59 protein-coding genes (1 of these 59 running past the window's edge) are annotated in these 54,711 nt (G+C 72.8%); 29 read left to right on the top strand and 30 right to left on the bottom strand.

The window, feature by feature from the left end; all coding sequences use genetic code 11:
- The 5 genes from ACYVDA_RS15530 to ACYVDA_RS15510 form a co-directional block, all read left to right on the top strand.
- Positions 1 to 1,204 carry the 3' portion of an aminotransferase class III-fold pyridoxal phosphate-dependent enzyme gene (locus ACYVDA_RS15530; protein WP_460819329.1) on the top strand. Its footprint begins 185 nt before the window's first position, so 1,204 of the gene's 1,389 nt are visible here — the last part of the coding sequence; its start codon lies beyond the left edge, outside the window; its stop codon occupies positions 1,202 to 1,204.
- Between the two features lie 7 nt (positions 1,205 to 1,211).
- Positions 1,212 to 1,577 (top strand): cupin domain-containing protein, encoded by a 366-nt coding sequence (locus tag ACYVDA_RS15525; protein WP_460819328.1) that lies wholly within the window; start codon positions 1,212 to 1,214, stop codon positions 1,575 to 1,577.
- Positions 1,574 to 2,398, top strand: coding sequence for an SDR family NAD(P)-dependent oxidoreductase (locus tag ACYVDA_RS15520; protein ID WP_460819327.1), 825 nt, complete (start codon positions 1,574 to 1,576; stop codon positions 2,396 to 2,398). Before ACYVDA_RS15525 ends, ACYVDA_RS15520 begins: the two co-directional genes overlap by 4 nt.
- 159 nt (positions 2,399 to 2,557) lie before the next feature.
- Positions 2,558 to 4,474, top strand: a complete 1,917-nt coding sequence (locus tag ACYVDA_RS15515; RefSeq protein ID WP_460819326.1) for a potassium transporter Kup — start codon at positions 2,558 to 2,560, stop codon at positions 4,472 to 4,474.
- Positions 4,475 to 4,607: 133 nt separating this feature from the next.
- A complete protein-coding gene (locus tag ACYVDA_RS15510; RefSeq protein WP_460819325.1) occupies positions 4,608 to 5,039 on the top strand; it encodes a hypothetical protein in 432 nt (143 codons plus the stop codon).
- Positions 5,040 to 5,043: 4 nt separating this feature from the next.
- Here ACYVDA_RS15510 and ACYVDA_RS15505 read toward each other — a convergent pair whose 3' ends face one another.
- The 5 genes from ACYVDA_RS15505 to ACYVDA_RS15485 all read right to left on the bottom strand — a co-directional run bounded on the left by ACYVDA_RS15505 (position 5,044) and on the right by ACYVDA_RS15485 (position 10,960).
- Entirely contained in the window at positions 5,044 to 5,631 is a 588-nt protein-coding gene (locus ACYVDA_RS15505; RefSeq protein ID WP_460819324.1) for a hypothetical protein, read from the bottom strand.
- A gap of 119 nt (positions 5,632 to 5,750) precedes the next feature.
- Complete coding sequence (locus ACYVDA_RS15500) at positions 5,751 to 6,758, bottom strand: MOSC domain-containing protein (protein WP_460819323.1); 1,008 nt, start codon at positions 6,756 to 6,758, stop codon at positions 5,751 to 5,753.
- A complete protein-coding gene (locus ACYVDA_RS15495; RefSeq protein WP_460819322.1) occupies positions 6,755 to 8,221 on the bottom strand; it encodes a protein adenylyltransferase SelO in 1,467 nt (488 codons plus the stop codon). The genes ACYVDA_RS15500 and ACYVDA_RS15495 overlap by 4 nt, the downstream gene beginning before the upstream one ends.
- Before the next feature lie 51 nt (positions 8,222 to 8,272).
- A complete protein-coding gene (locus ACYVDA_RS15490) occupies positions 8,273 to 10,654 on the bottom strand; it encodes an FdhF/YdeP family oxidoreductase (protein ID WP_460819321.1) in 2,382 nt (793 codons plus the stop codon).
- Positions 10,655 to 10,783: 129 nt separating this feature from the next.
- Positions 10,784 to 10,960 (bottom strand): hypothetical protein, encoded by a 177-nt coding sequence (locus ACYVDA_RS15485; RefSeq protein ID WP_460819320.1) that lies wholly within the window; start codon positions 10,958 to 10,960, stop codon positions 10,784 to 10,786.
- 167 nt (positions 10,961 to 11,127) lie between these two features.
- Between ACYVDA_RS15485 and ACYVDA_RS15480 the strand changes: the two genes are divergently transcribed.
- Together ACYVDA_RS15480 and ACYVDA_RS15475 are read left to right on the top strand one after the other, a co-directional pair.
- Entirely contained in the window at positions 11,128 to 12,246 is a 1,119-nt protein-coding gene (locus ACYVDA_RS15480) for a DNA glycosylase AlkZ-like family protein (RefSeq protein WP_460819319.1), read from the top strand.
- Positions 12,247 to 12,304: 58 nt separating this feature from the next.
- Positions 12,305 to 12,802, top strand: coding sequence for a DUF6584 family protein (locus ACYVDA_RS15475; protein ID WP_460819318.1), 498 nt, complete (start codon positions 12,305 to 12,307; stop codon positions 12,800 to 12,802).
- A gap of 150 nt (positions 12,803 to 12,952) precedes the next feature.
- Here the strand turns inward: ACYVDA_RS15475 and ACYVDA_RS15470 are convergent, their stop codons facing one another.
- A complete protein-coding gene (locus tag ACYVDA_RS15470) occupies positions 12,953 to 13,522 on the bottom strand; it encodes a hypothetical protein (protein ID WP_460819317.1) in 570 nt (189 codons plus the stop codon).
- Between the two features lie 131 nt (positions 13,523 to 13,653).
- Between ACYVDA_RS15470 and ACYVDA_RS15465 the strand changes: the two genes are divergently transcribed.
- Positions 13,654 to 14,346, top strand: coding sequence for a class I SAM-dependent methyltransferase (locus ACYVDA_RS15465; protein WP_460819316.1), 693 nt, complete (start codon positions 13,654 to 13,656; stop codon positions 14,344 to 14,346).
- Here the strand turns inward: ACYVDA_RS15465 and ACYVDA_RS15460 are convergent.
- The 3 genes from ACYVDA_RS15460 to ACYVDA_RS15450 form a co-directional block, all read right to left on the bottom strand.
- Positions 14,309 to 14,701: a TMEM175 family protein gene (locus ACYVDA_RS15460; protein ID WP_460819419.1), complete on the bottom strand. Its 393-nt coding sequence runs from the start codon at positions 14,699 to 14,701 to the stop codon at positions 14,309 to 14,311. The two genes, ACYVDA_RS15465 and ACYVDA_RS15460, sit on opposite strands and share 38 nt — an antisense overlap.
- A gap of 146 nt (positions 14,702 to 14,847) precedes the next feature.
- Positions 14,848 to 16,581 (bottom strand): DEAD/DEAH box helicase, encoded by a 1,734-nt coding sequence (locus ACYVDA_RS15455; protein ID WP_460819315.1) that lies wholly within the window; start codon positions 16,579 to 16,581, stop codon positions 14,848 to 14,850.
- An 89-nt stretch (positions 16,582 to 16,670) separates the two neighbouring features.
- Positions 16,671 to 16,874 (bottom strand): hypothetical protein, encoded by a 204-nt coding sequence (locus ACYVDA_RS15450; protein ID WP_460819314.1) that lies wholly within the window; start codon positions 16,872 to 16,874, stop codon positions 16,671 to 16,673.
- Positions 16,875 to 17,023: 149 nt separating this feature from the next.
- Here ACYVDA_RS15450 and ACYVDA_RS15445 point away from each other — a divergent pair, with 149 nt between their 5' ends.
- From ACYVDA_RS15445 to ACYVDA_RS15435, 3 genes are read left to right on the top strand one after another with little or no spacing between them, the layout of a single operon-like run.
- Positions 17,024 to 17,713, top strand: a complete 690-nt coding sequence (locus ACYVDA_RS15445; protein ID WP_460819313.1) for a molybdopterin-dependent oxidoreductase — start codon at positions 17,024 to 17,026, stop codon at positions 17,711 to 17,713.
- The gene (locus tag ACYVDA_RS15440; RefSeq protein WP_460819312.1) at positions 17,700 to 18,410 is read left to right on the top strand and encodes a cytochrome b/b6 domain-containing protein; all 711 of its coding nucleotides are present in this window, start codon (positions 17,700 to 17,702) and stop codon (positions 18,408 to 18,410) included. The genes ACYVDA_RS15445 and ACYVDA_RS15440 overlap by 14 nt, the downstream gene beginning before the upstream one ends.
- An 11-nt stretch (positions 18,411 to 18,421) precedes the next feature.
- The gene (locus tag ACYVDA_RS15435) at positions 18,422 to 18,799 is read left to right on the top strand and encodes a DUF3224 domain-containing protein (protein ID WP_460819311.1); all 378 of its coding nucleotides are present in this window, start codon (positions 18,422 to 18,424) and stop codon (positions 18,797 to 18,799) included.
- Between the two features lie 51 nt (positions 18,800 to 18,850).
- On the opposite strand, the gene ACYVDA_RS15430 is transcribed toward ACYVDA_RS15435, so the two are convergent.
- The 4 genes from ACYVDA_RS15430 to ACYVDA_RS15415 form a co-directional block, all read right to left on the bottom strand.
- Complete coding sequence (locus ACYVDA_RS15430) at positions 18,851 to 19,615, bottom strand: endonuclease/exonuclease/phosphatase family protein (protein WP_460819309.1); 765 nt, start codon at positions 19,613 to 19,615, stop codon at positions 18,851 to 18,853.
- Positions 19,612 to 20,181, bottom strand: coding sequence for an SRPBCC family protein (locus ACYVDA_RS15425; RefSeq protein WP_460819308.1), 570 nt, complete (start codon positions 20,179 to 20,181; stop codon positions 19,612 to 19,614). Before ACYVDA_RS15425 ends, ACYVDA_RS15430 begins: the two co-directional genes overlap by 4 nt.
- Positions 20,178 to 20,756, bottom strand: coding sequence for a dihydrofolate reductase family protein (locus ACYVDA_RS15420; RefSeq protein ID WP_460819307.1), 579 nt, complete (start codon positions 20,754 to 20,756; stop codon positions 20,178 to 20,180). The genes ACYVDA_RS15425 and ACYVDA_RS15420 overlap by 4 nt, the downstream gene beginning before the upstream one ends.
- Before the next feature lie 61 nt (positions 20,757 to 20,817).
- Entirely contained in the window at positions 20,818 to 21,138 is a 321-nt protein-coding gene (locus tag ACYVDA_RS15415; protein WP_460819306.1) for a putative quinol monooxygenase, read from the bottom strand.
- A 137-nt stretch (positions 21,139 to 21,275) separates the two neighbouring features.
- Between ACYVDA_RS15415 and ACYVDA_RS15410 the strand changes: the two genes are divergently transcribed.
- Positions 21,276 to 21,749: a hypothetical protein gene (locus tag ACYVDA_RS15410; protein ID WP_460819304.1), complete on the top strand. Its 474-nt coding sequence runs from the start codon at positions 21,276 to 21,278 to the stop codon at positions 21,747 to 21,749.
- Between the two features lie 441 nt (positions 21,750 to 22,190).
- Here the strand turns inward: ACYVDA_RS15410 and ACYVDA_RS15405 are convergent, their stop codons facing one another.
- The gene (locus ACYVDA_RS15405; protein ID WP_460819303.1) at positions 22,191 to 22,673 is read right to left on the bottom strand and encodes an aggregation-promoting factor C-terminal-like domain-containing protein; all 483 of its coding nucleotides are present in this window, start codon (positions 22,671 to 22,673) and stop codon (positions 22,191 to 22,193) included.
- Between the two features lie 423 nt (positions 22,674 to 23,096).
- Here ACYVDA_RS15405 and ACYVDA_RS15400 point away from each other — a divergent pair, with 423 nt between their 5' ends.
- Together ACYVDA_RS15400 and ACYVDA_RS15395 are read left to right on the top strand one after the other, a co-directional pair.
- Positions 23,097 to 23,534, top strand: a complete 438-nt coding sequence (locus ACYVDA_RS15400; RefSeq protein ID WP_460819302.1) for a VOC family protein — start codon at positions 23,097 to 23,099, stop codon at positions 23,532 to 23,534.
- Positions 23,535 to 23,755: 221 nt separating this feature from the next.
- Complete coding sequence (locus ACYVDA_RS15395) at positions 23,756 to 24,205, top strand: flavodoxin domain-containing protein (RefSeq protein ID WP_460819301.1); 450 nt, start codon at positions 23,756 to 23,758, stop codon at positions 24,203 to 24,205.
- Between the two features lie 156 nt (positions 24,206 to 24,361).
- On the opposite strand, the gene ACYVDA_RS15390 is transcribed toward ACYVDA_RS15395, so the two are convergent.
- From ACYVDA_RS15390 to ACYVDA_RS15380, 3 genes are all read right to left on the bottom strand, one after another.
- Complete coding sequence (locus ACYVDA_RS15390) at positions 24,362 to 25,738, bottom strand: hypothetical protein (RefSeq protein ID WP_460819300.1); 1,377 nt, start codon at positions 25,736 to 25,738, stop codon at positions 24,362 to 24,364.
- A 23-nt stretch (positions 25,739 to 25,761) separates the two neighbouring features.
- Complete coding sequence (locus tag ACYVDA_RS15385) at positions 25,762 to 26,448, bottom strand: DUF5995 family protein (protein WP_460819299.1); 687 nt, start codon at positions 26,446 to 26,448, stop codon at positions 25,762 to 25,764.
- Positions 26,449 to 26,596: 148 nt separating this feature from the next.
- Complete coding sequence (locus ACYVDA_RS15380) at positions 26,597 to 27,520, bottom strand: LysR family transcriptional regulator (protein ID WP_460819298.1); 924 nt, start codon at positions 27,518 to 27,520, stop codon at positions 26,597 to 26,599.
- Between the two features lie 118 nt (positions 27,521 to 27,638).
- Between ACYVDA_RS15380 and ACYVDA_RS15375 the strand changes: the two genes are divergently transcribed.
- Both ACYVDA_RS15375 and mscL read left to right on the top strand, forming a co-directional pair.
- On the top strand, positions 27,639 to 27,962 hold the full coding sequence (locus ACYVDA_RS15375; RefSeq protein WP_460819297.1) for a CBU_0592 family membrane protein: 324 nt from the start codon (positions 27,639 to 27,641) through the stop codon (positions 27,960 to 27,962).
- Between the two features lie 131 nt (positions 27,963 to 28,093).
- Entirely contained in the window at positions 28,094 to 28,504 is a 411-nt protein-coding gene (gene mscL / locus ACYVDA_RS15370; protein ID WP_460819296.1) for a large conductance mechanosensitive channel protein MscL, read from the top strand.
- Here mscL and ACYVDA_RS15365 read toward each other — a convergent pair.
- Complete coding sequence (locus ACYVDA_RS15365; protein WP_460819295.1) at positions 28,501 to 28,917, bottom strand: DUF1003 domain-containing protein; 417 nt, start codon at positions 28,915 to 28,917, stop codon at positions 28,501 to 28,503. The two genes, mscL and ACYVDA_RS15365, sit on opposite strands and share 4 nt — an antisense overlap.
- A gap of 73 nt (positions 28,918 to 28,990) precedes the next feature.
- On the opposite strand from ACYVDA_RS15365, the gene recQ reads away from it, so the two are divergent.
- Positions 28,991 to 30,835, top strand: coding sequence for a DNA helicase RecQ (recQ, locus tag ACYVDA_RS15360; protein ID WP_460819294.1), 1,845 nt, complete (start codon positions 28,991 to 28,993; stop codon positions 30,833 to 30,835).
- A gap of 44 nt (positions 30,836 to 30,879) precedes the next feature.
- On the opposite strand, the gene ACYVDA_RS15355 is transcribed toward recQ, so the two are convergent.
- Entirely contained in the window at positions 30,880 to 31,470 is a 591-nt protein-coding gene (locus ACYVDA_RS15355; protein WP_460819293.1) for a GNAT family N-acetyltransferase, read from the bottom strand.
- A 127-nt stretch (positions 31,471 to 31,597) separates the two neighbouring features.
- On the opposite strand from ACYVDA_RS15355, the gene ACYVDA_RS15350 reads away from it, so the two are divergent.
- Positions 31,598 to 32,644: an LLM class flavin-dependent oxidoreductase gene (locus ACYVDA_RS15350; protein WP_460819292.1), complete on the top strand. Its 1,047-nt coding sequence runs from the start codon at positions 31,598 to 31,600 to the stop codon at positions 32,642 to 32,644.
- 3 nt (positions 32,645 to 32,647) lie between these two features.
- On the opposite strand, the gene ACYVDA_RS15345 is transcribed toward ACYVDA_RS15350, so the two are convergent.
- The 4 genes from ACYVDA_RS15345 to ACYVDA_RS15330 form a co-directional block, all read right to left on the bottom strand.
- Entirely contained in the window at positions 32,648 to 33,871 is a 1,224-nt protein-coding gene (locus ACYVDA_RS15345) for an FAD-binding domain-containing protein (RefSeq protein WP_460819291.1), read from the bottom strand.
- Between the two features lie 44 nt (positions 33,872 to 33,915).
- Positions 33,916 to 34,485 (bottom strand): universal stress protein, encoded by a 570-nt coding sequence (locus ACYVDA_RS15340; RefSeq protein ID WP_460819290.1) that lies wholly within the window; start codon positions 34,483 to 34,485, stop codon positions 33,916 to 33,918.
- 34 nt (positions 34,486 to 34,519) lie between these two features.
- Positions 34,520 to 35,992 (bottom strand): MFS transporter, encoded by a 1,473-nt coding sequence (locus tag ACYVDA_RS15335; RefSeq protein ID WP_460819289.1) that lies wholly within the window; start codon positions 35,990 to 35,992, stop codon positions 34,520 to 34,522.
- Between the two features lie 89 nt (positions 35,993 to 36,081).
- Positions 36,082 to 36,840, bottom strand: coding sequence for a sulfite exporter TauE/SafE family protein (locus ACYVDA_RS15330; RefSeq protein WP_460819288.1), 759 nt, complete (start codon positions 36,838 to 36,840; stop codon positions 36,082 to 36,084).
- A gap of 84 nt (positions 36,841 to 36,924) precedes the next feature.
- Here ACYVDA_RS15330 and ACYVDA_RS15325 point away from each other — a divergent pair, with 84 nt between their 5' ends.
- The 7 genes from ACYVDA_RS15325 (at position 36,925) to mmsB (ending at position 46,176) form a co-directional block, all read left to right on the top strand.
- A complete protein-coding gene (locus ACYVDA_RS15325) occupies positions 36,925 to 37,950 on the top strand; it encodes a LacI family DNA-binding transcriptional regulator (RefSeq protein ID WP_460819287.1) in 1,026 nt (341 codons plus the stop codon).
- Between the two features lie 198 nt (positions 37,951 to 38,148).
- Positions 38,149 to 39,837, top strand: a complete 1,689-nt coding sequence (gene araB / locus ACYVDA_RS15320) for a ribulokinase (RefSeq protein ID WP_460819286.1) — start codon at positions 38,149 to 38,151, stop codon at positions 39,835 to 39,837.
- Complete coding sequence (locus tag ACYVDA_RS15315) at positions 39,834 to 40,562, top strand: L-ribulose-5-phosphate 4-epimerase (protein ID WP_460819285.1); 729 nt, start codon at positions 39,834 to 39,836, stop codon at positions 40,560 to 40,562. The genes araB and ACYVDA_RS15315 overlap by 4 nt, the downstream gene beginning before the upstream one ends.
- The gene (araA, locus tag ACYVDA_RS15310; RefSeq protein WP_460819284.1) at positions 40,559 to 42,088 is read left to right on the top strand and encodes an L-arabinose isomerase; all 1,530 of its coding nucleotides are present in this window, start codon (positions 40,559 to 40,561) and stop codon (positions 42,086 to 42,088) included. Before ACYVDA_RS15315 ends, araA begins: the two co-directional genes overlap by 4 nt.
- Entirely contained in the window at positions 42,088 to 43,257 is a 1,170-nt protein-coding gene (chvE, locus tag ACYVDA_RS15305; protein WP_460819283.1) for a multiple monosaccharide ABC transporter substrate-binding protein, read from the top strand. Before araA ends, chvE begins: the two co-directional genes overlap by 1 nt.
- 97 nt (positions 43,258 to 43,354) lie before the next feature.
- On the top strand, positions 43,355 to 44,902 hold the full coding sequence (gene mmsA, locus ACYVDA_RS15300) for a multiple monosaccharide ABC transporter ATP-binding protein (protein ID WP_460819282.1): 1,548 nt from the start codon (positions 43,355 to 43,357) through the stop codon (positions 44,900 to 44,902).
- Entirely contained in the window at positions 44,899 to 46,176 is a 1,278-nt protein-coding gene (gene mmsB / locus ACYVDA_RS15295; protein WP_460819281.1) for a multiple monosaccharide ABC transporter permease, read from the top strand. Before mmsA ends, mmsB begins: the two co-directional genes overlap by 4 nt.
- Before the next feature lie 92 nt (positions 46,177 to 46,268).
- Here the strand turns inward: mmsB and ACYVDA_RS15290 are convergent, their stop codons facing one another.
- Both ACYVDA_RS15290 and ACYVDA_RS15285 read right to left on the bottom strand, forming a co-directional pair.
- Positions 46,269 to 47,150, bottom strand: coding sequence for a sigma-70 family RNA polymerase sigma factor (locus tag ACYVDA_RS15290; protein ID WP_460819280.1), 882 nt, complete (start codon positions 47,148 to 47,150; stop codon positions 46,269 to 46,271).
- A 92-nt stretch (positions 47,151 to 47,242) separates the two neighbouring features.
- The gene (locus ACYVDA_RS15285) at positions 47,243 to 48,046 is read right to left on the bottom strand and encodes an ANTAR domain-containing protein (protein ID WP_460819279.1); all 804 of its coding nucleotides are present in this window, start codon (positions 48,044 to 48,046) and stop codon (positions 47,243 to 47,245) included.
- Positions 48,047 to 48,239: 193 nt separating this feature from the next.
- Between ACYVDA_RS15285 and ACYVDA_RS15280 the strand changes: the two genes are divergently transcribed.
- The 4 genes from ACYVDA_RS15280 to ACYVDA_RS15265 all read left to right on the top strand — a co-directional run bounded on the left by ACYVDA_RS15280 (position 48,240) and on the right by ACYVDA_RS15265 (position 50,450).
- A complete protein-coding gene (locus tag ACYVDA_RS15280; protein ID WP_460819278.1) occupies positions 48,240 to 48,677 on the top strand; it encodes an SRPBCC family protein in 438 nt (145 codons plus the stop codon).
- Between the two features lie 130 nt (positions 48,678 to 48,807).
- On the top strand, positions 48,808 to 49,032 hold the full coding sequence (locus tag ACYVDA_RS15275; protein WP_460819277.1) for a hypothetical protein: 225 nt from the start codon (positions 48,808 to 48,810) through the stop codon (positions 49,030 to 49,032).
- 86 nt (positions 49,033 to 49,118) lie between these two features.
- Entirely contained in the window at positions 49,119 to 50,003 is an 885-nt protein-coding gene (locus ACYVDA_RS15270) for a ZIP family metal transporter (protein ID WP_460819276.1), read from the top strand.
- A gap of 60 nt (positions 50,004 to 50,063) precedes the next feature.
- Entirely contained in the window at positions 50,064 to 50,450 is a 387-nt protein-coding gene (locus ACYVDA_RS15265; protein WP_460819275.1) for a DUF1801 domain-containing protein, read from the top strand.
- 29 nt (positions 50,451 to 50,479) lie between these two features.
- Here ACYVDA_RS15265 and ACYVDA_RS15260 read toward each other — a convergent pair whose 3' ends face one another.
- The 5 genes from ACYVDA_RS15260 to ACYVDA_RS15240 all read right to left on the bottom strand — a co-directional run bounded on the left by ACYVDA_RS15260 (position 50,480) and on the right by ACYVDA_RS15240 (position 54,598).
- Positions 50,480 to 51,550: a phosphatase PAP2 family protein gene (locus ACYVDA_RS15260; protein ID WP_460819274.1), complete on the bottom strand. Its 1,071-nt coding sequence runs from the start codon at positions 51,548 to 51,550 to the stop codon at positions 50,480 to 50,482.
- A 117-nt stretch (positions 51,551 to 51,667) separates the two neighbouring features.
- The gene (locus ACYVDA_RS15255) at positions 51,668 to 52,504 is read right to left on the bottom strand and encodes an ABC transporter permease (protein ID WP_460819273.1); all 837 of its coding nucleotides are present in this window, start codon (positions 52,502 to 52,504) and stop codon (positions 51,668 to 51,670) included.
- A complete protein-coding gene (locus tag ACYVDA_RS15250) occupies positions 52,501 to 53,436 on the bottom strand; it encodes an ABC transporter ATP-binding protein (RefSeq protein WP_460819272.1) in 936 nt (311 codons plus the stop codon). The genes ACYVDA_RS15255 and ACYVDA_RS15250 overlap by 4 nt, the downstream gene beginning before the upstream one ends.
- A complete protein-coding gene (locus ACYVDA_RS15245) occupies positions 53,433 to 53,960 on the bottom strand; it encodes an SRPBCC family protein (protein ID WP_460819270.1) in 528 nt (175 codons plus the stop codon). Before ACYVDA_RS15245 ends, ACYVDA_RS15250 begins: the two co-directional genes overlap by 4 nt.
- 35 nt (positions 53,961 to 53,995) lie before the next feature.
- The gene (locus ACYVDA_RS15240) at positions 53,996 to 54,598 is read right to left on the bottom strand and encodes a class I SAM-dependent methyltransferase (protein WP_460819269.1); all 603 of its coding nucleotides are present in this window, start codon (positions 54,596 to 54,598) and stop codon (positions 53,996 to 53,998) included.
- Positions 54,599 to 54,711: the final 113 nt, after the last annotated feature.

Below are 54,711 nucleotides of genomic sequence, written 5' to 3'. Positions count from 1 at the left end.
GGACTTCTCCTCCCAGCTGGTCTTCACCAACGTCGGCCACCAGCACCCGCGCGTGGTGGAGGCCATCCGGGCCCAGGCCGCGACGCTGTGCACGGTCGCGCCCCAGCACGTCAACGAGGCCCGCTCCGAGGCCGCCCGCCTGATCGCCGAGATCACCCCGGGCGACCTGGACCGGGTGTTCTTCACCAACGGCGGCGCCGACGCGGTCGAGCACGCCATCCGGATGGCCCGCCTGCACACCGGCCGCAAGAAGGTGCTCGCCTCCTACCGCAGCTACCACGGCGGGACGCACCTGGCGATCAACACCACCGGTGACCCGCGTCGGATCGCCAACGACGACGGCGACGCCGGGGTGGTGCACTTCTTCACCCCCTACCTCTACCGCAGCCACTTCCACGCCGAGACCCCCGAGCAGGAGTGCGAGAGGGCGCTCCAGCACCTGGCCGACGTCATCGTGCTCGAGGGCGCCACCAACATCGCGGCGGTCGTCCTGGAGTCGATCCCCGGGACGGCCGGGATCATGGTGCCGCCGGCGGGCTATCTGGCCGGCGTACGCCGTCTGTGCGACCAGCACGGGATCATGCTCGTCACCGACGAGGTGATGTCGGGGTTCGGCCGCTCCGGGGCGTGGTTCGGGATCGAGCACGCGACCCACGACGGCACGGCGGTCGTCCCCGACCTGCTCACCTTCGCCAAGGGCGTCAACTCCGGCTACGTGCCCCTGGGCGGGGTCGCGATCAGCCCGGCGGTGGCCGAGACCTTCGCCGAGCGCGCCTACCCCGGCGGCCTGACCTACTCCGGCCATCCGCTGGCCTGTGCGGCGGCCGTGGCCACGATCGGGGCCATGCGCGAGGAGCGGATGGTGGAGAACGCCGAGCGGCTGGGCCGCGAGGTCTTCGGGCCCGGCCTGGAGGAGATCGCCGAGCGCCACCGCAGCGTGGGCGAGGTGCGTGGCGTCGGTGCCTTCTGGGCCGTCGAGCTGGTGGCCGACCCCGAGACGCGCGAGCCGCTGGCTCCCAACGGCGGGTCCAGCCCGGCGATGGCCGCGACCGTCGGTGCCCTCAAGGCGGGCGGCGTGCTGCCCTTCGCCAACTCCAACCGGATCCACCTGGTGCCGCCGCTCAACGTCAGCGACGCCGACGCCCGCCGTGGTCTGGAGGTCCTCGACGAGGCCCTCGAGGTCACCGACCGACACACCCGGTGAGCGCCGCGTGACCACGCTCGCCGAGCAGCGGCTGCTCGCCGCGGACGCCGGGGACACCGCGGTCGCCCACGAGCCCGTGGCCCCGGCGGACGTCCTCGCCGGCTCGCCCACGGCGGGCGCCACCGTCCTGCGCGCGGAGGCGCGCGTCGAGGTGGGGGTCTGGGAGATCACCGCGGGGACCGTGACCGACACCGAGGCCGACGAGGTCTTCGTGGTGCTCTCCGGCCGCGGCACCGTCGAGCTGGAGGACGGCTCGAGCATCGCGCTCCGGGTCGGCACCGTGGTGCGGCTGGTCGCGGGCGACCGCACCCGCTGGGTCGTGGAGGAGACGCTGCGCAAGGTCTACCTGACCCCGACCCTCGGCAGCTCATGAGCGCGCAGCAGGTCCTCCCTCCGGTGCTCGACCTCAGCGGTCGGGTGGCCCTGGTGACCGGGGCGGGCGCGCCGGACGGGATCGGGATGGCGACCGCGCGGCTGCTGGGCGCGCTCGGAGCCCGGGTCGCGGTGGCCGCGACCACGGACCGGGCGCTGGAGCGGGCCAGTGAGCTCGAGGCGGCCGGCGTCCGGTCGGTCGGGGTGGTCGCCGACCTCACCGTCGAGGACCAGGTCGCCGACGCCGTCGCCCGCGTCACCGGTGCCCTGGGTGCGCCGGACGTGCTGGTCAACAACGCGGGGATGACGAGCCTGAGCTCCCCGGGGACCAGCGACGGGGACGGCGGAGGCGAGGAGTCGGGATCGGTGGTCGACCTGAGCCACGCCCGGTGGCAGGCCTCGATCGCGCGCAACCTCGACACCGCCTTCCTGGTCACCCGGGCGGTGCTCCCCGGGATGCAGCAGCAGGGTTGGGGCCGCGTCGTGATGGTGGCCTCGCTCACCGGTCCGGTCATGGCCATGCGCGGCGAGGCGGCGTACGCCGCGGCGAAGGCCGGCATGGTGGGCCTGGCCCGGGCCGTGGCCGTGGACCACGCGCGGGACGGGATCACCGCCAACGCCGTCGCCCCGGGGTGGATCCGCACCGGCAGCCAGACCGCGGCGGAGGCCGACGAGGCGCGCCGGATCCCGGTCGGCCGCGGCGCCCACCCCGACGAGGTCGCCGCCTGCGTCGCGTTCCTGTGCAGCCCCGGCGCCGCCTTCGTGACCGGTCAGTGCCTCGCGGTCGACGGGGGCAACAGCGTGGCCGAGGAGCAGGGCTGAGGCGCGGTCCCGGCGCCGCGCCGTGGGCTCCTGGCCGCCGGACGCGACGGCGTGGCAGCGCTCGGCCCCGGGTCCACGAGGTGCCGTCCACGACGCGGTGCGACACTGGCCGACGGCTGGTCCACCCGGCCTGATCCGCCGACGAAGGGCCCTCCTGGCATGAGCACGACCTCCCCACCCGTCCCGGTGCACCGCCCGGCCGGGGCAGCCCTGGTCCTCGGGGCGCTGGGCATCGTGTTCGGCGACATCGGGACGAGCCCGCTCTACGCGCTGCGCACGGTCTTCGCGATCGACCACGGAGCCGTGCAGCCGGTGCCCGGTGACGTCTACGGCGTCATCTCGATGATGTTCTGGTCGATCACGATCATCGTCTCGGTGAAGTACGTCGGCGTGATCATGCGCGCCGACAACGACGGCGAGGGCGGGGTGATGGCGCTGGCCGCCCTGGCCCAGAGGCTGTACGCCGACCGGTCACGGGGTGGGGGCCCGCTGCTCCTGCTGGGCGTCGTCGGCGTGGCCCTGTTCTACGGCGACTCCGTCATCACGCCGGCGATCAGCGTGCTCTCCGCCGTGGAGGGGCTCGAGGTCGCCGCGCCGAGCCTGGCCCACGTGGTCGTCCCCGTGGCGGTCACCATCCTGACCGTGCTGTTCGCGGCCCAGCGGTTCGGCACCGGCAAGGTGGGGCGGCTGTTCGGGCCCGTGACGGTGCTGTGGCTGCTGGCCCTGGCCGTCGCCGGTCTGCGCGAGGTCCTGACCGACCTGTCGGTGCTGCGCGGCCTGTCCCCGACGTACGCCGTGAGCTTCGTCGTGGCCCACCCCGGCATCGCCTTCGTCGCCATGGGGGCGGTGGTGCTGGTCATCACCGGCGCCGAGGCGTTGTACGCCGACATGGGTCACTTCGGGCGGCAGCCGATCCTGCGCGCCTGGTTCCTGCTCGTCTTCCCGGCGCTGACGCTGAACTACCTGGGCCAGGCCGCGCTGATCCTGCACCACCCGTCGGCGGCCGGGAACCCGTTCTTCCTGCTGTTCCCGGACTGGGCGCGGCTGCCGATGGTCGTGCTCGCCACGCTGGCCACCGTCATCGCCAGCCAGGCCGTCATCTCGGGGGCGTTCAGCCTCTCGCGCCAGGCGACCCAGCTGGGGCTGCTGCCGCCCCTGACGGTCAAGCAGACCTCCGAGCACGAGGGCGGCCAGGTCTACATGCCCGGGGTCAACGCCCTGCTCTTCGTCGGGGTGGTGGCGCTGACGCTGACCTTCCAGACCTCCGCCCACCTCGCGACGGCGTACGGCGTCTCGGTCACCGGGGCGCTCGTGGTCGACACGATCCTGCTGCTGGCGGTCGCGCGGGTGCTGTGGTCGTGGCCGGTGTGGAAGATGGTGCTGGTCGCGGTGGCCTTCGGTGGCGTCGAGGCGGCCTTCCTGAGCGCGAACCTGTCCAAGGTGGCGCACGGCGGCTGGCTGCCCCTGCTGATCGCGATCACGGTGTTCACCGTGATGACGACGTGGCAGCGCGGTCGCGAGCGCGTGCGGGCCGTGCGCACGGCCAAGGAGGGCTCGCTGCACGAGTTCATCGCCGACGTCCACGAGCGGGGGGTCCCGCGCGTGCCCGGCGTCGCGGTCTTCCCGCACCCGGGCAAGGACACCACCCCGCTGGCGCTGCGGGCCAACACCGAGCACAACGGGGTGCTGCACGAGAACGTCATCGTGGTCTCGGCCCGGGCCCTGAACGTGCCCCACGTCCCGGTCGACGAGCGGCTCGCGGTCGACGACCTCGGCCAGGACGACGACGGCATCCAGCACGTCACGCTGAGCTTCGGCTTCAGCGACGCCCCGGACCTCCCGGCCGCGCTGGAGCACGCCGCCGCCCAGGGCCTGCTGGAGGAGTGCACCGGCGACGTCACGCAGGCGTCGTACTTCATCTCCCGCGGCGCGGTGCGGCGCGGCCACGACGCAGGGATGTCGCGGTGGCGCAAGCAGCTCTTCGTCGTGCTGGCGCACAACGCCGCCGACCCGGCCGACTACTTCGCGCTCCCACCCGACCGGACCATCACCGTGGGCAGCGAGGTGCTGGTGTAGCCACCGACCCGGGCTCGCGGTTGGGCCTACGCCGCCGCGGTCGGTGCGTCAAGGTCCTCAGGACCCTGGTGCCCGGGATCGGGACGGGCGGAGCATGGCGGCCGGTCTCGGAATCCGCGATGAGGGGGACGCCATGGCCAGGACAGTCGTGTACGCCGGGACCAACGCCGATCAGGCCCGGGACCCCGACGGTCCCGCGTCCAAGATCGCGAAGTACGTCCCCGCCGAGCTGATCGCGATCTCGACCCTGTTCTTCTCCAGCTTCACCATCACGGGTCGGACCATCTGGGTCGTCGTCGCGATCGGGGCCGTGCTCAACGTCGTCTACCTGCTCTCGGTGTCGATGAGCGCCAAGGACACCCCCTCGCCGAAGCTCTACTTCTACGTCCTGTCGGCGGTCGCGTTCGTGCTCTGGTCGATGGCCACGATCGACGTGGTGGCGAAGGAGGCCGGCCTCAGCGGCAGCACCAGCGACGGGCAGCGGGCCTTCGTCCTGGCCTTCGCCGCCTTCGCGATGCCGGCGTTGGACACGCTCTTCTCGAGCGTGAAGCTCGGCAAGAAGTGACGCGTCAGGCCGCGCGGCGCGCCGAGCCGCGCGACCGTCGGGTGAGGCGGCTCCACAGGCCGGTGCGCGTCGCCGGCACCACCTGCGGGGCCAGGGCCCGGGCCAGCGTCGCGGCGAGCACGCCGGTCTCCGAGCGGGACAGCACCCGCGGCCGCAGCCGGACGGCCTCGACCAGACCGGCGGTGGTCGCCACCAGCACGCCGTCGACCACCGCGCCGTCACCGGCCGCCTCGTCCAGCAGGGCGGCGGTGACCACGGCGCGGTAGCGGGCGGGCAGCACGGCCGTCACCGCGGCGGCGGCCGACGCGGCCGGCACGGAATCTGCGGATCCCGTCAGCTGTCGGAGGACCACGTGCACGCCGGTCGGGCCGAGGACCACGGCGTCCACCGGGACCGCGGTGCCGTCCGCGGTGGGGACCAGCACGTCGTGCCACTGCGACCAGGCCGGGGGCGCCAGCGGGAACGGTGAGGTCGCGGTCGTCGTGCTCCGCGGGACCGCCCGACGCGGGCGGGTCGGCAAGGACGTCACCGGCGCGAGGGCCGGGTGGTGCGGCGCGTCTGGCAGGGTCGTGCGGGCGGTCGCCATGAGCATGTGGTGGGTCCTCCGAGGTCGAGACCGAGCCTAGGTCCTCTGGTCCGTGGGGGAGGGCGAACCGCCCAAATCGTCACACGCGTCACACGGGTCACACCCGACCCAGGAGTCGGGCAGGCTCAGCCGACGACGCGGCTGCCGGCCCGGAGCACGGCATCCCGGACGTGGCCGAGGGCGGACCGGGCCGCGCCCCGCTGCTGGTGCTCGAGACGGAGCTCGTCGCACACGCGGACGACCCCGGGCCGCGCCACGTCGGCGTACACCCCCAGGAAGCGGTCGTCGGTCCCGACCAGGGCCCGGCTCAGGCGGCGTCGGCGCTCCAGGTCGGGCTGCTCGCGGGTCGGGACGACGCAGCGCACGGTCGGCATGGTCACCGGGAGCACGGCCTGCGCGCCGAGGTGGAGGTGGGCGCCCACCCACTGCCTCTCCGGGTGCGCCGCGTGGTCGCCGTCGGCGAGCTCGACCAGGACCGTCGGACGGAAGCGGTGCACCGCAAGACCGCCGGGACCGTCCTCGACGGTGTCGTCCTGCGGGTCCGTGGCCAGCGCCTCGCCGAGCGCCCGCACGGCGTGGGTGGTCAGCAGGTGCACCGGGGCGATGTCGGCGAAGGTGCCGGGCGGGGTGCTCCAGCGCGCCACGGCGGCCAGCGTGCGGACCGGCATGGCGGCGGCGTCGGGGAGCGGCTCGTCGTCGGCGAGGCCGAGCTCGCGACGCACCGCGGCCGCGCTGGTCAGCCCGCCCCGGTGCGCCGCCCGGTCGTCGAGCCGGGGCAGCGGCACCAGGGCGACGTCGCGGTCGCACAGCTCTGAGAGCCGCTGGTCGAGCCGGGGGTCGCCGCTGCGGAGCCGCTCGGCGTCGGGCAGCGTGACCAGGACGGGGACCGGGTGACCGGGACCGGCGTTGGGGCCGGGCTCCTCGGCGTACGTCGCGGTGCAGCGCAGCAGCGCGGGCAGCCGTCGCGCCGAGGTGGTGCGGCGGTCGGCGAGGTCGTGGACGGCCCAGAGCCGGTCGGCGTGCACCCCGCGCGCGTCCAGGCCGACCGAGTCCACCCGGGCCCCGCCCATCGACTTCACGGGGTAGCGCCACAGCTCCGCGACGCGTCCGACGGGGGCGGCTGGGCGGCTCACGTGCCGCAGAAGGTCTGGTACGTCGCCGCGAGGTCGGCCGGTCCGGGCTCGGCGTAGCGCTCCAGGCCGGCGCGCTCGTCGTACGGCGCGCTGACGGCCTCGAGCAGCCGGGTCAGCGGGGCCAGGTCACCCTCGGTGGCGGCCTCGAGCGCCTCCTCCACCAGGTGGTTGCGCGGGACGTAGACGGGGTTGACCCGCGCCATCGCCTCGGCGTCGGGCTCGAGCCCGCGCCACTTCTCCAGCCAGGCGTCCAGCCGCGGCAGGTCGAGCACGACGCCGCGCACCGGCTCCAGGTCGCCGCGCGCCGCGGTCACCAGGTGCCGGAAGAAGGTGGTGTGGTCGGGGTGGCTCTCGCGCAGCACCCCCACCAGCTCGGCGACGAGGTGGTCCGCGACGGAGTCCTCGACGCCCTCGGGCAGGCCCAGCTTGGCGCGCATGCCGGTCGACCAGGCGGCGTCGTACGCGCCCCGGAACCCGCCGAGAGCCTCGACCGCGAGCTCGATGGCGCGGTCCTGGTCGTCGTGGACGAGGGGGAGCAGGGCCTCGGCCAGGCGGGCGAGGTTCCACTCGGTGATGCTCGGCTGGTGGCCGTAGGCGTAGCGCCCGCCGGTGTCGATCGAGCTGAAGACGGTGGCCGGGTCGAAGGCGTCCATGAACGCGCACGGCCCGTAGTCGATGGTCTCCCCGGAGATCGTCACGTTGTCGGTGTTCATCACGCCGTGCACGAAGCCGACCAGCATCCAGCGGGCGACCAGCGCGGCCTGGGCCGCCACGACGGCCTCGAAGAGCGCCAGCGCGGGGTTGTCGGCGTCCGCGGCCCCGGGGTGGTGGCGGGCGATGGCGTGGTCGGCCAGTCGGCGCAGCAGGTCGGTGTCGCCGGTGGCGCGGGCGTACTGGAAGCTCCCGACGCGCAGGTGGCTGCTCGCGGTCCGGGCCAGCACGGCGCCGGGCAGCACCGCCTCGCGCTGGACGGGTCGGCCGGTGGCGACCACGGCCAGGGCGCGGGTGGTCGGGATGCCGAGGGCGTGCATCGCCTCGCTGATCACGAGCTCGCGCAGCATCGGGCCGACGGCAGCGAGGCCGTCACCGCCCCGGGCGAAGGGGGTGCGTCCGGAGCCCTTGAGGTGCAGGTCGCGGACCGTCCCGTCGCGCAGGGTGAGCTCGCCGAGCAGGAGCGCGCGTCCGTCCCCGAGCCGGGGGGAGTAGCCGCCGAACTGGTGGCCGGCGTACGCCTGGGCGACCGGGCGCGCGCCCTCCGGCACCGCGGTGCCGGTCAGCAGGCCGAGGCCCGCCTCGCTGCGCAGGTGCTCGGCGTCCAGGCCCAGCTCCGCGGCCAGCGCCTCGTTGAGCACGAGCAGCTGCGGCGCCGGGGCCTCCGCGGCCTGCCACGGGAGCGCCAGCTCGGGCAGCTCCCGCGCGAAGCGGTCGGTCAGGGTCACGGCGTACGCCGGTGCGGAGCTCACCGTCCCAGCCTACGGACCGGCGGGCTGGGACGGTGAGCGGCGAGCACCGGGTCAGCTCAGGTGGTGCGGCTCCACCAGGCGCTGCTGACCGCCGTCGGGCTCCGACGAGGCGCCCGTGACGGCGCCTTCGGGGCGACCCGTGGTGGGAGCGTCGATCGCGGAGGGCGCGAGCCGCACCACGACGGACTTGTACGCCGGCTGGTTGCTGCCCTCGGCCTTGGAGTCCAACGAGATCAGCGGGTTGGTCTCGGGGTAGTACGCCGCCGCGCACCCGACCGGGGTGTCGTAGGAGACGACCCGGAACCGCTCGACCGTGCGGGTCGAGCCGTCCTCCCACTCGCTGGTGATGTCGACGTGCTGGCCGTCGCGCAGACCCTGGGCCTCGATGTCGCGGGGGCTCAGCAGCACCACCTGGCGACCGTTCTTGATGCCGCGGTAGCGGTCGTCGAGGCCGTAGATGACGGTGTTGAACTGGTCGTGGGAGCGCATGGTCTGCAGCAGCAGCCGGCCCTCGGGCACCTGGAGCACCTCGGTGGGGCTGACGGTGAACACCGCCTTGCCGACCTCGGTGTCGAAGGTGCGGCTGTCGCGCGGCGGGTGCGGCATGACGAACCCGCCCGGCTGGTCGACCTTCTCCTCGTAGCCCGCACACCCCGGCACCATCCGGCCGATGCGGCGACGCAGCTGGCGGTAGTCGTCGCGGAAGTCGGCCCACGGGATGTCGTGGCGGTCGCCCAGCGTGGCCATCGCCATCGAGGCGATGATGTCGACCTCGGAGCGCAGGTGCGGGGAGGCCGGCTCGAGCGGGCCGTGCGAGGCGTGGACCGCGCACACGGAGTCCTCGACGGTGACCCGCTGCGGGCGGCCGCCGGTGAGGTCCTTCTCGCTGCGACCGAGCGGGGGCAGGATCAGCGCCTCGCGACCGTGCACGACGTGCGAGCGGTTGGGCTTGGTGGAGACCTGCACGGTGAGGTCGGCCCGGCGCAGCGCGTCCTCGGTGACGTTGGTGTCCGACATCGCGGCGACGAAGTTGCCGCCGAGACCGAAGAACACCTTGGCCCGGCCGTCGCGGAACGCCTTGACCGCGGCGACGGCGTCGAGGCCGTGCTCACGCGGCGGCTCGAAGCCGAACTCGTCGCGCAGGGCGTCGAGGAAGTGGGCCGGCGGGCGCTCCCAGATCCCCATCGTGCGGTCGCCCTGCACGTTGGAGTGGCCGCGCACCGGGAAGAGGCCGGCGCCGGGCTTGCCGATGTTGCCCTGGAGGAAGGCCAGGTTGGAGATCTCCTTGACGTTCGCCACGCCGTTGCGGTGCTGGGTGATGCCCATCGCCCAGCAGTAGACGGTCTTCTTGGAGCCCGCGACCATCCGGGCGGCCTCCTCGATCTCCGCGCGCGACAGCCCCGTCGAGGCGAGCACGAGGTCCCAGTCCAGGGCGCGCAGGTGGTCGGCGTACGCCTCGAAGCCGTGGGTGTGCTGCTCGATGAAGTCGTGGTCGAGGTTGCCCCACTCCAGCAGCAGCGAGGCGATCGCCTGGAACAGCGCGAGGTCGCCGTTGATGCGGACCGGGAGGAAGAGGTCGGCGATGGTGGTGCCGCGCCCGACGACGCCCTTGGGGTTCTGGGGGTTCTTGAACCGCACCAGGCCCGCCTCCTTGAGCGGGTTGATCGCGATGATCTTGGCGCCGTTCTTCTTCGCGATCTCCAGCGCGCTGAGCATCCGCGGGTGGTTGGTGCCGGGGTTCTGCCCGGCGATCACGATCAGCTCGGCCGTGTGGACGTCCTCGAGGGTGACCGAGGCCTTGCCGATGCCGATGACCTCCGCGAGGCCGACCGAGGTCGATTCGTGGCACATGTTCGAGCAGTCGGGGAGGTTGTTGGTGCCATAGGCGCGCACGAACAGCTGGAAGGCGAACGCCGCCTCGTTGGAGACCTTGCCCGAGGTGTAGAACACGGCCTCGTCTGGCGAGGCCAGCCCGTTGAGGTGGGTGGAGATCCGGTCGAAGGCGTCCTCCCACGAGATCGGCTCGTAGTGGGTGGCGCCCTCGCGCAGCACCATCGGCTCGGTGATCCGGCCCTGCTGGCCGAGCCAGTAGTCGGTGCGTCCGGCCAGGTCCTCGAGGGAGTGCGCGGACCAGAACTCACGTCCGGCCTGGCGCAGCATCGTCTCGTCGGTGACGGCCTTGACGCCGTTCTCGCAGAACTCGGCGGTGTGGCGGTGGTCGGGGGAGGGGTCGGGCCACGCGCAGCCCTGGCAGTCGAAGCCGTCGGCCTGGTTGAGCTTGAGCAGGGTCTGGGCCGTCCGGCGCACGCCCATGCCCTGGAGGGCTCGGTTCATGCTGACCGCGACCGCGGTCGGGCCGGCGGCGTGGTCCTCGGGGTGGGTGACCTCGAGGTCCCTCTCGTCGATGTCGTGCTGGGGTGCCTGACGGCTCATGGGACTGCCTTTCGTCGCGCGCCGGATACCCCGCGCCAACAGTCTTCATACCCCTCGTCACCGACGGGTCCGGTCCCCAGGGGGGTCTGGGGACCGCAGCCCGGCCGGCGCGTCGCGACTCGGCCCAGGTCAGGCCGGTGTGCCGACCTGCTGCACCGCCACCTGCAGGGCGCGGAGCTCCTCGGCGACCGCCTCGAGCCGCACGGCGTTGGTCTGCTGGAGCTCGGCGAGGACGGCCGCGAGCAGCTCGTTGGTGGTGGCGAGCGCGTCCTGCACTGCGCCGATCCCGGACAGGTTGTTGAGCACGGCTCCTCCAGAGGGTTCGGGAGCCGTGTCCGGGCACGCACCTGGGGCTCCTGGTGCTCAGTGAACAGTCGTGCACTGGCGGGGTCAAGGACCCGGGAGGCCGCGTCGCCGTCCAGCCCGTCGCCCAGCCCGTCGCCCAGGTGCCCGTCCGGTGGGAGGGTGGGGCGATGGGTGGGGAGACGTCGGTGTCCTGGGCGCAGGCCCTGGCGTGGCGGCTGGACCGCCAGCTGCTCGCCCCCGCCGGGTCGGAGCCGGTCGCCGGCGTCGTACGACGGCTGGGTGCGGTGCTGTCGATGGACGGGGGCCTGGCCGAGCTGGCGGTGCGGACCCGCCGGCAGGAGTCCGCCCCGGGTGAGCTCCTGGCCGCGCGGGCCGCCGGCGAGGTGGTCACGGCGTTCGCGTTCCGCGGCGCGGTGCACCACCTCTCGCCCGAGGACGGAGGCACCTACCTGGCCCTGCGGTCGGCGGGCCGGCAGTGGGAGCTGCCGAGCTGGGTCGAGCACTACCGGCTGAGCGCCGAGCAGTGGCCCGACTTCCGGGCCGCCGTGCGCGAGGCGCTGGCGGGAGGACCGCTGACCGTGGCCGAGCTGGGGCAGGTCCTCACGGCCGAGGCCGCCTACCGGCACCTCGCGACGGTGTTCGCCGACGGTGCGTGGACGCTCCTCAAGCCGCTGAGCTGGCAGGGCGACGTCAGCCTGGGCGTGCCGCGCGACGGCACGGTCACCCTCCAGCGGCTCGACCTGAACCCCCGGTGGCGCGGTGTGCCCGACCTCGACGAGGCGGGTCCGCGCGCGATCCTGGCCTACCTGCGGACCTACGGCCCGGCCACGCCGGACCACGTGCAGTACTGGCTCGGCGAGGGCCTCAGCGCCGGCCGGGCACGACTGAGGTCCTGGTTCGCCGGGCTCTCTGACCAGGTGGTGGCCCTCGACGTCGGGGGCACCACGGCGTACGTCGTGCGCGACGACGTCGACGACCTCGAGGCGGCCCGCCCGTCCGAGGCCGTGCGGCTCCTGCCCGGCCACGACCAGTGGGTGATCGGTCCAGGCACCAAGGACCCCCACGTGACCCCACCCGCCCTCCGGCCCCTGATGACCCGCAAGGCGAACCCGCTCGTCGTCGGGGGCGTCGTGCGCGGCACCTGGACGAGGACGGGCGACCTGCTCGCGGTGACCTGGCGCGACGCCGGCCCCCGACCGGACGCCGCCATCGCCCAGGAGGCCGCGCGCCTGGGTGGGCTCCTCGACCGCGACCTCGCCCTGGAGCTGACCTCCTCGTCGGCCTGAGGTCCTGCGCCCGACAAACCCGTGGTGCTGCTCGGCCGGTGCCTGGGAACATCGCGCGATGACCTACTCCCTCGACCGGGCACGCGCCGACCACGAGGCCGGCCGCCTGTGGAAGGCGAGGGACCGGCTGCACGGGCTGCTGCGCGACCGTCAGGACGAGGAGCTGCTCGACCTGCTCGCCACGGTGCACCTCGAGATGGGCGACCTGCCCGCGGCCGGTGCGCTCTGGTTCGTGACCGGCCGAGCCGACGAGAGCGCCGACCTCGCGATCCGTGCCTGGCGGGAGCGCCGCGGGAGCGAGGAGGCGCGGTGGGCCAGCATCCCCGGTCCGGTGCGACACGGGAAGCTGCCCGGGCACCTCGAGGAGCTCCGCAGGGCCGCGCAGCTCGAGGCCACGCAACCCAGGCCGGTGGGGGACGGGCCGGTCTCGCGCCCGCCCGTCCCGTGGTGGGCCACGGACGCCCTGGAGCCGCTCGTCCTCTGGTCGATCACCCTGGCCCTGCTCGGCCTACTCGGGATCGGCTTCTGGACGGTGGTCCGCTGGATCTTCGGCTAAGGCAGCCAGGACCCCTGCTTTGTGGTGGATCGCGTGCACCTGGTGCGTGCGATCCACCACAGATCCCCCGCCGGGTGCCGGGGGCGGCGGCCGTCGCCGTGTGCGCCGGGGTCGGGTCCGGGTTCGTGGTCGCGGCTTCCACCACGGGTGTCACGTCCGAGGCGGGTCCGACGTGGATGTCTGCCAGTGACGCACGACCTCGGCCGCGACCTGGTCGGGCGTGCGGCCGGCGACGTGGACGGTCGCGTCGGCCAGCAGGCGGAACGAGCGCGACGCGACGAAGGTGCGGTTGAGCTCGTGCACGACCTCGGCCTGGTCCCCGACGCGTGGGCGCAGGAAGTCGTTCGAGGCCTCGACCGAGTCGTACGGCAGGCGCAGCACGACGAAGTGGCCCTCGAGCGCGGCGGCCACCCGGTCCAGCAACGGCCCGTGCGGGAAGTCGGCGTGGCCGGCGCCGAGGTCGAGGACGGCGTCGGTGTGGTCGACGACCACCCTCTCGACGGCGTCCGCCTCGAACGGCTTCCAGTAGCGGGTCAGGCCGAAGACGTCTCCGGTCGCCAGGAGCTGGAGGGCGGTGACGTCGTCGTACCCGGCGCGGCGGTAGTACTCGAAGCGCACCTCGTCGACCGAGACGGTCGACCGCCCCAGCAGGTCAGCGACGATCGGCGCGACCGTCGACTTGCCCACGCCGATCGGACCGATCAGGACGAGGTGGGCCATCGGGCGAACCTACCGTCGCCGGCCACCCCGGCGTGGTGGGCGTACGCCGAGGCCGACCGCGGGTAGAACAGCGTCGTCCGCCTCCGCGCTGCACCGGGCTCCGCGTCGGGCGCCACCTCACCGGGAGCAGCATGCCTGCCGACTACGACGCGTTCGCGCAGGTGTACTCGACCGAGAACGAGTCCAACCTCTACAACGCCTACTACGAGCGCCCCGAGATCCTGCGCCTGGCCGGGGACGTCGCCGGGCTGTCGGTGCTCGACGCCGGCTGCGGCTCGGGACCGCTGACCGCCGCGCTGCGCGACCGCGGCGCCGTGGTCACCGGGTTCGACGTCAGCGCCGGGATGGTCGACCTGGCCCGGGCGAGGCTGGGAGACGACGTCGACCTGCAGGTCCTCGACCTCGCCGGTCCGCTGCCGTACGCCGACGCGCAGTTCGACCTCGTCACGGCCTCCCTGGTGCTGCACTACCTGCCGGACTGGGCCGCAGCGCTCACCGAGCTGCGGCGGGTCCTCAGGCCCGGCGGTCGCGTGCTGGTCTCGGTCAACCACCCGACGATCTTCCCGCTGGTCTACCCCGAGAAGGACTACTTCGCGGTGACGGAGTACGCCGAGGACTTCGTCTTCGACGGCGAGACCGTGTGGCTGACCTTCTGGCACCGGCCGCTGCACCTGATGGTGAGCGCGTTCGTGGACGCCGGGTTCAACGTCCGGGGCGTCGGCGAGCCGCCACCGTCCCCGGACACCCCTCCCGCGCTGCTGCCGGCGACGAAGCCGACGGGCCGGTTCATCTGCTTCCTGTTCTTCGACCTCGAGGCTCGGTAGCGCCGCCCGGGGCGCCGCCCGCGCGCTCCTGCGCCAGGAACCGCTCGACCCGCCGGTCGGGCACGAGCCAGATCAGCGCCACGGTGACGTACGGCGCCAGCGCCAGCCACGGGCTCACGAACGCCAGGGCGATGCCGGTCAGGTAGAGGACCGGGGACACCTTGCCCTTGAGGTCGTTGCCCATGGCGCTGCGCACGCGCTCACCGGTGCCAGGCACGCGCAGGATCTGGGCCTGGAGCAGGCCGAAGGCGATCGCGGCCGCGACGAGGTTGACGCCGTACACGACGGTCGGGGTGCGGGCGAGGTCGGACTCGTCGAGCCAGGCCGTGGTGAAGGGGTGCTGGTCGTCGCCCACAGCGCGTGCAGCGTCGGCTCGTCAGGCGCCTTCAGCTCCAGCACCATGATCGTGATGATGATGGCGAGCACGCCGTCGCTGAACGCCTCGAGCCTCGTGGTCGACATCCGCCGAGCCTAGGGACGTGCAGCCGCCGGGTCGAGCGCTCAGGCACCGTCCTCGGTGAGGCTCGTGGGCGGCAGCCAGTCGGCGCCGAGCAGCTCGGCCAGGGCGGCCAGGCCGGTGGTGTCGCTGCCGACGGTGTCGGAGGCGGCGGCGATGCGCTCGACCATCACCTTGCCGACCTGCTCCTCGACGGTGCCCTCGGCGTACGCGACGTGCCAGGGGGAGACCTGGTGGTCGCGGTGGGTGCGACCGGTGACCTGGCGCCCGGCGATGCCGGAGAAGCGGGCCTGGTGGAAGACGCCCACGCGCGGCTCGGTGCTCGCCTGGCGGCCGCCCGGGAGGGTCTCGCCGGCGTGCAGGCTGATGGAGGCGACGGTGGTGAAGACGCAGACCGTGGCCTGCCCGGTCTGGAAGCGCAGCCGCTCGGCCTCGGGGTCGAACCGGTCGCGGCCGTAGATCGTGGCGACCTCGAGGCCGGAGTCGCGCAACCGGTCGGCGATGGGGTCGGCGGCGGTCGCGACGAACTCGACCGAGCACGCCACCTGCCGCTCCGCCTGCACCTGCTGGACGATCCAGTCGACCGTGGAGTCGACGCGGATCAGGCCGGCCTTCTGGCGGAAGCGCAGCAGCGCGGCCCGGCCCTTGGCGGTGTTGCGACCGCGTCGGGCGAGGTCCATCTCGCGGCAGAACTCACCCCACTCCGCCTCGTACGCCGTCCGCTCGGCCGGGGTGAGCGCCACCGGCATCCCCGAGATCGGCACCGGCCCCCACGGCGCCGCGCGGTGCAGCATCGCGGCAGGCCGCTCGTCGGCCAGCCAGCCGCGGACCAGCTTCAGGTCGGCCGCGCGCCGGGCCGGGTCGGTGGTCCAGGTGGCGCCGTACAGTCCCTGCTCGACGCCCACGCCGTGGCGCTCCAGCGCGGCGGCGAACGTCGGCCCCGGCTGGGTCGCGGAGGTCCACGCCCTCATCGGCTCGCCGAGCACCTGGGCGTACGCCGGCGCGAGGTAGGGCAGCTCCAGCGGCGTGTGCCCGGGCGTGGCGGTCGTCGCGATCACGAACGGCGCCCGGTCGTGCGGCTGGGAGTGCCCGGAGATCCGCGCCCAGTGCTTCCACCGCTTGGTCGTCGTGCGCCGCAGCGCGTGGGCCTCGTCGGCGATGATCACGTCCCAGGTGTGGCCCGCGACCTTCTCCAGCCGGTCCCAGGTGATCACCACCCACTCCAGGCCGCTGTCGCCGAGCGCGGTGATCGTGCGGCACCAGTGACCGATGGTGATCGCGGCGGGCCGGTCGGCCACGACCAGCACGCGCTGGGCGCCTCGCAGGTCCCCGACCGCCGAGGCCCCGAGGACCGCCGAGATCGTCTTGCCCACGCCGGGCTCGTCGGCGAGGAGGAACTGCCGACCGCCCGCCTCGGCTCGTGCGGCGATCGCGTCGGCGGCCTCGAACTGGAGCCGCCGCGGCTCGAGCGTCTCGGTGGGCTCGGGGACCGGGGTCGGGTCGCCGGGGTTCAGGGAGTTCTCGATGAACCGCCCGAGCGTGTGCGGCCCGGGGGAGTACGCCGCGAGGTGCTGCGGCAGCACCCGCCCCACGTGGAGGTGGGTCCTGACCGCGGAGTGCCACGTCGCGCCCTCGACCTGGGTGCCGTAGGGCACGTCGAGCACCCACAGCCGCTCCCCGGGCCCCACGGCCGGCAGCGGCCTCGGGGTCTGGCGCGACCCGCCCCGACGTGACGGCCCGCCGCGCTTCCGGGTGCCGGATCGGCGGGTGCTGGCCACCCGGGGACGCTACCGGGACCGGTGCCGCGCACCGGGTCGGCTCGCCCACGGCCGACGCGCCATCGACGCAGGAGGCGCCGACGCAGCGCTCAGAGCTCTTCGCGCACCGGGGGCGTGCGCAGGCTGCGGACGATCATGCCCACCCCGACGGCTCCGACCACGACGCCGATCACGGCCCAGATCACGTGGCCGCTCATGCCGGACCCGCCGACGACGTCGAGACCCTGGAGGATCCAGAGCAGACCCAGCAGCACCAGGAGGGCACCGATCACGCGACTGACGTTTCGTCCCATGCCGGCCAACGTACTCCCCAGGGGAGACGGGCTACCTTCGACGGATGCAGCGTTGGTGGGCCCGCCGATCCTCCGCGCCGGCCACCGACGATGCCGCCACGCCGCCGGCTCCGGCGCCGGGCCCAGGTCCGACGGAGGACGGACGGCCGGTGGGCCGTCGGGTCGTGGTCGGGCTGCTGGGCGTCGGCGCGCTCGGCATCGTCACCGGCACCCGGGCCCAGGACACGCTGACGTCGCTCCTGGCGCCGGTGCAGCTGCGTGACCCGACCGGGCTCACCTCGATGCTGCCGCTGGGCGACACCTTCCGGTTCTACTCGGTCACGGGCGGCGCGCCGACCCGCGACGCCACGACGTACCGGCTCCAGGTCAGCGGCCTGGTCGACCACCCGGTCAGCCTCACGCTGGACGACCTGCGCGCGATGCCGCAGACCCGCCTGGTGCGCGACTTCCAGTGCGTCACCGGCTGGCGGGTCCCGCAGGTGCACTGGAGCGGGGTGCGGCTCTCCGACGTCCTGGACCGGGCCGGGGTGCAGACGGCGGGCCGGGCGCTGCGGCTGAGGTCGTTCGACGGGACCTACACCGACAGCCTGACCCTGGACCAGGCGCGGCTCCCCGACGTCCTGGTCGCGCTGGAGATGCTCGGCAGCCCGGTCACGCACGACCACGGCGGGCCGGTGCGGCTCTACGTCGCCCCGATGTACGGCTACAAGAGCGTGAAGTGGCTCTCCGGCATCGAGGTCACCGACGCGGTGGTCCCGGGCTACTGGGAGCAGCGGGGGTACGACGTCGACGGGTTCGTCGGCAGGTCGAACGGGCGGGGGTCCGATGAGCGCACCTGAGCCCGGGACGCCGCCGGAGACCGGCCAGAGGATCGACCGGTTCGGCCGGGCGACGCGGTGGGTGCACTGGCTGACCGCGATCTTGATGGGCACCTGCATCCTGACCGCGGCCGTCCTCTACAACGGCTCGCTCTCCGTCCTGGTCGGCCACCGCTTCGTGGTCGAGCAGCTCCACGTGTGGTCCGGGCTGGTGCTCCCGGTGCCGATCGTCGTCGGCATGGCCGACCGGGCCTACCGCGACGACGCGCACCGGCTCAACCGCTTCACCTCGCGCGACTGGGCCTGGCTGCGCTCGCGGACGCGCCGCGACGGCACGATCGAGGTCGGCAAGTTCAACGCCGGTCAGAAGCTCAACGGCGCGCTGTCGGCCGGCTCGATCGGCGTTCTGCTGGTCTCCGGGGTCGTCATGTACGTCACCCACCTCGCGCCGTTGGCCTGGCGCACCGGCGCGACCTTCGTGCACGACTGGTTCGCCCTCGCCGTCGGCCTGCTCGTCCTCGGCCACGTCGTGATGGCGAGCCGGGACCCGCACGCCATGGCCGGGATGCGCACCGGTCGGGTCCCGCTGCGGTGGGCCCGTCGTGAGCACGCCGCCTGGGCGCGCGAGGTCGCCGGAGAGCCACCCGCCGTCACCGCGCAGCGCGGCCAGGTCGGGCCGGGTGGTCCGTCCGTCGGAGACGGCCGCTCGAGTCGGTAGCGTGCGCAGGCATGACGACACTGGTGGCACGGTTCGCGGTCGACGGGTGGGACCCACGCAACGTGGACGGGGTCGAGGACTGGGTCGGCGTGGCGCGCATGACCAAGTCCTTCACCGGCGGCCTGGTGGGCACCTCCGTGGTGCTGTTCCTGTCCTCGGGGGTCGAGGGCTCGCGCTCCTACCTCGCTGCCGAGCACATCACCGGCACCACCGACGACGGTCGCAGCGGGACCGTGACCGTCCACCACGGCGCGGTCGAGGGCCGACCGGAGGCGGCGTTCGGCTTCGTCGTCGAGCAGTCCGGCACCGGGGACTTCATGGACTGGTCCGGCCAGGCGCGCATCGAGCACGACGACGACGGCCCCTTCTTCGTCCTCGACCTCGCCTGACGCCCGGGTTCGCGCCGAGGCGCGGGAGTCCTCTGGCCGGATGACGGCAGGTCACCGACCGGGTTCTGGCTGCTGCGAGCGAGGGACGGCGAGGTCGACCAGGGTTCCCCCGTGGTCGCTCAACGCGACGCCGTCGATCGTCCTGTTCCAACCGTCGACCCGTGTCACGGTCAGGTTGCTGCGGCCGGGGCTCGCACAGATGTGGTCGATGGGCGGGTGCTCGAGCAGGCCCTGAGCGAAGTTGCCGGTCGTCGTCAGGCACGTGAGGTCCGCCCTCGCCAGCTCGACGTTCAGGAGAGCACGACACTTCCTGCTGCCGTAGAAGTGCCGACCTCCCAGGTCCTGGTTCAGGTCACCCGCCACGACGAGGGTCGCGAAGGGAAAGGAGCGGCGGAGCTCCGCCCACTCCTGCCCCTGGTGCGCCACCACGCGACGGAACTCGCTCCAACCTCGACCGGGGTTCTTCTCGTCGGGCCCGACATCGCCGTTCCAGGGCAGGACGGTGCCGTAGACGACGAGCTCGCCTGCGTCGCCGGCGTCGAGCCGTGCAGCGACGCACCGGCTCGGATCGTCGGTCGGGAGGCACTCCATCACCGGGAGCGAGGTCCACAACGTCGTCCACCGGCCTCCCGGGGTCGCGTACCGCTGCGTCGAGTGGAGGGCCGTGTGGGTGCTGCTGAGATCGAGGTCGTCGTGGGTCTCCGTCAGCACCCAGACCTGGGCGGCCAGCGACCGGAGGTGCGCGGACCGCCTGCGGTTCTTCTCGACCCCTCGCGCGTACTCGACGTTCCAGGTGCCGATCCGCACGTCGCTCATCGGGGTGGACCTGCGTCCTGCTCGGTCTCCAGCCTCTCGGTGAGCCCCGCGGCCATCCCGGCGATCGTGACCAGGTCGAAGAAGCCGCCGCCGACCTCCGCCAGCCGCACGCGCTTCACGCCGGCCAGCCGCAGCCGCAGCGCGACACGGGTGGCGTCGGGACCACCGCCGTCCTCGGTCAGCGTGATGGCCCACGTCAGCCGGATCCGGCCGCGCCGGGACCGGTAGACGAGCACGTGCGGCGCGTCGACCTGCGCGACCTCGAAGGTCGCGTCGCGCCCGTAGTCGGGGACGACGTCGCCGACCTGCAGGTCCTGCCAGCGCGGGTCGACGTGGCGCAGGGCGCGTCCCGACCGTGGCAGCAGGCGCTCGACCCGGGCGGGCAGGTACCACCGGCCGCGCCCCTTGCCGAGCTGGGCGATCCACGGCCAGACCTTCTCCGGCGTGCCCGGGACGGTGAACCCCCGGTCCATCACCACGGTGGCGTCCGGCACGAGGTCGTCCCCGGGCACGGGCGAGGTGCGCTCGGCGTACGTCGCTCGGACCCGGGCGAACGGGCGCTTCACCCGCGCACCGGCGCGTCAGGCACGGGCCGGTAGCGCAGGGCGATCGCGCCCGACCGGAACTCGCGGCGATCCACGAGCTCGAGCCGGACGCGCGCACCGAGGCCGGCGAGCAGGGTCGGTCCGTGCCCGGCGATCATCGGCTGCACGAGGAACTCGTACTCGTCGACCAGGTCCAGGTCCGCCAGCGCGCGGGGGAGCGTCACGCCACCCACCCACAGGCCCTCGCCCGGCTCCTGCTTGAGCCGGCGCACCGCCGGCCCCAGGTCACCCGTCACCAGCTCGGCGTTCCAGTCGACCTCGACCAGCGTGCTCGACACGACGTGCTTGCGCGCCCGGTCGATGGCCTCGGCGAACGCGACCTCCGCCTGATCCATCCAGTCCGGCCACGCGCCGGAGGCCGGCCGACGCCAGGCGGACTCCATCATCTGGTAGGTCGTCCGGCCGAGCAGCAAGGCGTCCGCCCGGGCCATCTCGTCGGCCCAGTAGCGCATCGACTCCTCGTCCGGGGGAGGCCCGGCCTCGTGGTGGCAGCAGCCGTCGAGCGTGGTGTTGATCGAGTAGCGGAGCGGTCTCACGGTGGTGACCCCCGTCGTGGGCGGAGCGGGCTGGGCGCCGGGTCGTACGCCGGCGTACGGCTCAGAACTCCGACATCTTGTCCCAGCCGTCGCGGTCGGCGGCGTCGATGTACATAATGTCGGGGCGCTCGGCGATGTACTGCTTGGCGTCGCCGTCCACGCCGTTCTGGAAGTGGTCGGTGTTGACGTGGGCCTCGCCGGCCGCCTTATCGGTGAAGGCCTCGATGGTGAGGATCGTGTCGGGGTCGTCGACGCTGACGAAGTGCTCGTAGAACATGTTCCCGGGCTCGGCGCGGGTCGCGTCGGTGTAGGCCTGGCTCGCGGCGAGGTAGGCCTCCGCCGTGCCGGGCTTGAGCTTCTTCTTCACGGTGATGTAGATCAAGACGTCCTCCTGGTTCGGGTGCAGGCGCCGGGTGCACCTGCTCCGCCTCGCACTCTCGCACGACGCCCCCGACGGCGGCACACCGTCAGCCTCGTCCGCCCCTTCCTCGGGGTCGGCGTCGGTCCTACGCTGCTGGGATGGTCGCGTTGGATCACGGAACCGGCTCGCGGTCGAGTGCCGCGGTACGGGAGTGGCTGCGCGCGACGTCCACGCTCGTGGCCGCCGGGCTCGTCCTGGTCGGCCTGGTCTTCGTCTACCTGGAGAGCCAGTCGGCCTCCCGCGTCTACTGGGTCGGGGACACGACGACCGGCACGATCCGCGACGGCCTCGTCTACTACCGGGTGGACGGCGAGAACTACACGCTCAACACCACCGCGTTCCCGGCCCGCCCCACCCCGATCACCGTCTACTACGAGTCGAGCGACCCCTCCCAGGCGCTGTACTACCGGCCCACCCGCTGGGTCGAGGGCCCCGCCATCGCGGTGTGGTTCGTCGCCGCCGCGGTGGTCCTGGTCGTCGCCCCCGTACGCCGCCGCAAGGCCCGCCGCAGGGGAGCCTCCGAGCCGGACTGGGCGCACGCCTACCTGACGGAGCGGTCGCGGGGGCGCTGATCCGTCGCCGTGCCCGCCACAGCGACATGCAGTTCACGCTCGGATCGGGCACGTTGCGGCGTCGCGGGGTGGGGAGCAGGCCGAACTGCATGTCGAAATGGCGTGCCTCCACAGCCCCCGAGTCCCGTGGAGCGGGGTGGCGTCGTGTGTAGCCTCGCCGCGTGCAGCATGACGCGGCCTGGGCCCGGCGGGCGCAACGAGAGCTACGTGACCTGCTGAACGAGTGGGACCCGATCGGCGTCCTCGGTCCCGGCCGCGGCGGACCCGTGGACGAGTATGACTGCATCCGCGACCCGCTGATCTCGCACCTCCTCCGAGGCGACACGGAGCACGAGGTCGCCGAGTTCCTGCGCGCCGAGCTGACCGACCACTTCGGCCTGGACCAGTCCCTCGTGACCCAGGGCGTCGTCGACCGGATCTTCCGCTGGTGGGAGGGGGTCGTCAGTACCAGCCGACGCGCTGGGAGTGACCCCACGCGCCCTGGGGATCCGCGTAGCGCGCGGCGATGTAGGCCAGACCCCAGGTGATCTGGGTCTCCGCGTTGGTGGCCCAGTCGGGAGCGACGTCCGCCATCTTCGAGCCCGGCAGCGCCTGCGGGATGCCGTAGGCACCTGAGGAGGCGTTCTTGGCCAGGTGGTTCCAGCCGGACTCGCGCTGCCACAACGCGTCGAGGTACTGCCACTGATCGGCCTTGAAGCCGAACTGGAGCATCAGGTGGTACCCGACTGCCCGGTTGGAGTCGGGGCTGACGTCGGTGGGCAGCACCTCGGGAGCGGCGCTGGACATGGACGCGGCGATGCGCTCCGCGCGCTTGGCCAGCTGCTCCATGATGATGCGGTGCGGCACGCGAGCGGCGGCGCCGGTGCGCTCGAGCGGAGCCTGCGTCCTCGTGGGGGTCGGTGCCTTGGGAGTCTGCGTCGCCACCGGCTGTCCGGACGGGGCCTGCGTCGACGGTGCGGCTGCCTCGGGGGTCTGCGTCGCGACCGGTCCTCGGGACGAGGCGCGCTTCGATGGCGTGGCCGCGTCGGACGCCCTCGGCACGGGTGCTGCGCAACCAGCGGTCAGGAGCGCGACGATCAGCGGCGCCACGACCCCGACGGCTGGCCGCCCGGGAACGCCTCGGTACCTGCCGCTGTGTTGGCGCCACCCCGCGCTTGGATCCACCGGCACAGGGTGGCACGGGGCCGTTGATCTGCGCACCGAACAGGCGGATCTCCCCAGATTCGTGCGTCCGGTACGCGGCGGTGTGACGCGGGGACGCGCATCGCTGAGCAAGACCGGGCCAAGGGGCCCCGGCGCGCCTTCACGCGGTGAACCCGAGGGGCCTCACTGAGTAGCGTGCGGCGTGTGTCCATCAAACTTGAGAACGTCGGTATAGCGGTCCATGACCTCGAAGACGCGATCGCCTTCGTCACCGATCTCGGTCTGACCGTCCTGGGCCGCGACACGGTCAGCGGCGAGTGGACGGACACCGCCGTCGGCCTCGACGGCAACCACGCCAACATCGCCATGCTCCAGACACCCGACGGCAACGGTCGCCTCGAGCTCTTCGAGTACATCCACCCTGACGCGATCAGGACGACGCCCACCCAGCCCAACGAGATCGGTATGCACCGCGTCGCCTTCTCCGTCGACGACATCGACGAAGCACTGGAGATCGCCGCGAGGCACGGCTGCTACCCGCTGCGCGGCGTGGCCACCTACCAAGACATCTACAAGCTCACCTACGTCCGCGGCCCCAGCGACATCATCGTGATGCTGGCACAGGCGCTGCAGCCGACCTGACCGCCGAGACATCGGTCGACGGGTGCACGCGGTCAAGCGCCGCGGGGATGCTGAACGGTGACACACGCCTTCTGGGGACGGCCGCCTCGAAAGCATCACGCCTTGCAGTTGCCACGACCTGGTGGAGACCGCGGCCACTGATCCGACCAGGCGGTGACCGTCGAAAGGGGGCTGCGCCCCCACCCGTTTCGCGCCACGATGGGACCAGGAAAGGAAGCGCCATGTATGTCCTCGTTGCCTACGCCACCCGCCGTGGTCCCACAACCCAGATCGCCGAACGTATCGCCAGCGGGCTGCGCGAGGAGGGGTTGCACGCCCGCGCCGAACCCATCACCAACGTGAAGAGCGTCGCCGCCTACCAGGCCGTGGTCCTAGGCGGGAACGCACACATGTCCCACTGGCTCGACGCGGCAGTCCGCTTCGCCCGACACCACCGCAAGGAGTTCGCAGACCGCGCCGTGTGGCTGTTCAGCAGTGGTCCGGAGGGCACCGCGCCCAGTGCCGCGGAGGACACACCGCCACACGAGTTCCACCAGCTCGTCAGGCTGGTCGAACCTCGCGGCGGACATGTCTTCGCAGGGGCCCAGCACGACGTGCTCTCCCAGAAGGACGAGGAAGCCATCGACGCCTGGACCGAGGAGATCGCCGCCGAGCTGCTGGCCGTCCAGTAGCGGCAGCGGCGAGGCTGAGTCAGACCTGGCTGGTCATCGCGACAGAACCAGGGTCCCCGGCAGACACCCTGGCTCACGCCCGCATCCTGGCGTACCCCAGGTCATGACGGTGATCCCCGCCCCCGGTGTTCTCGACCGGTGCGTGGCTGACCGTGCTCAGGTGGTCGACCCGGTGTCGGCAACGTCAGCGTCGGGCGCGCCGGCTTCGAGGGTGCTCGGCGGCCTGGCGGGGGCGATGCGAAGTGGCCGCGTGACCCTGGCCGACTTGCCCGGAGTACGACTCAGGATCGTCGTGGCCTGCCGGTCGATGAGTCCGGTGAGGAGCTGTTGGGCAAAGCCGAAAGCGAACGCGTAGGCCAAGATCTGGGCTTGGGTGTCCAGCTGGGAGAAACCTGGGATGAAGTCGCCGCGGATCGCGATCAGTCCGCCTACGGCCGACATCGCTCCCAGTGGGAGCTTGAGCACCGCCAACGCTTGTCCCACGTTGTAGGGGCCTGAGGAACCTTCCATCTTCCGGATGGCGAGGATGGTTGCCAGCAGGCCGCCCAGGGTTCCCAGAAGCGCGACGGCCACGACGTCGTGGGGTGCCGGCGCGCTGCCACCTGAGGCGCAGACGACGTCGCCTCGGGTGGGTGCGAAACAGAAGGGCACGTCGGAGGGGTTGGCGTGCACGTACATGCCGAACAGGATCATCAGCACCGTCATGGCGGCGGCCCCTGCGAGCACGGTGTTGCGAAACCTGCGCAGCCGGGTGAATTCGGCGTCTGAGGCGCTGAAGCCGATCTCGATGGCCTTGAGCAGTTCGGCCCGACGTACTGCTTCGGTCATCGGGCTCTCCAGGAGGTCTTGGACGGCGACCCGTCGCGGGTCGTCCCGGTCCAGTCCCGCATCGACCCGGGCAACCGCCTCGGGGATCTCGGCCGCCATCTCCTCGGGGGTGTAGTAGGCAGCCATCAACGCCTCGGCGGCGTGCAGGTTCTCGTACGCGGTCTCGATGAGCGTCCCGCGCCACCAGTTGCTCACGTGGCCCGGTACCGGGTCGTGCCGCAGCGTCGCAGCACGGGCCGCCGCGAGCCGTCGCAGGAGACCGGGTTCCAACGCGGCCTGCGCGGGCGTCCACGCGCTGGCGGCCTTGCTCGACGCGAGCCGTGCCTCCATGACGTCGACCGCGATGTTGACGTCGATCGCCCACAAGCGCTTGTTGCGAGGCTCTTTGCTGGTCGCTGCTGCCCGATGGGCATCGAGGCCACGGGCAGCAGTGGCGGAGACATCCATTTGCCGTCCCCCGTCCGGGTCAACACAGTGGCGCTCGGTGAGCTCCTTGCCATGATGGACCCTCGGTGGTCCGGCAGCCACGTGGTGGAGCAGACCAGCCCGTCGAGGCCCGGCCTCCGTCGACCGCAGCGTGCGCGTCTGCTCGGCCCCGAGCCCGTAGATCTGGCACAGGTCGATCTCCTGCGTCGAGGTGTTCTGACGGAAGTCCTCCCGGCTGGCACGCAAGAAGCTGTCGGTGAACCACCGCGCGAAGAACATGAACCGACGCCCGTCGTGCACGCTCAGGCAGGAGCCAGGAGGACCCGCGTGGTCATGCCTACGGTGTCACCCAGAGATGCGAGGAAGTGGTCACGCAACGGGCTGGTGCCGCGCAGCTCCCAGATCGCCTCGACCGTCACCCAGGCGAGCTCACGTGCCTTGTCGATGTCCCAAGCGCTCAGGACGTGGACGATCGAGCCCACACCGTCGTCCACCTGGCGCCCGACAGCATCGAGGAAGGAGCGGCGGATCGGCGCCTCGACCTCTGCCAGCACGACGTTGACCTGCTCGTAGTCACCGTGGACGTCGGCGGGGTGCCTGCCCCGGGCCAGACACGTGTCGACCACGGCAATGGGGAGGTCGTGCTCGATGTGGGTGTTCATCCCAGCCACGGCGTACTGCACCGGCAGTCGTCCCGCGCCACGTGCCTCGAAAAGGGGGCGCCACGCTGGACCGACCGGCCCGCCGCCCGCGTCGGCGTCGTACGCCGCCAGCCACAGTCCTGCGAACGCCACGTCCAGCGCGGCCATGGTCTCCGGGTCACCGAAGACGGTCGCGGCATCTGCGGGGTCGGCCAGGATCGCCTCGATACGTTCCGTGACCTGCAGGTACATCCGGTTGAAGATCGCGACACCGTCCCCGGCCGGCAGGGCAGCGTCGATCTCCCTCAGACGGGTGATCACGCCGCTCACGGTCGTCGGCTGGCTCACCACGCGAGTATGACGTGGGCACGATCCCTGGACACCCGAGAGCAGCCGCGGAAGGCGCTCCTCGGGCAAAGGCCCGACGCCAGGCATGACCCCTCATGGGGCTGCGTCGTACGCTCCCGCAGCGCGCAACGACCGCCTGAGAGCGCCCTCACAACCCCGACGCCTCGTACGAGAACGAAGCAGAGGCTTCCCGGATCAGGCTGACGGCCGTGACCAGCGACGGGCTGGCCGCCCGGCCGCGCGTGAGGTGCCGCAGGACGACCCGGCGCAGGCCGAGGCCGGGGATCGAGAGCGCGTCGACGCCGTCGGTGCTCAGCCCCTCGAGCGCCAGGGACGGCAGCAGCGTGACGCCCTCGCCGGCGGCGACGAGGGCGAGGGCGTACTGGACGCTGCTGTAGGTGTGCAGGCTGGAGGTGTCGCCGCCGAGGCGGCGGCGTACGCGGTCCACGGCCTGGGCGCTCGCGGCGGTGGGGTCGACGCCGAGCCATGGGAGGCCGACGCGGGCGATGTCGACGACGTCGGTGGCCAGCAGGGCGCCGGAGGGGACGACGAGCTTCCACGGCTCGTCGAGGAGGGGTACGTCGGTGGTGCCGCGGGGCGGCGCGTAGCCCTCCCCGGCGTCGAGCTCCACGATGGTGCCGTCGAGCGTCCCGGCGCGCAGGGACCGTGACAGCTCGGACTCCTCGGCCTCGACCACCTCGATCACCAGGGACGGGTGCCGCTCGCGCCACCCCGGCAGCGCGGGCGCCAGGACGTTGCTGAGGAAGGACTGGAAGCCGCCGACCCGCACCTTGCCGCTGACCACCTCGTCGTCGTGCTCCAGCCGCGACCGGGCCAGCGCGAGGGTGCGCTCGACCTCCTCGGCGGCCTCGGCGAGCGCCAGGCCGGCGGGGGTGAGCACGCTCCCGGACGGCGTACGTCGAAGCAGGGTGCGACCTGTCTCACGCTCGAGCTTGGCCAGCTGCTGGGAGACCGCCGACGGCGTCACAGCCAGCTCGTCGGCAGCCGCGAGGACGCCGCCGTGGCGCCCGACGGCGAGCAGGAACGGAAGCCGTCGGGGGTCCAGGATCACTTCAGCGATGCTACATGCCGGATGCATCGGAGTGCGATGGCGCTACATTCACACCAGCCTCAGAATTAACGAGTCGGGCGGAGAGGCCCGGGCACGGAACAGAACGAGGAAACATCGCATGATCACGTCGGCCATGGGCTGGGTCGGCACCGTGGGCACCATCGCTGCCTACGTGATGCTCAGCCGGGGCAGGTGGCACTCCGCCTCCCTCCGCTACGCCGCTCTCAACATCACCGGCGGGGTCCTGTGTGCGACCGCGAGCGCGGCGTACGGCGCCTGGCCGAGCGTCGTGTCCAACCTGCTGTGGTCGGGCGTGGCCCTGCACGGGGCGATCATCACGCTGCACGGCCGCCGCGCCACCCGGGCCGGTGTCCTGCGGTTCCTGCCGGTCCGCGCGGTGCCGTCCGCGGACGCCCAGGTCCTGCACCTCGACGCCGCCTGACTCCTCCCACGGAGCCGGGCTGCGGCGGGGGAGGAGGTCGCGAACTCCGAGGTGCCTCACTCGTCCTCGAGGAAGGCGCGCACCCGAGGTGAGGGCTTGTCGTGGCCACCGCCAGCGACGATGATCTCGCCGTGCGCAAGCTTCTCAGCGAGTTCCGGACCTTCGCCTTCAGCGGCAACCTCGTCGACGTGGCCATCGGCCTGGCGATCGGTCTCGCGTTCGCCGGGGTCGTCCAGGCCTTCGTCGACGACCTGATCATGCCGCTGGTGGCCGCGATCTTCGGCAAGCCGAGCTTCAACGGGCTCTCGGTGCGCGTCAACGGCGCGGTCATCCCGTACGGCAAGTTCCTGACCGTCCTGGTCGGGTTCCTGCTGCTCGCCTTCGTGATCCTGCTGCTGGTCAAGCTGATCAAGCGGTTCACCGGCAAGGAGGCGGCGGGCGCCCAGGGCAACCGCGAGTGCGACCACTGCAAGTCCTTCATTCCGGTCGACGCCAGCGTGTGCATGTTCTGCACCCGCGACGTGGAGCCGCTCGTCGCCTAGCCCCGCCCCCGGCCCGGGTCCTCGGCGCTCAGGAGCCGGTCGTGCAGCTCCTGGGTGAGGACGTGGATCAGGCGCGTGATCTCGGTGTTGTCCTTGAGCTCCAGCTCCTGCTCGCGGAAGTCGTGGTCGGCCTTGGCCTGCTGGAACGCCGCGGCCCGGTTCTGCCCGATCATCACGAACGTCGACAGGAAGATCGCCTCCAGCGAGACCACCAGCGTCAGCGTGGGCCACGGACTGCGCTCGACGAGGATCATCCAGACGGCGAACACGACCACGTGCACGTAGACGAACAGCATCGAGCCCGAGAACTTCGTGATCGCGTCCGCGAGTCGCGCCTGGGCGTCCTGGGCCCTCTGGCGGGTGAACTCCTCGACGACGGGGTGCCTGAGTCCGGTCCTGGCCTTGTGTGTCATGACCCCATCCTGGACGGCGGACCCGACCGACCGACGTGGGCGCTTGTCGGAGGCGTCGGGGAGGATGGGCCCCATGCCCGCCAGCAGCGCCGTGACGACCACCCCGCTCGAGACCCTGAGCAGCGTCTTCGGCTACGACGCCTTCCGCGGCGAGCAGGCCGCGATCATCGACACGGTGGTGGCCGGCGGTGACGCGCTGGTCCTGATGCCGACCGGAGGCGGCAAGTCGCTGTGCTACCAGGTGCCGGCGCTGGTCCGACCCGGCACCGGCGTGGTGATCTCGCCGCTGATCGCGCTGATGCAGGACCAGGTGGACGCGCTGGAGGCGCTCGGCGTCCGGGCCGCCTTCCTGAACTCCACCCAGGACCTGGACGAGCGGCGCCGCGTCGAGTCGGCGTACGTCGCGGGCGAGCTCGACCTGCTCTACCTCGCCCCCGAGAGGCTCTCGGTGCCCGCCACGCTCCAGCTGCTGGCCCGCGGTGAGATCTCGCTGTTCGCGATCGACGAGGCGCACTGCGTGTCCTCGTGGGGCCACGACTTCCGGCCCGACTACCTCCAGCTGGCCGTCCTGGGGGACCGCTGGCCCGAGGTGCCCCGGATCGCGCTCACCGCGACCGCCACCGCCGCGACCGCCGCGGACATCACCCAGCGGCTGCACCTGCACTCCGCGCGCACGTTCGTGGCCAGCTTCGACCGGCCCAACATCGAGTACCGCATCGTGCCCAAGGACAACCCGCGCGCCCAGCTGCTCGACCTGCTGCGCACCGAGCACGCCGGCGACGCCGGCATCGTCTACTGCCTCTCGCGCAAGTCGGTGGAGGAGACGGCCGCCCACCTGACCAAGAACGGGATCACCGCGCTGCCCTACCACGCGGGGCTCGAGGCGTCGGTCCGCGGGCAGCACCAGGCCAGGTTCCTGCGCGAGCCCGGGCTGGTGATGACCGCGACGATCGCGTTCGGGATGGGCATCGACAAGCCCGACGTGCGGTTCGTGGCCCACCTGGACCTGCCGAAGTCGGTCGAGGGCTACTACCAGGAGACCGGCCGCGCCGGGCGCGACGGAGAGCCGGCGACCGCCTGGCTGGCCTACGGCCTGGCCGACGTGGTCCAGCAGCGCCGCATGATCGACACCTCCGAGGGCGATGCGGCCCACCGGCGACGGCTGGGGCAGAACCTCGACGCCATGCTCGCGCTGTGCGAGACCGTCGAGTGCCGCCGCGTCCAGCTGCTGGCCTACTTCGGCCAGGAGTCCGCCCCGTGCGGCAACTGCGACACCTGCACCGCCCCGCCCCAGACCTGGGACGGCACGGTCGCGGCGCAGAAGGTGCTCTCGGCCGTGGTGCGGCTCCACCAGCGCGGCCAGCGGTACGGCGCGGGCCACGTCGTCGACATCCTGCTCGGCAACGCCACCCCGCGGGTGGTCCAGCTCGGCCACACCGACCTGACCGTCTTCGGGATCGGGACCGAGCTCGACGCGGCCGGCTGGCGCGGGGTCATTCGGCAGCTGCTGGCCCGCCGGCTGCTGGCCGTCTCCGGCGACGGCTACAGCACGCTGGAGCTGACCGAGGGCTCCAACGAGGTGCTGCGGGCCGGCCGCCAGGTGCCGCTGCGCACCGAGGCGCCCCGGGCCTCGCGCAAGCGGTCGGGCGGGTCGGGCGGGTCCGGGCGCAGCAAGGCCGCCGACGCGATCCCCCTGGACGCCGCGGGGGAGGCGCGCTTCGAGCGGCTCCGCGGCTGGCGGGCGGCGACGGCCAAGGAGGCCGGCCTCCCGGCGTACGTCATCTTCCACGACGCGACGCTGCGCCAGGTCGCCGCCGAGGTGCCGGGGGACAAGGCCGCGCTCGCCGGCATCTCCGGGATCGGTGCGGGCAAGATCGAGAAGTGGGGCGACGCCCTGCTCGAGGTGCTCTCGGCCTGAGGGTCAGCGGGCCTGCCCGTGGTCGACGCGGGAGGCCACCCTGGTCAGGTGGGGCCTTGGAGGCGCCTGACCGGCCACTCCTCGGCGAGCAGGGCGTAGACCCGCCCGTCGATCCAGCCGTGGTCGCGGTGCAGCGTGCTGCGTCGGGACCGGGTCTCCAGGCGCATCCCGAGCTTCTCCATCACCCGCCACGAGGCGACGTTGGCCTCCGTGGTGGAGGCGGTCGCGCGCCGCAGGCGGAGCGGGCCGAAGCACAGGTCCAGCAGGGCGCGGGCGGCCTCGGTTGCGAGCCCGCGGCCCTGGTGGTCGGGGGCGATCAGCCAGCCGAGCTCGGCCTCGGTGGCGGCCGCCTGCTCCGCGACCTCGCGGTGGGCGTCGGCGTCGCCCACCGCCACCATCAGCTCGCCGGCGAGCTGCCCGTCCACCTCGACGGTCAGCAGCCGGCCGACCACCGCGGGGTCGCGGTAGCGCTCCTGCCACTCCGGCAGACCCGTCGGCACCGAGTGCGCCCAGGTCGCGATCAGTGGGTGGGTCCGCACGGCGTGCAGGGCCTCGGCGTCGTCCGCGCGGCTCGGACGGATGACCAGCCGCTCGGTCCGCAGCGGCCAGTCCAGGTCGGCGAGGGTGGGGGCCACGCGTCGCATCCTGCCAGGGCCGGTCGCGGTCCGGTGGCCGTGCTCGCAGCGGCGCTGCCCGTCCGCCTGTGACGATGGGGGCGTACGCCGGGCGCCCGCCCGCCGCCACCGCCCGGAAGGACCCGCCGTGCCTGACCCGTCCACGCCGTTGCAGCAGCTGGGCTTCCTCACCATCGGCCTCTTCGACCCCGCCGACCCCGGCGCCGGCCACGAGTCGACGCTGCGGGTCATCGAGCTGGGGGAGGAGCTCGGCTTCGACAGCGCCTGGCTGCGGCACCGCCACCTCCAGTTCGGGATCTCCTCGCCGGTGGCGGTCCTCGCCGCCGCGTCCCAGCGCACCAGCCGGATCGCGCTCGGGACGGCCGTCACGCCGCTGGGCTGGGAGAACCCGCTGCGCCTCGCCGAGGACCTCGCCACCGTCGACCTGCTCGCGGGCGGTCGCCTCAACCCGGGCATCAGCGTGGGGCCGCCGATGCGGTGGGACGACGTCCGCGAGGCGCTCTACCCGGACACGGCCGAGCAGGAGGACTTCGGCTACGGCCGCGTCGAGCGCCTGCTGGGGATGCTGCGCGGCGACCCGGTCAGCCCGTTCGAGGGCCGGGTCGGCATCGAGGACTTCTCCGACCGGGTGCAGCCGCACGCCCCCGGTCTGGCGAGCCGGGTCTGGTACGGCGCGGCCAGCCTGCGCTCGGCCCGCTGGGCGGGGGAGCAGGGGCTCAACCTGCTCACGAGCAGCGTGGTCAAGGCCGAGGACGACCCGGGGTCCGAGGAGGTGCCGGACTTCGCCGAGATCCAGCGCTCCCACGTCCGCACGTTCCGCGAGCACCACCCGGACGGAGCGGCGGCCCGGGTCTCCCAGGGACTGGTGGTCGTGCCGACCGACACGGCCACGCCCGACCAGCGCCGGCGCTACGAGGCGTACGCCGCCTCCCGCCTGGCCCGCACCACCAGCCCGCAGGGACCGGGCCGGATGCTGTTCGCCCCCGACCTGGTCGGCCCGGCCGAGCAGATCGCCGAGCGGCTCCACGCCCACGCCGGCTTCCGCGAGGTCGACGAGGTGGCGTTCGCACTGCCGTTCTCCTTCGAGCACGACGACTACGTCCAGATCCTCACCGACATCGCCACGCGGCTGGGTCCCGCGCTCGGCTGGCGCCCGCGCACCGAGGACGCGTGAGGCTCAGCGCCGAACGCCCTTGCGCCACGCACTGAACGACGTCAGCCGCTGGTCGGTCGGCCGGGCCAGCCACGGCCAGGGGTGCAGCCGGGCGACGTCCACGGCGGACGAGTGGCGGGCGAACCCCGGCACCGGCGCGAACGTGGTCGCCACGGCCCGGCCGACGAGCTCCGCGGGCACGCTCCCCAGGCGCACGTCCACCGCGCGGCGCTCGGCCAGGTCGGCGAGCGTCTCGGTGAGGAACACCAGCCGCTTGCCGGACAGGCGCAGCGAGGCGAGCAGCGGCTCGTCGTACACGAACACCACGGGCAGGTCGGGGTGCGCCGCCAGTGCGGGGTCGGCGTCGCCGAGCGACTCCGCGGTGAGCCACACCGCGTCGGGCTCGCCCTGCTCCAGGGTCTCGTGCGGGCCGGCTCCGGGGCCGGCGTCGACGGCCTCGCGCAGCGGCGCGTCGGCGACGGCCGGACCCCGGTCGGCGTCGGGCCAGCCCTGGATCGGGCAGGCGTCGCGCAGCGGGCAGGAGCGGCACAGCTGCGGCGCGCGCTTCTCGACCTGCCACCGGCTGAAGCCGTAGGGCTTGCCGCTCCCGGTGCCGACGGTCCACTGCCAGCCCAGCCGGTTGGCCGCGCGCGAGCCGTCGAGCAGGTGGCGGAAGAAGTCGTCCTCGCCCGCGCGCCAGTCCTTGCCGTTGCGCACGGCCCAGTGGGAGGCCCACCACATCCGGGTCTGGTTGACCAGCCAGCCCTGGCCCTCGAGCTCCTCGCGCAGCCACGAGGTGCACGCCATGTCGTCCTCCCAGGCCACGGGACCCGTCGGCCGGGGCTGCTCGTAGCGCAGGGGTGCCGCCAGGGCGGGGCCGGTGCGGGCGTAGAGGTGGCGGGCGTACTCCTGCCACATCAGCTCGTCACGGAACCGCCGGACGTCGTTCGACGGCGCCCCGGACACGGCGTCCCACACCTCGGGGAGGCTCAGCAGCCCGTGACGGACGTACGGCGAGAGCCGGCTCGCGCCCCGACGTCCCTCCGGCAGCACGGTCGAGCGGGAGCGGGCGTAGCCGGTGATGTCGAGCGTGCCGAGCGCGAGGTCCGCGGCCGCCTGCCCACCGCGGTGCCCGCCCGGCTCGACGCCGTCGGCACCCTCCAAGGTCAGGTGGCCGAGGTGCGTGGCCACCCAGGCGGTGACCGCCGCGGTGTCGGCGACGTCCGGCAGCGGGGGCAGTGAGGGCACGACCACACCTTGACAGGCACCCCTGACAGGTCGGAGCGCCTGCGCTAGTCGCCCGGGGTGGGCGGCGGTCGGTAGCCCGGCCGGCCCCCGGTCGCGGCCGAGCGGAGCGCCGCCCGTCCGACGGCCTGGGCGGACCGGGTGAGCGCGGTCGCCGGGGCGCCCGAGATCGACGGCGGCATCACCACGACGGGGCAGGTGGCGGCGTACACGACCCGGTGGGCCAGCAGCGGCGACATCGACGGCGTCCGGGGAGCGTCGATCACCAGCAGGTCGGCGCCGCGGGCCTGGTCGAGCAGCTCGCGCCGCTTGTTGCCGCGCACCACCCGCAGCTCCGCGCCGTGGTCCTCGCCCAGCACCGCGACCACGTCGCGCTCGAGCTGCGCCCGCTCCAGGGCGTTGACCTCGTCGGGGTCCGGCGGGATCCGGGTGGAGGCACCCGACGGCCCGGCCGGGACGTTGGGCGCGCGGTAGACACGCACCGCGACCAGGCGGCCGTGGTGCGACCGTGCCTGCGCCTGTCCCCACCGCAGCGCGGTGGGCGAGCTGGAGGTCGTGCTGACCCCCACCACGACGGTGTACGGCGGCTGCTCGGGCTGATCGGTGTGCTCGGACATGCGGTGGGTCCCCTCGCTGGTTCCTGGTCGACGCTCAGACGGGCAGGAGCGTCTTCTGGTGGCCGTCCTCGTCGAACTCGGTCAGCGGGGGAGCGATCTCCTCCAGCGAGCGACCCTCGGCGTCGACGCCCCAGACGGCGGCCACGAGGGCCCCCAGGAGCATCACGGCGGTGGCGAGCAGGTAGCCCCAGAACATCGGGCCACGGTCCTTGCCGTCACCGATCAGGGCGCCGTACAGCACCGGTCCGAGGGCGCCGAAGACCTGGGCGATCGAGAAGAAGTACGAGATCGCCTGGCCGCGGACCTCCTGCGGGAAGATCTCGGAGACGGTCAGGTAGCCCGCGGAGGCGCCGGCAGAGGCGAAGAAGAACGCCACGCACCAGAACGCCGTGTGGGTGCCCGCGGTGAGGGCGTCGGCCTTGAACAGGAACGCCGAGATCGCCAGCACGATGCCGCTGATGGCGTAGCAGCCGCCGATCATCTTGCGACGGCCCACGGTGTCGAACAGCGGTCCGAGCAGCAGCGGTCCGAGCAGGTTGCCGATCGCGAACGGGAAGAAGAACAGGGCGGCCTGGGACGCGCTGAGCCCGTAGAAGTTCTTCAGCACCAGGGCGTAGGTGAAGAAGATCGCGTTGTAGAGGAAGCTCTGCGTGATCATCAGCGTCAGCCCCAGGACCGTGCGGGTGGGGTAGAGCTTGAAGAAGACGTAGGACAGCTGCTTCGCGCTCAGCCCGGAGCCGGCCTTGATCCAGCGGGCCTCGGAGTCGTCGTGGTGGGGGAGCGTCTGGCCCGAGGCCTCGATCTGGTGCTCGATGCCCGCGACGACCTTCTCGGCCTCTTCGGCGTGGCCGTGGGTCAGCATCCAGCGAGGGCTCTCGGGGATGTGGCGGCGCAGGAAGATGATGCCGAGGCCCAGGACCGGGCCGATGAAGAAGGCGATCCGCCAGCCGACGTTCTCCCCGAAGCGGGCGGTGTCGAGCAGGAACGAGCTGGCCGCCGCACCGATCGCGGCGCCGAACCAGTAGGTGCCGTTGATGGCCAGGTCGACCCGGCCGCGCTGCTTGCCCGGGATGAGCTCGTCGATGGCGGAGTTGACCGCGGAGTACTCACCGCCGATGCCCATGCCGGAGATGAACCGGCACACCAGGAAGATCCACATGTTCGGGGCCAGGCCGGCCAGGGCCGCGCCGACCAGGTAGACCATCAGGGTCAGCGTGAACATCTTCTTGCGGCCCAGGGAGTCGGTGAGCCGGCCGAAGAGGAGCGCGCCCGCCACCTCGCCCAGGAGGTAGATGGTGCCGGCGAGACCGACCTGGGCGGCGCTCATGCTCAGCGACTTCTCGAAGCCGCCGGCGGCCACGATCTGGACCTCGAGGCCGTCGAGGATCCAGGCGGTGCCGAGCCCGAAGATCACCATCCAGTGGAAGCGCGACCACGGCATGTCGTGCATCCGCGCCGGGATCAGGCTGCGGACCGGGCGGTCCTGCTGCGTCGTGGGACTGGACATGGGCTTCCCCCTGGCTCGAGTGACAACGTGCTGTACCCGCGAGACCGTCGTCACAAACAACGATTTGTCAGGCGTTTCTCAGGTGTCGCTCAGCCCTTCCAGGCCAGCCAGGCGGCCAGCGCCAGGCCGGCCACCCCGATCGCCAGCCGCAGCCCGCGCTCGGGCAGGCGCCGTCCCAGCGCGGGATCGCACCAGCCGCCGACGGTCAGGCCCAGCCCGAGGGCGGCCACGGCCGGCCAGCTGACCGGCGCCAGCACGACGTACGCCGCCGTGGCGACCACGTTGCCGACCCCCGTCAGGACCGTCTTGACCGCGTTGGCGGTCACGAAGGGCAGCGTGGTCGTGGCCGAGACGACGGCCAGGACGATGATGCCGGCCGCGGCGCCGAAGTAGCCGGCGTACACCCCGGTGAGGAGGACCAGCACCGTCGTCGTGCGCCCGGGCACCACACCGGGCACGGCGCCGGGTCTGCGTCGGTCGAGCGCGGCCCGGATCCGGTCGCGGGCCAGCAGCAGGACCGACCCGGCCGCCACCAGGACCGGGACCACGTGGCCGAAGACGCTGGCCGGGGTCAGCAGGAGCAGGGCCGCACCCACCGCGCCACCGGCTCCGGCCGCCACGCCGAGGCGCGCCAGCAGCGCAGCCTGGCCGCGCAGCTCGGGCCGGGCGCCGACCAGTGACCCGGCCAGCACCCCGGTCATCGCGGTGGTGTTGGTGACGTTCGCGGCCAGGGGCGGCAGCCCGAAGGCCAGCAGGGCCGGGTAGCTCACCAGCGAGGCGAGCCCCGCGACGGTGCCGATCACGCCGCCGGCGAACCCGGCGACCACCAGCAGGAGGTAGGCCGTCATGCCGGGCGCGGGTTCGTCACGATGGCACCCACGTTAGTGGCGGACCGCCGTCCCTCGGCCGCCCGGGTGGCCTAGGGTCGCGGCATGAGCCCGGCCTCCCACGAGCGGCCGCGCGTCGCGCGGATGGCCGACGTCGCGGCCCGGGCCGGTGTCTCCCACCAGACCGTCTCCCGGGTCCTCAACGACCTGCCCGGCGTCCGGGCCGAGACCCGCGACCGCGTGCTCGTCGCGGTCGAGGAGCTGCGCTACCGCCGCAACTTCGCGGCCCGGCAGCTGGCCTCCACCCACTCGCGCACCGTCGGGGTGGTGACCTGGGGCAGCTCCCTGTTCGGTCCGGCCAGCGTGCTGCGGGCCCTGGAGTCCGCGGCCGGGGCCACGGGCTACCGGCTGGCCACGGTCAACCTGGTCTCGATGTCGACCGAGGCGTTCTCCGGCGCCGTGGACCAGCTGCTCGAGCGGGTCGTCGAGGCCCTGGTGGTGATCGTGCCCCACGAGACGGTGCTGCGCCGGGCGCAGTCGCTGGACCTCGACATCCCCGTCGTGGTGGTCGAGGGCGACCTCTCCGCGACGCCGCTCACCGTGGGCGTCGACAACGCCCAGGGCGCGCGGCTGGCGACCGAGCACCTGCTCGCCCTGGGGCACGAGACCGTCGTGCACCTGGCCGGGCCCCAGGGGTGGGCGGAGTCCTCGGCGCGTCGCGACGGCTGGAGGGCCGAGCTCGAGCGGCAGGGCCGACGGGTGCCGCCCCTGCGCTGGGGTGGCGACTGGAGCGCGCGCAGCGGCTACCGCACCGGGCTGTCGCTGGCCCGGGAGCCCGACCTGACGGCCGTCTTCGTCGCCAACGACCAGATGGCGCTGGGGCTGGTGAGGGCCCTGCGCGAGCAGGGACGCCGCGTGCCCGAGGACGTGAGCGTCGTGGGCTTCGACGACATCCCGGAGTCCGGCTACTTCTGGCCCGCGCTGACCACGGTGCACCAGGACTTCGCCGAGCTTGGCGGACGGGTGATGGACGTGCTCGGTCGCGCCCTGGGTGGCGAGACCCAGCCCGCGGTGGCCCTGGTGCCGAACACCCTGGTGGTCCGCGAGTCCACCGCCCCGCCCGCGGGCTGAGCCCGGTCGGCCGCCTGCGCCGACACGCCCGGGGCCAGCTGGTCTAGGCAGGTTCGCACGCTCAGGGGCGGCCACGTGGACGGCGTACGACGCGCGGACGAACTTTCGGCGCGAGCCTCCTTGACGGCCTCTGTGGCGACAGTCACACTCCTGCATGTGAACGCTCACAGTGAACGTTCACATCGACAAGGAGCAGGCGTGCCAACACCCACCAGCAGCGACCGTGTCGTCATCGGCGTGGACTTCGGGACGCTGTCGGGACGCGCCCTCGTGGTCCGGGTCTCCGACGGTGCCGAGCTCGGCACCGCGGTGCACGACTACCCGCACGCGGTCCTCGACCAGGCCCTGCCCGACGGCACCCGGCTCGACCCCGAGTGGGCGCTGCAGGTCGCCGGTGACTACCTCGAGGTGCTCGGCGTCGCGGTGCCCGCGGCCCTCGTCGCGGCGGGCGTGGACCCGGCGCAGGTCGTGGGGATCGCCACCGACTTCACCGCCTGCACGATGGTGCCGACCACCGACGACGGCACGCCGCTCTCGGACCTCCCGCACCTGACCGGCGAGCCGCACGCCTACGTCAAGCTCTGGCGCCACCACGCCGCCCAGGGCCAGGCCGACCGGATCAACGAGCTCGCCCGCCACCGCGCGGAGCCCTGGCTCCCGCGCTACGGCGGCCTGATCTCCTCGGAGTGGGAGTTCGCCAAGGGTCTGCAGCTGCTCGAGGAGGCCCCGGAGGTGTACGCCGAGACGGCGCACTTCGTCGAGGCCGCCGACTGGATCGTCTGGCAGCTGTGCGGCACCCTCTCGCGCAACGCCTGCACCGCGGGCTACAAGGGGATCCTCCAGGACGGCACCTACCCCAGCCGCGACTTCCTGACCGAGCTCAACCCCGACTTCGCCGACTTCGTCTCGGACAAGATCGACCGGCCCCTGGCCCGCCTCGGCGACCGCGTCGGCGGCCTCACCCCCGAGGCGGCGGCGCTGACCGGCCTGCCCGAGGGCATCGCGGTCGCGACCGGCAACGTCGACGCCCACGTCACCGTGCCGGCCGCCCAGGCCATCGAGGCCGGCCAGATGGTCGCGATCATGGGCACCTCGACCTGCCACGTGATGAACGGCGAGGTGCTGCGCGAGGTCCCCGGCATGTGCGGGGTGGTCGAGGGCGGCATCACCCCGGGCCTGTGGGGCTACGAGGCCGGGCAGAGCGGCGTCGGCGACATCTTCAACTGGTTCGTCACCCACGGCGTGCCCGCGGCGGTGACGGCCGAGGCCGCCGAGCGCGGGCTGTCGGTCCACGAGCTGCTGACCGAGCGGTGCGCCACCCAGGAGGTGGGGGAGCACGGCCTGGTCGCGCTCGACTGGCACAGCGGCAACCGGTCGGTGCTGGTCGACCACGACCTGTCCGGCATCGTCGTCGGCCAGACCCTGGCGACCCGGCCCGAGGACACCTACCGCGCACTGCTCGAGGCCACCGCGTTCGGCACCCGGACGATCATCGAGGCCTTCGAGGAGTCGGGCGTCCCGGTCGAGGAGCTCGTCGTGGCCGGCGGGCTGCTGCGCAACCCGCTGCTGATGCAGGTCTACGCCGACGTCTGCGACCTGCCGCTGTCCACGATCGCCTCCACCCAGGGCCCGGCGCTCGGCTCGGCCATCCACGCCGCCGTCGCCGCAGGGGAGTACGCCGACGTGCAGGCCGCCGCAGCCGTGATGGGACGCGTCGACCGCGGCCGCTACCAGCCGATCCCCGAGAACGTGAAGGCCTACGCCGCGCTCTACGAGGAGTACCGCACCCTCCACGACTACTTCGGTCGGGGCGCCAACGACGTCATGCACCGGCTCAAGGCCCGCCGTCGCGAGGCCCGTCGCACCCGCCAGGAGGCCGGCCGATGACCGTCACCGCCGACGTCGCCACCACCGTGCGCGACCTGCGCGCCCAGGTCGCGGCCCTACACGCCGAGCTGACCCGCAACGGCCTGGTCGTCTGGACCGCCGGCAACGTCTCGGCCCGGGTGCCCGGCCGCGACCTGATGGTGATCAAGCCGTCCGGTGTCTCCTACGACGACCTCGACGCCGACGGCATGGTCGTCACCGACCTCCACGGCGTGCTGGTGGAGGGCGACCGGGCCCCGTCCTCGGACACCGCGGCCCACGCCTACGTCTACCGCCACCTGCCCGAGGTCGGCGGCGTGGTGCACACCCACTCGACGTACGCCACCGCCTGGGCCGCCCGCGGCGAGGCGATCCCGTGCGTGCTGACCATGGTGGCCGACGAGTTCGGCGGCGAGGTCCCGGTCGGGCCCTTCGCCCTGATCGGGGACGACTCGATCGGGCGCGGCATCGTCGAGACGCTGCGCACCAGCCGCTCCAAGGCCGTCCTGATGCAGAACCACGGCCCCTTCACCGTCGGGGCGGACGCCCGCTCCGCGGTCAAGGCCGCGGTCCTGCTCGAGGACGTCGCCCGCACGGTCCACGTGGCCCGCCAGCTCGGCACCCCGCTGCCGATCGACCAGGTCCACGTCGACTCCCTCTTCGACCGCTACCAGAACGTCTACGGCCAGCCCGCGACCTCCGCGGCGGACCCGGCCCCCTCCCCGACGACAGGAAGTCCCTCGTGACCAGCCCCACCCCCCGACCCTCCGGCGCACCCGCCCCCGGCCAGGTCTGGTTCCTCACCGGCAGCCAGGGCCTCTACGGCGACGACGTGCTCGACCAGGTCGCGCGCCAGTCGCGCGAGGTCTCCGACGCCCTCGGCGCCTCCGCCCACGTCCCCGCGACGATCGTGGCCAAGCCGGTGCTGACCGACGCCGCCGCGATCCGCTCGGTGATGCTGGCCGCCAACGCCGACGACGCCTGCGTCGGGGTGATCACCTGGATGCACACCTTCAGCCCCGCGAAGATGTGGATCACGGGCCTGGACCAGCTGCGCAAGCCGATGCTGCACCTGCACACCCAGGCCAACGTCGCGCTCCCGTGGTCCGAGATCGACATGGACTTCATGAACCTCAACCAGGCCGCCCACGGAGACCGGGAGTTCGGCTACGTCCAGACCCGCCTCGGCATCGACCGCCTCACCGTCGCCGGCCACGTCAGCGACGAGCGCACCCAGCGCCGCGTCGGGGCCTGGACCCGCGCCGCCCTCGGCCGCGCGGCCCTCTCCACGATGCGCCTGGCCCGCTTCGGCGACAACATGCGCGACGTCGCGGTCACCGAGGGCGACAAGGTCGAGGCCGAGCGCCGCTGGGGCGTCTCGGTCAACACCTACGGGGTCAACGACCTGGTCGAGGTCGTCGACGCCGTCCCCGAGGCCACGATCGACACCCTGGTGGAGGAGTACGCCGACCTCTACGACGTGCGTCCCGAGCTGCGCGCCGGCGCCGACCGCCACGACTCCCTGCGCTACGGCGCCCGCATCGAGGCCGGCCTGCGCACCTTCCTCACCGACGGCGGGTTCACCGCCTTCACCACCAACTTCCAGGACCTCGGCGGCCTGCGCCAGCTCCCCGGCCTCGCGGTCCAGCGGCTGATGGCCGACGGCTACGGCTTCGGCGGCGAGGGCGACTGGAAGACCTCGGTCATGCTGCGCACCCTGAAGGTGGTGGCCGACGGGCTGCCCGGCGGCACCTCGTTCATGGAGGACTACACCTACCACCTGGTCCCCGGCGAGGAGGTCATCCTCGGCGCCCACATGCTCGAGGTCTGCCCCTCGATCGCGGCCGGGAAGCCGACCCTGGAGATCCACCCGCTCGGCATCGGTGACCGCGAGGACCCCGTCCGCCTGGTCTTCGACGCCGCTCCCGGCGACGCCGTCATCCTGGGCACCTGCGACCTGGGCGACCGGTTCCGGTTCGTGGCCAACACCGCCGAGGTCGTCGCCCCGCTCGAGGCGCTGCCGAAGCTCCCCGTGGCCCGCGCCGTGTGGCGCCCGGCGCCCGACCTGCAGACCTCCACCGAGGCCTGGCTCACCGCCGGCGGTCCCCACCACACGGTCCTCTCGACCGCGCTGGACGCCGACCACCTGGCCGACCTCGCCGACATGGTCGGCACCGAGCTGGTGCTGATCGACGAGGACACCTCGGTCCGCCGGCTCCGCCAGGAGCTGCGCTGGAACCAGGCCTACCACCGACTCGCGCAGGGCTTCTGATGACGACGCGGGACAGCAGCACCCCCGGACCCAGCACCACCAAGCGGCAGACCCCTGCCACCAGCAGCAAGGAACCCCAACGAATGGAGAAGTCAGTGCGCAGGACGATCGCAGCAGTCGCCGGTGCCACCCTGGCCCTGAGCCTCACGGCCTGTGGGAGCAGCGGGTCCGGGAGCGGCGACAAGGGCACCATCGGTGTCGCCATGCCCACCAAGTCCTCGGAGCGGTGGATCGCGGACGGCAACAACATCAAGAAGCAGCTCGAGGCGGCCGGCTACAAGGTCGACCTCCAGTACGCCGAGGACGACATCCCCACCCAGGTCAACCAGGTCGAGAACATGGTGACCAAGGGCGAGAAGATGCTCGTCGTGGCCGCCATCGACGGCACCGCCCTCGGCGACGTCCTCTCCACCGCCCAGGACAGCAAGATCCCGGTGATCTCCTACGACCGCCTGATCCGCGACACCAAGGCCGTCGACTACTACGCCACCTTCGACAACGAGAAGGTCGGGGAGCTCCAGGCCCAGTCGCTGATCGACGGTCTGGCCGCCAGCGGCAAGAAGAAGCCCTACAACGTCGAGCTGTTCGCCGGCTCGCCCGACGACAACAACGCCACCTTCTTCTGGAACGGCGCGATGAAGAAGCTCAAGCCCCTCATCGACTCCGGCGACATGAAGGTCGTCTCGGGCCAGACCAAGTTCGAGCAGGCCGCCATCCTGCGCTGGGACCCCGCCACCGCGCAGAAGCGCATGGAGGACATCCTGACCAAGAGCTACACCCAGGCGACCGTCGACGGCGTGCTCTCGCCGTACGACGGCCTCTCGATCGGCATCATCGCGGCCCTGAAGTCCAACGGCTACGGCGGCGGCAGCAAGAAGCTGCCCGTGGTGACCGGGCAGGACGCCGAGGTCGCCTCGGTGAAGTCGATCCTCGCCGGTGAGCAGTACTCCACGATCTTCAAGGACACCCGCAAGCTCGCCAAGGTCACCGTCGCCATGGTCAAGGCCATCGGTGCCGGCAAGAAGCCGCAGGTCAACGACACCAAGACCTACGACAACGGCAAGAAGGTCGTCCCGTCCTACCTGCTGGACCCGCAACCCGTCACCAAGGCCAACGTGGACTCCGCGCTGGTCAAGACCGGCTACTACACCCAGGCCGAGCTCAAGTGACCCCGGTGCCGTGGCCGGGCCGGTGACCCCGGCCCGGCCACGGCACCACCCCCCGAACGACCCCGCACCACCACCCCCACACCGAGAAGGGCCCCCGATGAGCCAGCCGATCCTGGAGATGCGCTCCATCACCAAGGAGTTCCCGGGCGTCAAGGCGCTGAGCGAGGTGAGCATGGACGTGCAGTTCGGCGACATCCACGCCATCTGCGGCGAGAACGGCGCCGGCAAGTCCACGCTGATGAAGGTGCTCTCGGGCGTCTACCCCCACGGCACGTACGACGGTGACATCGTCTTCGACGGCCAGGTCGTCGAGTTCAAGAACATCCGGCAGAGCGAGGCCGCCGGGATCGTGATCATCCACCAGGAGCTCGCGCTGATCCCCGAGCTGTCGATCGCGGAGAACATCTTCCTCGGCAACGAGACCGCCCGCGGCGGCATCATCAGCTGGGACCGCGCGCACCGCCAGGCCATCGACCTGCTGGCCCGGGTGGGCCTGGTCGAGAACCCGCTGACCCAGGTCAAGCACCTCGGCGTCGGCAAGCAGCAGCTGGTGGAGATCGCCAAGGCGCTGTCGAAGGAGGTCAAGCTCCTGATCCTCGACGAGCCCACCGCCGCGCTGAACGACGACGACTCACAGCACCTGCTGCAGCTCCTCCAGGAGCTCCAGGGCAAGGGCATCACCTCGATCATGATCAGCCACAAGCTCAACGAGATCGAGCAGGTGGCCGACCACATCACGATCATCCGCGACGGCCGCACCATCGAGACCCTCGCGGTCGCGGCCGACCAGGTCGACGAGGACCGGATCATCCGCGGCATGGTGGGCCGCGACCTGGAGAACCGGTTCCCCGACCACACCCCCGACGTCGGCGACGTGCTCTTCGAGCTCGACGACTGGACCGTGATGCACCCGCTGGACTCCTCCCGCGCGGTGATCCGGGACGCGAGCCTGTCGGTGCGACGGGGCGAGATCGTCGGCATCGCCGGGCTGATGGGCGCCGGTCGCACCGAGCTGGCCCGCAGCATCTTCGGCCGCTCCTACGGCAGCAAGGTCGAGGGCCGGCTGGTCCTGGACGGCCAGGAGCTGCACCTGGGCTCGGTGGCCGCCGCCATCGACGCCGGCATCGCCTACGTCTCGGAGGACCGCAAGGCCCTGGGCCTGAACCTCCTCGACGACATCAAGCGCTCGGTGTCGGCCGCCGGGCTCGACAAGCTGCGCAAGGGCCTCGTGGTCGACAGCAGCGAGGAGGTGCTGGTGGCGGAGAAGTACCGCACCAGCATGAACATCAAGACCCCCACCGTGAACGAGGGCGTCGCCAAGCTGTCCGGCGGCAACCAGCAGAAGGTCGTGCTGAGCAAGTGGATGTTCACCGACCCCAAGCTGCTGATCCTCGACGAGCCCACCCGCGGCATCGACGTGGGCGCGAAGTACGAGATCTACGGCGTCATCCAGCGCCTGGCCGACCAGGGCCGGGGCGTGCTGGTGATCTCGTCGGAGCTGCCGGAGCTGCTCGGGCTCTGCGACCGGATCTACACCCTCGCCGAGGGCCGCATCACCCATGAGTTCGACCGGGCCGAGGCCGACCAGGAATCGCTCATGCGCTACATGACCACGTCGACCCAGGAGCAAGAGGTAGTCCGATGAACCCGCTGAAGAAGGCGCTGCGCGGCAACGTGCGGCAGTACGGCATGGTGATCGCCCTGGCGGCCATCGTGGTGCTGTTCCAGTTCACCACCGACGGCATCCTGCTGCGGCCCCTGAACCTGACCAACCTGTTCACCCAGAACGCCTCGATCCTGATCCTGGCGATCGGCATGGTCGTGGTCATCATCGCCCGCCACATCGACCTCTCGGTGGGGTCGGTCGCGGCCTTCACCGGCGCGGTCGCGGCGATCCTGATGACCAAGTACGACGTGCCGTGGGTGCTCGCGGTGCTCCTCTGCCTGGTCCTCGGCGCGGCGATCGGGGCCTGGCACGGCTTCTGGGTCGCCTACGTCGGGATCCCCGCGTTCATCGTGACCCTGGCCAGCATGCTGATCTTCCGTGGCCTGACCCTGGTCGTGCTCAAGGGCGCGACTGTCGGCGGCCTGCCCAACGGCTTCGAGGCGATGGGCAACGGGTTCCTGCCCGACGTCGGCCCCGACACCGGGCTGTCGAACCTGACGCTGCTCCTGGCCGCGCTGCTCGCGGTCGTGCTGGTCGTGCTGGAGTTCCGCAAGCGCGCCTCGGCCGTCCGCTACAACTTCGACGTCCTGCCCGTGGGCCTGTTCTACGCCAAGCTGGTCGCCCTGGTCCTGGTGCTGATGACCTTCGCGTTCCTGCTGGCGCAGTACCGCGGTGTCCCGATCGTCGGCCTGATCCTCTTCGTGCTGATCGGCGTCTACGGCTTCATCACCCAGCGCACCGTCACCGGCCGCCACGTCTACGCCATCGGCGGCAACGTCGACGCCGCGACGATGTCCGGCGTGCGCACCAAGCGCATCGACTTCCTGGTGATGACCAACATGGGCCTGCTCGCGGCCCTGGCCGGCATGGTCACCGCCGCCCGCCTCACCGCGGCCAACCCCAAGGCTGGCACGAACTTCGAGCTCGACGCGATCGCCGCGGCCTTCATCGGCGGCGCGGCCGTCACCGGCGGTGTCGGCACCGTGGTCGGCGCGATCATCGGTGGCTTCGTGATGGGCGTGCTCAACAACGGCATGTCGCTGATGGGCGTCTCCATCGACTGGCAGCAGACGGTCAAGGGCCTGGTGCTGCTGGCCGCGGTCGCCTTCGACGTGTGGAACAAGAAGCGCACCTCGGTCGGGGGTGGTGCCGGGGCCGAGGACCCGGCCGCGACGGCCGCGCCACCGGACGAGCTGATCGAGGAGATCGAGCTGGTCGACGCGCCCGGGACCGGACCGGTCCGCTCGGGCTGAGACCCCGCCGCGCGAGCTGGCCGGCGCACGACGGAAGGGCCCCACGGTGCGATCGCACCGTGGGGCCCTCGTCCGTCAGACCGTCCGGACCGTCACGCCGCCCGGTGTGCCCGCGTCCCGGCAGTGGCGGGGGCGTCACCCTCGAGGGCGACGCGCAGGTCGCGCATGATGCGCTGCAGCAGGCGGGAGACCTGCACCTGGGTGACCCCGAGGCGCTCGGCGATCTCGTACTGGTTCAGACCGTCGAAGAAGCGCAGCCGGACGATCAGCCGGTCGCGCTCCTTCAGCGAGCTCAGCGCGGGGCGCAGCATCTCCCGGGTCTCGACCTCGGCCATCCCGGGGTCCTCGTCACCGAGCCGGTCGACCATCGGGGCGGCGGCGTCGGAGTCGGCCGGGCTGGAGTCGAGCGAGGTCGCCGAGAAGCAGCCGCGGGCCGCCTGCGCCTCGACGACGTCCTCGCGCGAGCAGCCGACCGCGGCGGCCACCTCGTCGGCGTCGGGGTGGCGACCGATGGTGCTGCCCAGCTGTCCCTCGACCCCGGCGATCCGGAGCTGGAGCTCCTGGATGCGTCGCGGGGGGCGCACCATCCAGCCGCAGTCGCGGAAGTAGCGGCGGACCTCGCCGCGGACGGTGGGCACGGCGAAGGACAGGAAGTCGTGGCCCAGGGAGGGGTCGAAGCGGCGCGCGGCCTTGACCAGGCCCAGGCGCGCCACGGCGTCCAGCTCCTCGTCGGCCAGCCCGCGCCGGTGGTAGCGCGAGGCGACCGCCTCGGCCACCACGATGTTGAGCGTGATCGCCTCGTCGACGAGGCGCTCGGCCTCGGCGACGTCGTCGCACGCGAGGCCGCGCCGGAAGAGGTCCGCGGTCCTGGCGGCGCGGTCGGCCCGGTTGCGTCGTACGGCCTCCGCCCGGTCGGTGGGTGCGGTCGCCGGGCGGGTGCTGGGGAAGGGGCGCTCAAGGGTGGAGGTGCTCATGGGGCTCACCGCAGTTCGGTGTCGATCTGGGTCGTCGCCGGTGTCTACAGCGCGTGTGGCCGGGGCTGTTCTCGGCCCCCGGTGCCGTCCTCCTACCGTGCCCCTCCACCGGGCCCGCGAAACTCCGTGCGCCCAAGTCCACCCCCTGGGGTGGAGGCCGACCTTCCCCCAGGACCGCCTGCGTCCCCCTCCGCGTCGCGCGTCGTGAAGCTCGTGCCCGCGGTCTCCACCATCTCGCGGGCGATGTCGCGCAGCTTGGTGTTGGTCAGCGACGAGACCCTCAGCAGGTACTCGAAGGCGTGGCTCTCGTCCAGGGAGAACCGCTCCATCACGATCCCGGTCGCCTGCCCGATCAGCTGGCGCGAGGCCATCGCGCTGTCCAGCGCGTCCTGGCCCTGGGCCCGCCCCAGCGCCGAGGTGGCGTACGCCGCGAACAGCTCAGCCATCTGCTCGACCTCGTCGGTGATGCTGTCGGAGGAGGTGGAGTAGAGGTTCAGCACGCCGATCGTGCGGTCCTCGGTGTAGAGCCGGATGCCCAGCTGCGAGCGCAGTCCCAGCTCGACCGCCGCGGGCATGAACCGCGGCCAGCGGGTCTCGTGGCGGGCGTGCTGCACCCGGACCACGGGCTGCTCGAAGACCGCATCGACGCAGGGCCCCTCCTTGCGGGAGTGCTGGAGGTCGTCCAGCGCGTCGACGAAGGCACCGGTGGTCGCCAGGGTCTCGATGCGACCGCGACGCTGGACCACCGAGATGCCGGCGTGGTCGACGTCGGGCAGGGCCGTGACCGCGCCCCGCACGAGCGTGTCCAGGGTGGAGGCGAGGTCGGTGCGCGAGCTCAGCTCGTGCGCCACCGACTGCATGGCCGCTGCGACCTCGAGCGGGTTGTGTCGGTCCACGGGAGGCCTGTCGTCGGGCGGGCGTCGGGCGGGAGCGGGGCGTGCGCCCCACGTGCGGGGTGGCCGCTGGTTCGGCGGCGGACCTCAGAATAGTGCCTCGCCGAGGGCTCCTCGGCGCCCGGCCCCCGGGCCCGTCGGGACCCTCGCCCGTGGGGGTGGGGGTGAGCCGGTCGCCGCCTGGGTACGGCGCACCATGACCTCACGAACCCGCGTCATGGCAGCGACCCCCGACCAGGTCTGGGACGTCCTCGCCGACGGCTGGCTGTACCCGCTCTGGGTGGTCGGTGCCACCCGCATGCGCGAGGTGGACGACACCTGGCCCGCCCCCGGGGCCCGGCTCCACCACTCGGTCGGGGCGTGGCCGGCGGTGGTCGACGACGACACCGTGAGCCTGGAGTGCCGCCCGCGTGAGCAGCTCAGCCTGCAGGCCAAGGGCTGGCCGCTCGGGGAGGCCAGGGTCAACATCGTCCTCGAGGCGGTCCCGGGAGGCACCCGGGTCGTGATCGACGAGGACGCCACCCACGGGCCGGGTCGTCTGGTGCCGCTGCCGGTGCGGGCCCCCATGATCGCCTGGCGCAACGGCGAGACCCTGCGTCGGCTGGCCTACCTCGCCGAGCGTCGCGAGGGCTAGACCGCAGGGGCCCGGACCGGCCCCGTGCAGCGACACCTCCGACGTACCGGGGGTGGCCGACGTACGGTTCCCGGACGGGCCCTGACCACCCGACGTGCGCCGCGACCGCGGCGCTGGGCTGGAGGAGCCGATGGACGAGGACGACGACGAGCCCGGGTGGATCGCGCTGCTGGACGCCGTGCGAGCACGGCCCGCGCTGATGGGCGCGGTCGAGGTCCTGGCCCGACGCCACGCGCTCGACGAGGTGGGCGCCGCGCGCAGGCTGGTCTGGGAGGCCCTCTCCCGGGGGACCGGCATGGCGGAGGCGGCGAGGGCCGTGATCGCCTCGGTCCCGGGTCCCGGGCTCGACCCCTGAGGCCGACCGGCGGGGACGTGGACCGCCGGTGGTCCTCGCCTCGGTCGCGGCGTAAGGTGAGGCTGACCTAAGAGGAGGACCCGACCATGGGCCTGGGAAACACCCTGCTGCTCGGCTTCATCGCCGGCGTCACGATCCTGCTGGGCATGCCGCTCGGCCGGATGAGGGGCCTGTCGCCGTCGGTGCGGGTCGTCCTGAACGGCGTCGCCGTCGGGGTGCTGCTCTTCCTGGTCTGGGACGTGTTCTCCGCGGCCTGGGAGCCGCTCGACGCCGCCCTGGTCGCGACCCACGCCGGGACCGGGGGTCTGGGCCCGGTGGTTGGCTACGGCCTCCTGTTCACCGGCGGTCTGGCCGCGGGCCTGCTCGGGCTGGTGGCCTACGACCGACGGCTCGCCCGCTCGGCCTCCGCCTCGCGGGTCGGCCCGGGCGCGCAGTCGGTGACCGAGCGACCCCACCGGGTCGGGGGATCCGGCCTGGCGGGCCCGGCGACGTGGTCCGCCGCCCGGCGTACGTCCTTGATGATCGCGGTGGGCATCGGCCTCCACAACTTCGCCGAGGGCCTGGCCATCGGGCAGGCGGCCGCGCGCAGCGAGATCGCCCTGGCCACCCTGCTCGTCGTCGGCTTCGCCCTGCACAACGCCACCGAGGGCTTCGGCATCGTGGCGCCGCTGGCCGGCGACGTCGACGAGGACGGCGCCCTCCTGCGCCCCAGCTGGGGCTTCCTCGGCGCCATGGCGCTGATCGGCGGCGGGCCCACCTTCGTCGGCACCGCCATCGGTCACTCGTTCACCTCCGAGCCGGTCAGCGTGCTGTTCCTGACCCTGGCCGCCGGCTCCATCGTCTACGTCGTGGCCCAGCTCCTCGGGGTCGCGGCCCGCGCCCGTCGCTCGGACCTGCTCGCCTACGGCCTGCTGATCGGTCTGCTGGCCGGGTTCGCGACCGACGCCATCGTCACCGCCGCGGGCGTCTGACCCAGCCCCCGCGCCGCCGGTCCCTGGACCGTGCCCGGCGGGCCCGGCTAGCGTCCGAGCGTGCCGTACGACGACCGCGTGACCGCCCTGATCCAGGCGATGCCGGCGTGGCAGGGCGACGTCGGCGCGCGCGTCCGGGCCCTCGTCCACGAGGCCGTCCCCGAGGTCGAGGAGACGGTCAAGCGCACGGACCGCCCCTACTTCGTCCTCCAGGGCAACATCTGCGCGCTCCAGTCGACCCGCGACCACGTCAACGTCTTCGTCTACGACCCGGTCGCACCCGACCCCGCTGGGATCATCAACCAGGGCCACGGCAACAGCACCGCCCGGTCGATCCAGCTGTACTCCGGCGACACGCTGCCCGAGGGGCCCTTCCGCGACCTCGTCGCGGCGGTGGCGGAGAACAACCGCCGCGGCGGCTGGCGCCGGCTGTCCCGGGGGACCTGAGCCTCAGCGGCACCGGCCGGCCGTCGGGGTCAGCCTTGGGCGGCGTCGGCCGCGGCTGGCGTCGTCGGCCGTGCGCGTGCGGGGCGGCGTACGCCGACCGTGAGCGGCCCCAGCACCCAGGCCAGCGCCGCGATCAGCAGCCCGGCCGGCAGGTCGACCGCGAAGTGCCAGCCCAGGTAGACCGTGGCCACCAGCGTGCCCAGCAGGTAGACGGCCATCACGATCGTCGTGCGCCGCATCCGGTGCCACCAGGCCACGCCCAGGATCGTGGCGCTGACCCCCACGTGCAGGCTGGCGAAGGCGGAGACCTGGGCGTAGGCGTCGCTCGCGTGCGGGTGCGCGAGCAGGTAGGCGCGCTGGGCCATGTAGCGCGACTGGGTGTCCTGGATCGACATGTGCGGCAGGCCCGCGAAGTCGCCGGGGGAGGCGTGGAAGGGCCCGAGCGAGGGGATCAGGTAGTAGGTCGCCGTGCCGAGGATCCACACCCAGACGAAGGCCGCGATGGCGGCGTACGCGTCCTTGGTGCGCGGGGCCAGCACCACGGCTGCCGGGAACGCGATGATGACCAGCGTCCCGAAGGTCTCGTACCAGACCTGCAGGGACCACGCCGCCGCGTCCTGGCCGAGCAGGTCGTGCAGCAGCACCGCCGGCGTGTGGCCGGCGAAGAGCCACCGGTCCCACCCGGCCAGCAGGTCGTCGCGGGGGACGTTGAAGGCGTCCCAGCTCTTGAGGTTGTGGTAGGTGAAGTAGGTGACGTTGTAGGCCAGCAGGGCCACCCAGGCCGACGCCAGCCGCTGCGGCGTCCACCGCTCGCGCACCACGCCCACCGTCCGAGCCAGGGACCAGGGTCGTCCGGTGCGCACCAGCCCGTCCACCGCGACGAGCACCACGAAGACCAGCGCCGTGAGCCCGACCCGCGTCACCAGCCACGCGCCGTGGGGGTCGCGGAAGGGGATCCCGACCTGCACGGCCCGGGCGATGCCGATGACGACGAACACGGCCACCACCGACCACAGCCGCCTGGCGAGGCGCCAGGCCAGCCGGACCTCGTCGTCGACGGGACGCGCCACGGGAGCGTCGGCCGCCGTGTGCGCGGTCATGAGGTCGTCCCGTCCACCCCAGGACCCTAAGGGACCGCACGGCCCCGGGCCGCGACGCGGGCGCCTCCCCGGGGGTGGTTTCTGTCACGGCCGTCCGGTGGGGCGGCCCGGGTGGGGCTAGGCGTCGCGCCGGCGCAGCGACCAGGACGCGACCAGGAGACCGACGACGACCCAGGCGACCATCACGGCCAGACCGGGCCACGGCGGCAGGGCGTTGGGCCGGGGGAGGCTGGTGGAGAAGCTCGCGCCCGCCCCGGTGGGGAGGTACGCCGCGACGTGGGTGCCCCAGGTCGGGAGCAGCAGGCCGAACAGCACGGGCAGGATCAGGATCAGCCCGATCACCGCCACCAGGGCTCCGGGGGTGCTCCGCACGATCCAGGCCAGGGAGCTGCCGAGCAGGCCGACCAGGGTGAGGTAGACGCCGGTGCCGACCACGACCCGCAAGGTGGCGGGGTCGGACAGGCTGGAGGTCGGGCGGTAGCCGGAGAGGAACGCCTGGGCGACCAGGAACGCGACGACCGAGGCGGCCGTCATGGCGATCCCGACGACGACGGTGAACACGACCACCTTGGCCACCAGCACGGGCTGGCGGCGCGGGACCGCGGCCAGGGTGGCCCGGATGATGCCGCTGCTGTACTCCCCGCTGACCACCAGCACCCCGAGCGCGGCCATCAGCAGCTGCCCCATGTAGTAGCCCTGGAGGGGACCCGAGGCGACCACGTCCTCCGGGTCGAGCCCGGCGGGGTTGCGGGTGTTGTGGGCGATGATCGCCCCGAAGACCACCATGGCGGCCATCGCGGCCGCCAGGACGACCAGGGACGAGCGCAGGGTGCGGAACTTCAGCCACTCCGAGCCGATCACGTGGCGCAGCGTCACCGGCCCGTCGAGCCGGTCGTCCGAGCGGGTGCGGGCACCGGAGGGCGCGGCGGGGGTCGTGGTGCCGGTGAGGGTCATCGGGCGTCCTGGAAGTCGAGGGAGTCGTGGGTCAGGGCCAGGTACGCGTCCTCGAGCGAGCCGCTGCGGGGGCTGAGCTCCCACAGGGTGAGGCCGGCCTCGCCGGCGACGGTGCCGATCTGCTGGCTGCTGAGGCCCTGGACGTCGAAGGCGTCCGACGTGGGGTCGTCGGCCGCGGCGGCGCCGGGAGCCGGGTCGGTGACCGTCCCGCCCGCTCGGCGCAGGAGCCCGGCGAGGTGGTCGCGCTCCGGGGTCCGCACCCGGACCGAGTCGACCGAGGCCTCGCGGATGAAGTCGGCCATCGGCTGGTCGCGCAGCAGCTTGCCCTGGCCCACGACGATGACGTGGTCGGCCGTCACGGCCATCTCGCTCATCAGGTGGGAGGAGAGGAAGACGGTGCGGCCCTCGCCCGCCAGGCGAGTGAGCAGCGACCGGATCCACCGGATGCCGTCGAGGTCGAGACCGTTGACCGGCTCGTCGAGCACCAGGGTCTGCGGGTCGCCCAGCAGGGCCGCGGCCACGCCCAGGCGCTGGCCCATCCCGAGGGAGAAGCCGGCCACGCGCTTGCCGGCCACGTCGGTGAGGCCGACCATGTCGAGGACCTCGTCGACGCGGGCGCGTCCGATCCCCGAGGTCGCGGCCAGCACGCGCAGGTGGTTGCGGGCGCTCCGGCCGGGGTGGACGGCCCGGGCCTCGAGGAGGGCGCCGACCTCGTGGAGCGGGGCGGCGTGGTCGGCGTACGGCTTGCCGTTGACCTGGACCGATCCCGACGTCGGCCGGTCCAGCCCCAGCATCATCCGCATGGTCGTGGACTTGCCGGCGCCGTTCGGGCCCAGGAAGCCGGTCACCATGCCGGGCCGGACGATGAAGGACAGGTCGTCGACGGCCAGCTTCTCGTCGTACCTCTTGGTCAGTGCGCGGGCCTCGATCACCACGGTGCCTCTCGGTGCTGCGGCACGAGTGCACCGACCGCTCCACGGTACGGCGGGGCCGAAGGGCGGGAGCGGCCGGTGCCGTCGGCGTCAGGCGCGGCTGTCGAGGACCTTGACCATGTCGTCCTCGGTGTCGTTGCCGATCTTCTCGAAGACCAGCTTGACCAGCGGGGCGGCGAGCTTGGCGGCGCCCTCATCTCGATGACGGCCTCGTAGGTCACCTCGCTGCCCTCGCCGTGGGGCTTCACGGTGATGGTGTCGGTCGAGGTGGCGGTCTCGTTCCTCCCGACCAGGACGATGCGTTCGCCGGTCAGCTCGGTCAGCTCGTAGGTGAGCTCGGTGGAGACCCCGGCGATCTTGGAGACGTTGTGCCAGGTGCTGCCGACCTGGACCGGACCGGCGTCGTTGCGCGTGCAGGACTCGGTGCCCGGGTCCCACTCCTCGGCGTGCGAGAAGTCCTTGAGGTAGTCGATGACCCTCTGCGGGGAGGGCTTCACGGTGAACGTGCGCGTCACTGTCGTCATGGGCCCAGTCTCGGGCCCCCCTCCAAGTCGAACCGTCACCCTCGGGTGGCGGCGAGGGCTCCCAGCGCCCGCTGCCCGGGGGGTCGTCGCACGTCGACGTGGTCGACGTGGAGGTCGTGGACGCCCAGCAGGTCGGCCAGGGCGTCGGCGCTCCAGTGGTGGGCGGTGGTGACCGCGTGGTCGAACCGGGTGCCCGGCTCCCCGTGGAAGTAGCCGACCATCAGCGAGCCGCCCGGCGCCAGGACCCGCGCCAGCTCGCCGACGAGGCGAGGCAGCTCCGCCGGTCTCGCGTGGATGAGGGAGAACCACGCCAGCACGGCGTCGAAGGATCCGTCGGCGACGGGGAGCGCCGCCAGGTCCGCGCGGACGAACGCGACCCGCGGGAACCGGGTCCGGGCGCGGTCCAGGAACCTCCTCGAGACGTCCACCGCCACGACCGGGTCGGGGCGGGCCGAGGTGAGCGCGTCGGCCCAGTGGCCCGGGCCGCACCCGGCGTCGAGCAGCCGACCCGGGTGCTCGGCGGCCCACCCGAGGATCCGGGCCCGATCCTCCGCGGCCATCTGGTCGAGCGCCCCCAGCCGGTCGGCGTACTCCTCGGCCCGGGCGTCGTACGCCGCCCCCACGTCGCTGGTCGCCACCCGCTGAGGCTAGACGCCCGCGGTCCGCCGCCCGTCCGTCGAGGAGCGGCGCAGCCCCGTCGGCCGAGCCGGTCCCTGCCCGTCGGCGGCGCAGGGCGTTGCCCCGTCGGTCG

The sequence above is a fragment of the Nocardioides korecus genome (assembly GCF_054778395.1).
The sequence above is the reverse complement of the archived record's forward strand: the minus strand, read 5'-3'. Positions and strand labels throughout refer to the sequence as shown.

What these genes read in the sequence shown, in the direction of transcription:
- ACYVDA_RS15365 (WP_460819295.1), bottom strand. Translation starts at nt 28,917, where the DNA reads ATGACACACAAGGCCAGGACCGGACTCAGGCACCCCGTCGTCGAGGAG.
- ACYVDA_RS15245 (WP_460819270.1), bottom strand. Translation starts at nt 53,960, where the DNA reads ATGACGACAGTGACGCGCACGTTCACCGTGAAGCCCTCCCCGCAGAGG.
- ACYVDA_RS15435 (WP_460819311.1), top strand. Translation starts at nt 18,422, where the DNA reads ATGACGACACTGGTGGCACGGTTCGCGGTCGACGGGTGGGACCCACGC.
- ACYVDA_RS15340 (WP_460819290.1), bottom strand. Translation starts at nt 34,485, where the DNA reads ATGTCCGAGCACACCGATCAGCCCGAGCAGCCGCCGTACACCGTCGTG.
- mmsA (WP_460819282.1), top strand. Translation starts at nt 43,355, where the DNA reads ATGAGCCAGCCGATCCTGGAGATGCGCTCCATCACCAAGGAGTTCCCG.
- ACYVDA_RS15260 (WP_460819274.1), bottom strand. Translation starts at nt 51,550, where the DNA reads ATGACCGCGCACACGGCGGCCGACGCTCCCGTGGCGCGTCCCGTCGAC.
- ACYVDA_RS15505 (WP_460819324.1), bottom strand. Translation starts at nt 5,631, where the DNA reads ATGCTCATGGCGACCGCCCGCACGACCCTGCCAGACGCGCCGCACCAC.
- chvE (WP_460819283.1), top strand. Translation starts at nt 42,088, where the DNA reads ATGACGACGCGGGACAGCAGCACCCCCGGACCCAGCACCACCAAGCGG.
- recQ (WP_460819294.1), top strand. Translation starts at nt 28,991, where the DNA reads ATGCCCGCCAGCAGCGCCGTGACGACCACCCCGCTCGAGACCCTGAGC.
- ACYVDA_RS15290 (WP_460819280.1), bottom strand. Translation starts at nt 47,150, where the DNA reads ATGAGCACCTCCACCCTTGAGCGCCCCTTCCCCAGCACCCGCCCGGCG.
- ACYVDA_RS15475 (WP_460819318.1), top strand. Translation starts at nt 12,305, where the DNA reads ATGACCTACTCCCTCGACCGGGCACGCGCCGACCACGAGGCCGGCCGC.
- ACYVDA_RS15520 (WP_460819327.1), top strand. Translation starts at nt 1,574, where the DNA reads ATGAGCGCGCAGCAGGTCCTCCCTCCGGTGCTCGACCTCAGCGGTCGG.
- ACYVDA_RS15270 (WP_460819276.1), top strand. Translation starts at nt 49,119, where the DNA reads ATGGGCCTGGGAAACACCCTGCTGCTCGGCTTCATCGCCGGCGTCACG.
- ACYVDA_RS15395 (WP_460819301.1), top strand. Translation starts at nt 23,756, where the DNA reads ATGTATGTCCTCGTTGCCTACGCCACCCGCCGTGGTCCCACAACCCAG.
- ACYVDA_RS15410 (WP_460819304.1), top strand. Translation starts at nt 21,276, where the DNA reads ATGGTCGCGTTGGATCACGGAACCGGCTCGCGGTCGAGTGCCGCGGTA.
- ACYVDA_RS15470 (WP_460819317.1), bottom strand. Translation starts at nt 13,522, where the DNA reads ATGGCCCACCTCGTCCTGATCGGTCCGATCGGCGTGGGCAAGTCGACG.
- ACYVDA_RS15515 (WP_460819326.1), top strand. Translation starts at nt 2,558, where the DNA reads ATGAGCACGACCTCCCCACCCGTCCCGGTGCACCGCCCGGCCGGGGCA.
- ACYVDA_RS15255 (WP_460819273.1), bottom strand. Translation starts at nt 52,504, where the DNA reads ATGACCCTCACCGGCACCACGACCCCCGCCGCGCCCTCCGGTGCCCGC.
- ACYVDA_RS15335 (WP_460819289.1), bottom strand. Translation starts at nt 35,992, where the DNA reads ATGTCCAGTCCCACGACGCAGCAGGACCGCCCGGTCCGCAGCCTGATC.
- ACYVDA_RS15440 (WP_460819312.1), top strand. Translation starts at nt 17,700, where the DNA reads ATGAGCGCACCTGAGCCCGGGACGCCGCCGGAGACCGGCCAGAGGATC.
- ACYVDA_RS15390 (WP_460819300.1), bottom strand. Translation starts at nt 25,738, where the DNA reads ATGTTCTTCGCGCGGTGGTTCACCGACAGCTTCTTGCGTGCCAGCCGG.
- ACYVDA_RS15330 (WP_460819288.1), bottom strand. Translation starts at nt 36,840, where the DNA reads ATGACGGCCTACCTCCTGCTGGTGGTCGCCGGGTTCGCCGGCGGCGTG.
- ACYVDA_RS15450 (WP_460819314.1), bottom strand. Translation starts at nt 16,874, where the DNA reads ATGGGACGAAACGTCAGTCGCGTGATCGGTGCCCTCCTGGTGCTGCTG.
- ACYVDA_RS15375 (WP_460819297.1), top strand. Translation starts at nt 27,639, where the DNA reads ATGATCACGTCGGCCATGGGCTGGGTCGGCACCGTGGGCACCATCGCT.
- ACYVDA_RS15480 (WP_460819319.1), top strand. Translation starts at nt 11,128, where the DNA reads ATGGGTGGGGAGACGTCGGTGTCCTGGGCGCAGGCCCTGGCGTGGCGG.
- ACYVDA_RS15325 (WP_460819287.1), top strand. Translation starts at nt 36,925, where the DNA reads ATGAGCCCGGCCTCCCACGAGCGGCCGCGCGTCGCGCGGATGGCCGAC.
- ACYVDA_RS15280 (WP_460819278.1), top strand. Translation starts at nt 48,240, where the DNA reads ATGACCTCACGAACCCGCGTCATGGCAGCGACCCCCGACCAGGTCTGG.
- ACYVDA_RS15430 (WP_460819309.1), bottom strand. Translation starts at nt 19,615, where the DNA reads ATGAGCGACGTGCGGATCGGCACCTGGAACGTCGAGTACGCGCGAGGG.
- ACYVDA_RS15490 (WP_460819321.1), bottom strand. Translation starts at nt 10,654, where the DNA reads ATGAGCCGTCAGGCACCCCAGCACGACATCGACGAGAGGGACCTCGAG.
- mmsB (WP_460819281.1), top strand. Translation starts at nt 44,899, where the DNA reads ATGAACCCGCTGAAGAAGGCGCTGCGCGGCAACGTGCGGCAGTACGGC.
- ACYVDA_RS15465 (WP_460819316.1), top strand. Translation starts at nt 13,654, where the DNA reads ATGCCTGCCGACTACGACGCGTTCGCGCAGGTGTACTCGACCGAGAAC.
- ACYVDA_RS15510 (WP_460819325.1), top strand. Translation starts at nt 4,608, where the DNA reads ATGGCCAGGACAGTCGTGTACGCCGGGACCAACGCCGATCAGGCCCGG.
- ACYVDA_RS15275 (WP_460819277.1), top strand. Translation starts at nt 48,808, where the DNA reads ATGGACGAGGACGACGACGAGCCCGGGTGGATCGCGCTGCTGGACGCC.
- ACYVDA_RS15315 (WP_460819285.1), top strand. Translation starts at nt 39,834, where the DNA reads ATGACCGTCACCGCCGACGTCGCCACCACCGTGCGCGACCTGCGCGCC.